The organism is Actinoplanes italicus, assembly GCF_003001815.1.
GTDB classification, from domain to species: Bacteria; Actinomycetota; Actinomycetes; order Mycobacteriales; family Micromonosporaceae; genus Actinoplanes; species Actinoplanes italicus.
The window spans coordinates 56,562-113,510 of sequence record NZ_PVMZ01000028.1 but is presented as its reverse complement, the minus strand read 5'-3'; the positions used below and the strand labels follow the sequence as shown (position 1 = coordinate 113,510).

Annotated in this window: 53 protein-coding genes, 1 pseudogene and 2 riboswitches (2 of these 56 running past the window's edge); of the genes and pseudogenes, 20 read left to right on the top strand and 34 right to left on the bottom strand. The window is 69.5% G+C overall.

Translation table 11 applies throughout. The features are described from left to right. The 6 genes from CLV67_RS44190 to CLV67_RS44165 all read right to left on the bottom strand — a co-directional run. A protein-coding gene (locus CLV67_RS44190; protein WP_106329741.1) for a LamG-like jellyroll fold domain-containing protein crosses the window boundary here: on the bottom strand, positions 1-462 show its 5' portion. Its footprint begins 264 nt before the window's first position; only the first 462 of its 726 coding nucleotides appear in the window; the start codon lies at positions 460-462; its stop codon lies beyond the left edge, outside the window. Between the two features lie 42 nt (positions 463-504). Beyond that, entirely contained in the window at positions 505-1,227 is a 723-nt protein-coding gene (locus tag CLV67_RS44185; protein ID WP_106329739.1) for a tetratricopeptide repeat protein, read from the bottom strand. 245 nt (positions 1,228-1,472) lie between these two features. Then, entirely contained in the window at positions 1,473-2,678 is a 1,206-nt protein-coding gene (locus tag CLV67_RS44180; RefSeq protein WP_106329737.1) for a tetratricopeptide repeat protein, read from the bottom strand. Then, positions 2,675-3,586 carry a cyclase family protein gene (locus CLV67_RS44175; RefSeq protein WP_106329735.1) on the bottom strand — a complete coding sequence of 304 codons (912 nt, stop codon included), beginning with the start codon at positions 3,584-3,586 and terminating at the stop codon, positions 2,675-2,677. The genes CLV67_RS44180 and CLV67_RS44175 overlap by 4 nt, the downstream gene beginning before the upstream one ends. A gap of 12 nt (positions 3,587-3,598) precedes the next feature. Beyond that, positions 3,599-4,186 (bottom strand): TMEM165/GDT1 family protein, encoded by a 588-nt coding sequence (locus CLV67_RS44170; protein WP_106329733.1) that lies wholly within the window; start codon positions 4,184-4,186, stop codon positions 3,599-3,601. A 231-nt stretch (positions 4,187-4,417) separates the two neighbouring features. Further along, the gene (locus tag CLV67_RS44165) at positions 4,418-5,980 is read right to left on the bottom strand and encodes an alpha/beta hydrolase (protein WP_106329731.1); all 1,563 of its coding nucleotides are present in this window, start codon (positions 5,978-5,980) and stop codon (positions 4,418-4,420) included. A gap of 200 nt (positions 5,981-6,180) precedes the next feature. Here CLV67_RS44165 and CLV67_RS44160 point away from each other — a divergent pair, with 200 nt between their 5' ends. Further along, entirely contained in the window at positions 6,181-6,681 is a 501-nt protein-coding gene (locus CLV67_RS44160; RefSeq protein ID WP_170154236.1) for a hypothetical protein, read from the top strand. Here CLV67_RS44160 and CLV67_RS44155 read toward each other — a convergent pair. Further along, on the bottom strand, positions 6,653-8,233 hold the full coding sequence (locus CLV67_RS44155; RefSeq protein WP_106329726.1) for an APC family permease: 1,581 nt from the start codon (positions 8,231-8,233) through the stop codon (positions 6,653-6,655). The genes CLV67_RS44160 and CLV67_RS44155 overlap by 29 nt on opposite strands. A gap of 34 nt (positions 8,234-8,267) precedes the next feature. Between CLV67_RS44155 and CLV67_RS44150 the strand changes: the two genes are divergently transcribed. The 4 genes from CLV67_RS44150 to pseI are packed head-to-tail and all read left to right on the top strand — an operon-like array spanning position 8,268 to position 13,224. Beyond that, positions 8,268-10,643 (top strand): putative bifunctional diguanylate cyclase/phosphodiesterase, encoded by a 2,376-nt coding sequence (locus tag CLV67_RS44150; RefSeq protein WP_239166850.1) that lies wholly within the window; start codon positions 8,268-8,270, stop codon positions 10,641-10,643. A gap of 51 nt (positions 10,644-10,694) precedes the next feature. Then, positions 10,695-11,756, top strand: coding sequence for a glycosyltransferase family 2 protein (locus tag CLV67_RS44145; protein ID WP_106329724.1), 1,062 nt, complete (start codon positions 10,695-10,697; stop codon positions 11,754-11,756). Further along, positions 11,753-12,211, top strand: coding sequence for a GNAT family N-acetyltransferase (locus CLV67_RS44140; protein WP_106329722.1), 459 nt, complete (start codon positions 11,753-11,755; stop codon positions 12,209-12,211). The genes CLV67_RS44145 and CLV67_RS44140 overlap by 4 nt, the downstream gene beginning before the upstream one ends. Then, complete coding sequence (gene pseI / locus CLV67_RS44135) at positions 12,208-13,224, top strand: pseudaminic acid synthase (RefSeq protein WP_106329721.1); 1,017 nt, start codon at positions 12,208-12,210, stop codon at positions 13,222-13,224. Before CLV67_RS44140 ends, pseI begins: the two co-directional genes overlap by 4 nt. A gap of 703 nt (positions 13,225-13,927) precedes the next feature. On the opposite strand, the gene CLV67_RS44130 is transcribed toward pseI, so the two are convergent. Both CLV67_RS44130 and CLV67_RS44125 read right to left on the bottom strand, forming a co-directional pair. Beyond that, positions 13,928-16,072, bottom strand: coding sequence for a hypothetical protein (locus CLV67_RS44130; RefSeq protein ID WP_106329719.1), 2,145 nt, complete (start codon positions 16,070-16,072; stop codon positions 13,928-13,930). Next, the gene (locus CLV67_RS44125; RefSeq protein ID WP_106329718.1) at positions 16,072-16,899 is read right to left on the bottom strand and encodes a hypothetical protein; all 828 of its coding nucleotides are present in this window, start codon (positions 16,897-16,899) and stop codon (positions 16,072-16,074) included. The genes CLV67_RS44130 and CLV67_RS44125 overlap by 1 nt, the downstream gene beginning before the upstream one ends. 241 nt (positions 16,900-17,140) lie before the next feature. Between CLV67_RS44125 and CLV67_RS44120 the strand changes: the two genes are divergently transcribed. Together CLV67_RS44120 and CLV67_RS44115 are read left to right on the top strand one after the other, a co-directional pair. Continuing rightward, positions 17,141-17,485 carry a fluoride efflux transporter FluC gene (locus CLV67_RS44120; protein WP_106329716.1) on the top strand — a complete coding sequence of 115 codons (345 nt, stop codon included), beginning with the start codon at positions 17,141-17,143 and terminating at the stop codon, positions 17,483-17,485. Then, positions 17,482-17,844, top strand: coding sequence for a fluoride efflux transporter FluC (locus CLV67_RS44115; protein WP_106329714.1), 363 nt, complete (start codon positions 17,482-17,484; stop codon positions 17,842-17,844). The genes CLV67_RS44120 and CLV67_RS44115 overlap by 4 nt, the downstream gene beginning before the upstream one ends. On the opposite strand, the gene CLV67_RS44110 is transcribed toward CLV67_RS44115, so the two are convergent. The 6 genes from CLV67_RS44110 to CLV67_RS44085 form a co-directional block, all read right to left on the bottom strand. After that, positions 17,837-20,035, bottom strand: a complete 2,199-nt coding sequence (locus tag CLV67_RS44110; RefSeq protein WP_106329712.1) for an MMPL family transporter — start codon at positions 20,033-20,035, stop codon at positions 17,837-17,839. The two genes, CLV67_RS44115 and CLV67_RS44110, sit on opposite strands and share 8 nt — an antisense overlap. A 71-nt stretch (positions 20,036-20,106) precedes the next feature. Next, positions 20,107-20,751: a LuxR C-terminal-related transcriptional regulator gene (locus CLV67_RS44105; RefSeq protein ID WP_106329710.1), complete on the bottom strand. Its 645-nt coding sequence runs from the start codon at positions 20,749-20,751 to the stop codon at positions 20,107-20,109. A gap of 28 nt (positions 20,752-20,779) precedes the next feature. Then, positions 20,780-22,084, bottom strand: coding sequence for a sensor histidine kinase (locus tag CLV67_RS44100; RefSeq protein ID WP_106329708.1), 1,305 nt, complete (start codon positions 22,082-22,084; stop codon positions 20,780-20,782). A 78-nt stretch (positions 22,085-22,162) separates the two neighbouring features. Beyond that, on the bottom strand, positions 22,163-22,570 hold the full coding sequence (locus CLV67_RS44095; protein WP_106329706.1) for a GtrA family protein: 408 nt from the start codon (positions 22,568-22,570) through the stop codon (positions 22,163-22,165). Then, entirely contained in the window at positions 22,567-23,271 is a 705-nt protein-coding gene (locus CLV67_RS44090; protein ID WP_239166848.1) for a glycosyltransferase family 2 protein, read from the bottom strand. Before CLV67_RS44090 ends, CLV67_RS44095 begins: the two co-directional genes overlap by 4 nt. Continuing rightward, positions 23,268-23,633: a DUF2304 domain-containing protein gene (locus CLV67_RS44085; protein WP_106329704.1), complete on the bottom strand. Its 366-nt coding sequence runs from the start codon at positions 23,631-23,633 to the stop codon at positions 23,268-23,270. The genes CLV67_RS44090 and CLV67_RS44085 overlap by 4 nt, the downstream gene beginning before the upstream one ends. A 206-nt stretch (positions 23,634-23,839) precedes the next feature. Between CLV67_RS44085 and CLV67_RS44080 the strand changes: the two genes are divergently transcribed. Then, a complete protein-coding gene (locus tag CLV67_RS44080) occupies positions 23,840-25,618 on the top strand; it encodes a hypothetical protein (protein WP_146169541.1) in 1,779 nt (592 codons plus the stop codon). A gap of 76 nt (positions 25,619-25,694) precedes the next feature. On the opposite strand, the gene CLV67_RS44075 is transcribed toward CLV67_RS44080, so the two are convergent. From CLV67_RS44075 to CLV67_RS44065, 3 genes are read right to left on the bottom strand one after another with little or no spacing between them, the layout of a single operon-like run. After that, positions 25,695-26,882, bottom strand: a complete 1,188-nt coding sequence (locus CLV67_RS44075) for an acyl-CoA reductase (protein ID WP_106329700.1) — start codon at positions 26,880-26,882, stop codon at positions 25,695-25,697. Then, entirely contained in the window at positions 26,879-27,913 is a 1,035-nt protein-coding gene (locus CLV67_RS44070) for a LuxE/PaaK family acyltransferase (RefSeq protein WP_106329698.1), read from the bottom strand. Before CLV67_RS44070 ends, CLV67_RS44075 begins: the two co-directional genes overlap by 4 nt. Further along, the gene (locus CLV67_RS44065) at positions 27,910-29,133 is read right to left on the bottom strand and encodes an AMP-binding protein (RefSeq protein WP_106329696.1); all 1,224 of its coding nucleotides are present in this window, start codon (positions 29,131-29,133) and stop codon (positions 27,910-27,912) included. The genes CLV67_RS44070 and CLV67_RS44065 overlap by 4 nt, the downstream gene beginning before the upstream one ends. A gap of 137 nt (positions 29,134-29,270) precedes the next feature. Between CLV67_RS44065 and CLV67_RS44060 the strand changes: the two genes are divergently transcribed. Continuing rightward, on the top strand, positions 29,271-30,092 hold the full coding sequence (locus CLV67_RS44060; RefSeq protein ID WP_203737717.1) for an RNA-guided endonuclease InsQ/TnpB family protein: 822 nt from the start codon (positions 29,271-29,273) through the stop codon (positions 30,090-30,092). Between the two features lie 53 nt (positions 30,093-30,145). Here the strand turns inward: CLV67_RS44060 and CLV67_RS44055 are convergent, their stop codons facing one another. After that, on the bottom strand, positions 30,146-30,877 hold the full coding sequence (locus CLV67_RS44055; protein WP_106329694.1) for an SDR family NAD(P)-dependent oxidoreductase: 732 nt from the start codon (positions 30,875-30,877) through the stop codon (positions 30,146-30,148). Continuing rightward, positions 30,874-31,116 (bottom strand): acyl carrier protein, encoded by a 243-nt coding sequence (locus CLV67_RS44050; RefSeq protein ID WP_106329692.1) that lies wholly within the window; start codon positions 31,114-31,116, stop codon positions 30,874-30,876. Before CLV67_RS44050 ends, CLV67_RS44055 begins: the two co-directional genes overlap by 4 nt. Before the next feature lie 188 nt (positions 31,117-31,304). Between CLV67_RS44050 and pseB the strand changes: the two genes are divergently transcribed. From pseB to CLV67_RS44020, 6 genes are read left to right on the top strand one after another with little or no spacing between them, the layout of a single operon-like run. Beyond that, entirely contained in the window at positions 31,305-32,285 is a 981-nt protein-coding gene (pseB, locus tag CLV67_RS44045; RefSeq protein WP_106329690.1) for a UDP-N-acetylglucosamine 4,6-dehydratase (inverting), read from the top strand. Next, positions 32,285-33,409 (top strand): DegT/DnrJ/EryC1/StrS family aminotransferase, encoded by a 1,125-nt coding sequence (locus tag CLV67_RS44040; protein ID WP_106329688.1) that lies wholly within the window; start codon positions 32,285-32,287, stop codon positions 33,407-33,409. Before pseB ends, CLV67_RS44040 begins: the two co-directional genes overlap by 1 nt. A gap of 3 nt (positions 33,410-33,412) precedes the next feature. Next, a complete protein-coding gene (locus CLV67_RS44035) occupies positions 33,413-34,222 on the top strand; it encodes a hypothetical protein (RefSeq protein WP_106329686.1) in 810 nt (269 codons plus the stop codon). Next, positions 34,219-35,787 (top strand): class I SAM-dependent methyltransferase, encoded by a 1,569-nt coding sequence (locus CLV67_RS44030; RefSeq protein ID WP_106329684.1) that lies wholly within the window; start codon positions 34,219-34,221, stop codon positions 35,785-35,787. Before CLV67_RS44035 ends, CLV67_RS44030 begins: the two co-directional genes overlap by 4 nt. Next, positions 35,784-36,509, top strand: a complete 726-nt coding sequence (locus CLV67_RS44025; protein WP_106329682.1) for a cytidylyltransferase domain-containing protein — start codon at positions 35,784-35,786, stop codon at positions 36,507-36,509. The genes CLV67_RS44030 and CLV67_RS44025 overlap by 4 nt, the downstream gene beginning before the upstream one ends. Then, positions 36,506-37,504 carry a PseG/SpsG family protein gene (locus CLV67_RS44020; protein WP_106329680.1) on the top strand — a complete coding sequence of 333 codons (999 nt, stop codon included), beginning with the start codon at positions 36,506-36,508 and terminating at the stop codon, positions 37,502-37,504. Before CLV67_RS44025 ends, CLV67_RS44020 begins: the two co-directional genes overlap by 4 nt. Here the strand turns inward: CLV67_RS44020 and CLV67_RS44015 are convergent. After that, positions 37,491-38,504, bottom strand: coding sequence for an NADPH:quinone reductase (locus CLV67_RS44015; RefSeq protein ID WP_106329678.1), 1,014 nt, complete (start codon positions 38,502-38,504; stop codon positions 37,491-37,493). The two genes, CLV67_RS44020 and CLV67_RS44015, sit on opposite strands and share 14 nt — an antisense overlap. An 85-nt stretch (positions 38,505-38,589) precedes the next feature. On the opposite strand from CLV67_RS44015, the gene CLV67_RS44010 reads away from it, so the two are divergent. Further along, entirely contained in the window at positions 38,590-39,066 is a 477-nt protein-coding gene (locus CLV67_RS44010) for a response regulator transcription factor (RefSeq protein WP_106329676.1), read from the top strand. Here the strand turns inward: CLV67_RS44010 and CLV67_RS44005 are convergent. The 4 genes from CLV67_RS44005 to CLV67_RS43990 all read right to left on the bottom strand — a co-directional run bounded on the left by CLV67_RS44005 (position 39,063) and on the right by CLV67_RS43990 (position 42,647). Then, positions 39,063-40,082, bottom strand: coding sequence for a S66 family peptidase (locus tag CLV67_RS44005; RefSeq protein ID WP_106329674.1), 1,020 nt, complete (start codon positions 40,080-40,082; stop codon positions 39,063-39,065). The genes CLV67_RS44010 and CLV67_RS44005 overlap by 4 nt on opposite strands. A gap of 41 nt (positions 40,083-40,123) precedes the next feature. Further along, entirely contained in the window at positions 40,124-40,843 is a 720-nt protein-coding gene (locus tag CLV67_RS44000) for an anti-sigma factor family protein (protein ID WP_106329672.1), read from the bottom strand. Further along, a complete protein-coding gene (locus tag CLV67_RS43995) occupies positions 40,840-41,361 on the bottom strand; it encodes a sigma-70 family RNA polymerase sigma factor (protein ID WP_106329670.1) in 522 nt (173 codons plus the stop codon). Before CLV67_RS43995 ends, CLV67_RS44000 begins: the two co-directional genes overlap by 4 nt. Positions 41,362-41,510: 149 nt before the next feature. Then, entirely contained in the window at positions 41,511-42,647 is a 1,137-nt protein-coding gene (locus tag CLV67_RS43990; protein ID WP_239166847.1) for a neprosin family prolyl endopeptidase, read from the bottom strand. A gap of 352 nt (positions 42,648-42,999) precedes the next feature. Here CLV67_RS43990 and CLV67_RS43985 point away from each other — a divergent pair, with 352 nt between their 5' ends. Then, complete coding sequence (locus CLV67_RS43985) at positions 43,000-43,548, top strand: cysteine dioxygenase (protein ID WP_373873213.1); 549 nt, start codon at positions 43,000-43,002, stop codon at positions 43,546-43,548. A 4-nt stretch (positions 43,549-43,552) separates the two neighbouring features. Here the strand turns inward: CLV67_RS43985 and CLV67_RS43980 are convergent, their stop codons facing one another. The 3 genes from CLV67_RS43980 to CLV67_RS43970 all read right to left on the bottom strand — a co-directional run bounded on the left by CLV67_RS43980 (position 43,553) and on the right by CLV67_RS43970 (position 45,218). Beyond that, positions 43,553-44,113, bottom strand: coding sequence for a hypothetical protein (locus CLV67_RS43980; RefSeq protein WP_106329668.1), 561 nt, complete (start codon positions 44,111-44,113; stop codon positions 43,553-43,555). A gap of 51 nt (positions 44,114-44,164) precedes the next feature. Next, positions 44,165-44,584, bottom strand: coding sequence for an Atu4866 domain-containing protein (locus tag CLV67_RS43975; protein WP_249037987.1), 420 nt, complete (start codon positions 44,582-44,584; stop codon positions 44,165-44,167). Between the two features lie 70 nt (positions 44,585-44,654). Beyond that, complete coding sequence (locus CLV67_RS43970) at positions 44,655-45,218, bottom strand: TetR/AcrR family transcriptional regulator (RefSeq protein WP_106329666.1); 564 nt, start codon at positions 45,216-45,218, stop codon at positions 44,655-44,657. A 238-nt stretch (positions 45,219-45,456) separates the two neighbouring features. On the opposite strand from CLV67_RS43970, the gene CLV67_RS43965 reads away from it, so the two are divergent. After that, positions 45,457-46,353, top strand: coding sequence for an ABC transporter permease (locus tag CLV67_RS43965; protein WP_106329772.1), 897 nt, complete (start codon positions 45,457-45,459; stop codon positions 46,351-46,353). Further along, positions 46,346-47,116: an ABC transporter ATP-binding protein gene (locus CLV67_RS43960; protein WP_106329664.1), complete on the top strand. Its 771-nt coding sequence runs from the start codon at positions 46,346-46,348 to the stop codon at positions 47,114-47,116. Before CLV67_RS43965 ends, CLV67_RS43960 begins: the two co-directional genes overlap by 8 nt. A 53-nt stretch (positions 47,117-47,169) precedes the next feature. On the opposite strand, the gene CLV67_RS43955 is transcribed toward CLV67_RS43960, so the two are convergent. Next, entirely contained in the window at positions 47,170-48,204 is a 1,035-nt protein-coding gene (locus CLV67_RS43955; RefSeq protein WP_106329662.1) for a coiled-coil domain-containing protein, read from the bottom strand. Further along, positions 48,203-48,421: riboswitch (cyclic di-AMP (ydaO/yuaA leader) on the bottom strand. It overlaps the preceding gene by 2 nt. A 206-nt stretch (positions 48,422-48,627) precedes the next feature. Next, a riboswitch (cyclic di-AMP (ydaO/yuaA leader) is annotated at positions 48,628-48,759 on the top strand. Between the two features lie 6 nt (positions 48,760-48,765). On the opposite strand from CLV67_RS43955, the gene CLV67_RS43950 reads away from it, so the two are divergent. Then, entirely contained in the window at positions 48,766-49,788 is a 1,023-nt protein-coding gene (locus tag CLV67_RS43950) for a coiled-coil domain-containing protein (protein WP_106329660.1), read from the top strand. Positions 49,789-49,852: 64 nt separating this feature from the next. On the opposite strand, the gene CLV67_RS43945 is transcribed toward CLV67_RS43950, so the two are convergent. From CLV67_RS43945 to CLV67_RS43925, 5 genes and pseudogenes are all read right to left on the bottom strand, one after another. After that, a complete protein-coding gene (locus CLV67_RS43945) occupies positions 49,853-52,216 on the bottom strand; it encodes a glycoside hydrolase family 65 protein (RefSeq protein ID WP_106329658.1) in 2,364 nt (787 codons plus the stop codon). 23 nt (positions 52,217-52,239) lie between these two features. Continuing rightward, on the bottom strand, positions 52,240-52,974 hold the full coding sequence (locus CLV67_RS43940; protein WP_106329656.1) for a beta-phosphoglucomutase family hydrolase: 735 nt from the start codon (positions 52,972-52,974) through the stop codon (positions 52,240-52,242). A gap of 78 nt (positions 52,975-53,052) precedes the next feature. Next, positions 53,053-53,526 (bottom strand): ATP-binding protein, encoded by a 474-nt coding sequence (locus CLV67_RS43935; RefSeq protein WP_106329654.1) that lies wholly within the window; start codon positions 53,524-53,526, stop codon positions 53,053-53,055. Between the two features lie 81 nt (positions 53,527-53,607). Then, positions 53,608-54,907: pseudogene (locus CLV67_RS43930) on the bottom strand (ABC transporter ATP-binding protein). A gap of 802 nt (positions 54,908-55,709) precedes the next feature. Continuing rightward, on the bottom strand, positions 55,710-56,949 hold the 3' portion of the coding sequence (locus CLV67_RS43925) for a DUF5941 domain-containing protein (RefSeq protein ID WP_106329652.1). 620 nt of this gene lie beyond the right edge of the window; only the last 1,240 of its 1,860 coding nucleotides appear in the window; its start codon lies off the right edge, out of view; it ends in the stop codon at positions 55,710-55,712.

Sequence of the window (56,949 nt, the reverse complement as noted above, 5' to 3'; positions counted from 1 at the left end):
CAGCACACAGCTGGGATGGCCCGCGGCGCCGTCGATCTGCAGTTTGTACTGGCTGCCCGTGGTGGAGTAGCCCTTCTGCAGCACGTTCTGCCCGGTGCTGGTCTGGCCGGGGTCGAGCAGCACGTCGGCGCCGAACGCGATGTCCCGGGTGCCCGGGTTCAGTCCCGCCGACTCGACGCTCTGCAGCGCCACGTGCGGGCACACCTGCTCGGTGCACTTGTCCGGGAAGGCCAGCGCCGTGCCGGGCCCGTGCGCGACCGACCGGACCTGCCCGCCCTGGGACGAGATCACCCGCAGCGTGTGCCCGTTGCCGGACTCGTCGAGGATGCTGCTGGACCGCCCGTTGAAGCCGTAGTGGGCAGTCATCTCGGTCACCAGCGGTGGGTCGCTCGCCCACGCCGGCGCGGGGGCGACGACAATGGCCACGGATGCCAGAACCGCCGCGGACATACCTGATCGCATGCCCGAATTATTACTTGTGCGGTATTGTGCCCGTGCAGCGGATCAGGGTCGGAACTCCTCTGGGCGAACCGGCTTGGCCGACTCCTTACGCCCGAACAGCCGCCAGCCGCGCTTCTTCTTCTCGGTCACCGGCTGCGCGGCCCCGTTCAGCACGTCCAGCCGGTGCCGGGCCACCGGGTTCTCCGGCTCCAGCCGCAGCGACGTCTCCAGCGCCTGCCGGGCCTGGTCGACGTGCCCGAGCGCGGCCAGTGTCACCCCGTGCGTGAAGTAGTAGTGCGCCTCGTTGGGGTCCAGTCCCACCGCGGTCCGCGCCGCCTGTTCGGCGTCACCCAGCTGCCGGTCCGCGGCCAGCAGCGCCCACGCCACGCGGTCATGCCACAGCGGGTTCTTCGGCTCGACGATCACCGCCCGGTAGGCCATGCTCATCGCCTCCTCGTGCCGCCCCAGCAGGGTCAGCGCCCGGCTGGCGATCGCCGGCGGGCGCGGATCCTCCGGAGCCAGGTCCACCGCCCGGGTCGCCGCCTCCAGAGCCGCCTCCACCTGATCGAGCGCCAGCCGGATCCGCGCCATCAGGATCCACCCCGGCGCGGAGTCCGGCCGCCCGGCCAGCACCGGATGCAGCATCTCGGCCGCCTTCTCCGGCTGCATGTGCTCGAACAGGGCGGCGGCCCGCGCCACGCCCAGGTCGTTCGGATCGGCGAAGGCCCTGGCAGACGCGTCGGCGGAACCTGCGGTCAGGCCCGGGGAGGGGGCGAGTTCGGTCATCGGTCCGCTCCGGGGATACGGCTGGGGATCACGAGGTTCACATCGGCGGAGAACTCCCGTTTCTGAGCCTCCCGCCCACCCGAGGCGATTCCCGCCGATTTCTTGGATGTACGCCCACGCGGAGCACCTGGGCTCCGCTTCCGCGACACAGGCGGTGAGCACGGATTCAGCCCGAAAGGGGCGCTAATGGGCGGGACCACCGCCTGCGTCGCCGGCGGAGCGCCGGTGCCCCGCGTAGCCGTACATCAGGAAGGTTTTCTGCGGCGGGTGAGGACCGCGATGCAGAGGAGGAAGGCCATGGCGGCGGTGAGGGCGGCCGGGAAGCGCCACTCGCGGGCAAGGGCGTCGGTGGCGACGACGCCGACGAAAACGGCGGCACAGGTCCCGGCGATCAGGCGCAGGGATTGGTTGCTCAGGCCCGGTACGCGTTCGCCCGGTTCCTCGACCGGCGCGGTGAGGAGGCGGACCGCGAAACCGGCGAAGGTGGCAGTGCCGAGCAGTACGGGCAGCCAGCCGGCCGGGACGACCAGTGCCATGAACAGCGGGAACACGGCCAGCGCGGCGGCCGCGAGGGCGATGCGCTGACGGCCGTGGGTGAGTAGGTCGCGCAGGTAGGAGCGCAGCGCCGGGTCGAGCCGGGAGAGGAAGTAGCCGGCGTAGGCGGACGGTGCCAGGGCGGCCAGGGCGGCGAAGAGGCGGGCGACGCCGGGGGACGAGTCGGCGGTACGCCAGCCGAGGTAGGCGAACAGGACCAGGATGATCGCGGTGTAGACCAGGAACTGGCGCAGGGCCAGGTCGAGCAGGAAGCGGCTGGCCTCCTGCTTGGGGTCGGCGCGCAGTGCTCCGACCAGGCCGGACGCGCCGCGCGCCATGCGGGCAAGGGCGAACGGGTTGCGGTGGATGACGTCCAGGGCGGCCAGCTCGTGGCGGGCCACCGCGTTGTCCGGTTCCAGCGCCAGGGCGTCGCGCAGGGCCTGACGGGCCCGGTCGTTGAGGTTCAGCTGCTTCATGACCATGGCGTACGTGATCCGGAAATCCGCCTTCTCGGGGTCGAGACGGATCGACTCGCGGGCCGCGTGTTCGGCCTCGACGGCGTTGCGGCCCTCCTCGAGCAGCGCCCAGGCGAGGCGGTGATGCCGGTACGGGTTCAGCGGCTGCCGTGCCGCGGCCGCGCGGGCAGCGGCGATGGCTTCGGCGTGCCGGCCTGCCTCGCTGTGGACCCGGCTGAGCGCGGACAGCGCGTCCGGCGACTCGGGCGCGTGCTCGACCGCGCGCCGCGACAGCTCGTCGGCGAGGTCCAGTCGTTTCAGGGCGATCTGCGCGTGGGTCATCAGGACCAGCGCCGGCACGTCGTCGGGTTCGGCGGCGAGCAGTGGGCCGAGCAGGCGGGCCGCGGCCTCGGGTTCGCCCCGGCTGAGCTGAATCCGGGCCAGCTCGAGGTCGCGGCTCACGCGGGTGGCTCGTCGGCGGGGACGGTCGCGAAGGCACGGACCGGGAAACTGCCGAAACCGGCGACCCTCGGCGGTACGGCGGTGAAGCGCGCGCCGAGCGGCGGCAGTTCGCGCAGGTTGGTGAGGTGTTCGACGATCGGGATGCCGGCGGCCAGGAGCAGGCTGTGGGCGGGCCGTTCGCCCGCGGCCTCCGGAGAGGCGTCGTCGATGTTGACGGCGTCGATGCCGACGAGGGCGGCACCGCGGTCGGCCAGGAGGTGGGCGCCCTCGCGGGTCAGGTAAGGCGCGTCGACGCCGTACGCGGGGGTGCCCCAATGCCGGTCGCCGCCGGTGTGCAGGAGCACGGCCCGGCCGGAGACGGCGACGTGGGCGAGCATCTCGGCGGTGACACCGCGCTCGCTGCCGACCACGCGGACCACCACGGCGGGCAGGCCGGCGAGGCGTTCCAGCGGGATCCCGGCAAGGTCGGTGCCGTCGGCGTAGCGGTGGTACGGGCTGTCCAGGTAGGTGCCGGTGTTGCCGACCATGCTGATCCGGTCGATGACGAACTCGGTGCCCGCGGCGTAGTGACCGCGGGACGCGCTCCTGCTCAGGTGCGGGGTGATCTCGGGGGCGGGCAGGCCGGGGTAGGTGACCATCCCCGCCGTGATGACGTGGCTGAGCTCGACGAACCGGACCCGCTCGGCCTCGGTGTCCCCGGCCGGCGGGTGCGGTTCGGCGATGATCCGGACGTCGCTGACCGCGGCCCGCTCGACCCGCTGCGGGGCGAGCGCGGCGACGAGCAGCGCGGTGATCTCGGAGTCGGTGACGTCGGCGTGCGGGATGTTCAGGCGGAAGCCGCGCGCCCTCAGTTCGCCCCCGCCGTCGAGGGTGACTTCGGCGTCGAACTCGGCCCGGTAGTCCAGCACGGCGGCTCCTTTTTATCGCAGTTCGATCACACCTTCGGCGATCAACCAGATGCCGAAGATAGCGAAGAGTGCGGCAGCTCCGTACTTGATGACCTTTTCCGGTAGATGTCTCCCAAGGTATCGACCCACGAGAATGGCGAGCGCGTCGGCGGCGACCATGCCGACGGTCGAGCCGATCCAGACACCGAACCAGCCGTGCTGGGTGGCCAGGGTGATCGTCGCCAGCATGGTCTTGTCGCCGAGTTCGGCCAGGAAGAACGCACCGCCGACCGCCCAGATCGCCGAGCCGGTGGACCGCTCGGCCTTGCCCTTCTCGTCGTCGGTCAGGCTGTCGCCGCGCAGGGTCCAGGCACCGAACCCGAGGAAGGCGATACCGGCGACCAGCGAGATCCAGCCGGTCGGGAGGGCAGCGCCGAGGCCGTACCCGATACCGACGGACACCAGGTGGACGACGGCGGTGGCGACGGTGATCCCGATCAGCACCGGCATGGTCTTGAAACGGGTGGCGAACGTCATCGCCATGAGCTGCGACTTGTCGCCGAGCTCGGCGACGAAGATGACCGCGAAGCTGATGGCCAGCGCGGCGAGGAAACCTTCCACGAAAACTCCCGGTGAAACATGACCGGGTTCTGGCGCAGGGCGACCTCGACCCGGCCATGACGAATATGGCCTGGTCGAAGGTCTCGCTCGCCTCGTGACGAGGCCGCGCGGCCGGAACCCGGAGAACCGGGGTCAGTATGTCGACCGCGACATTGGGAGCTACTCCCCTTCGCGGGATCGAGCCTAGCTCACGTCCTGGTCACCAGCACGGTGACCAGGACGTGAGCCCGTTCACTTGATGTTGTGCTGCAGCAGCCGCCGGAGGTCCGGCTTCCGGGCGGTGGCGGCGAGCGGGGTCGGCTTGGGGATCGGCTCGCACTGTTTGTCGGCGCGGTCCGCCTTGACCCGGCCGGGCAGCGCGCCGGTGGCCAGGTAGTCGGCGATCGTGTTGTCCACGCACGCGTTGCCGAACAGCGATCCGGCGTGGGTGGTGCCGTCGATGCCCTCGATCAGGACGGACCGCGGGAACCGGCGGCGGGCTTCCAGCGCACCCGTGAACGGGGTGGCGGCGTCGAGGGTCTCACTGAGCATCAACAGCGGCGGCACCTTGCTGCCGTCCACCTCGACCGGCTTGCCGGCGTCACCGGCCCAGTGCCGGCAGGGCGCGTTGTACCACGCGTTGCCCCAGGTCTCGAACGGCGCCCGCTTGTGCACCCGCCAGTTGTCCCGGGCCCACTTCTTCCAGCTGGCCGGCCACGGCGCGTCGGTGCACTGGACGGCCAGGTAGACGGCGTACCCGTTGTCGGCGCCTTCGTCCTGCTTGTGGTCGGCGTCGTAGAGCCGCTTGAGCTGAGACACGTCGGAGTCGTGGACCCAGGCCGAGAACGCGCGGGCGGTCTCCTCCCAGCCGAAGACGTAGTAGCCGGGCTGCAGGAACACGTCGGTCAGTTCGGCCGGCCCGATCTGCCCGGCCGGCTTCTTCCCCAGTTCCTCGAGCTGCCGGTAGTAGAGCTTCTCCACGGCCGCCGCGGTCCGGCCGAGCTTGTAGACCGAGTCGTACTTGGCGATCCACGCGAAGTAGATCTTGATGGCCTTGTCGAAGGCGACGTCCTGGTCGAGGTTCGACTGGTACCAGACCCGGCCCGGGTCGACCACGCCGTCGAGGACCATCCGGTGCACTCGCTCCGGGTTGCGGCTGGCGTAGAGCTGACCGAGGTAGGTGCCGTAGGAGAACCCGTAGAAGCTGATCTTCTCGACGCCCAGCGCCTGGCGGATGCTGTCGATGTCGCGGACCGTGTCCTCGCTGCGCATGTGGTCGAGCAGCGCGCCGCCGCTCTTGGCACAGGCCGCGGCGTAGGCGGTGGTCCGGGCGTGCCAGGCCTTCTCGATCTCCGGCGTGCTCGGCACGTACGCCGGCCGGTTGTACCCGGCGTACTTGCTGTCACAGGTGAGTTTCGGCTTGCTGGCGCCGACACCGCGCGGGTCGAAGCCGATCCAGTCGTAACCGGCTCCACCCTGCTTCGGTACGGCCTGACCGAGCGCGGCCATCGCCCGGCCGGAACCACCTGGGCCGCCCGGGTTGACGAGGATCACGCCCTGCCGCTTGTCCGCCGGTGCGGTGGACTTGATCCGCGACACCGCCAGCTCGATCTTCGTACCGTCCGGTTTCGCGTAGTCCAGAGGCACGGAGAGATATCCACACTCGGCGCCGTGCGACTTCAGCGTGCCCTCGGTGCAGGCGCCCCAGGCGATCGACGCCGGCACGCGGCGCGCCGTCTCGGCCTGCGCGCCGGTGACAGCGGCACCGACCGTACAGAGAGCCACCGCGGTCGCGGCTGCCCAGAACCTTCTCATACCAAGCCCCTTGTGTCCGTTTAACCCCATATGGTCAAGGGCTTGCTGGGCAGTATCACCCTTCCACGCCGGTACACCACCTCATAAGGTGCATTTTATGTATAAAGGGCGCAATCCCTCTGGATGCTCGACCGATCCACCCGAACGCGCCACCCCGGAATCCCTGCCGTTTGCCGTCTGATTTGCGACCATTGCGAACCATGGACGAGTTCTGGCTCCACCCACGGCTGGGGACGGCAACTCGGGACGGCCAGCAGCCGCGCTACTACCTGAGGGCACTCCAGCACGCCGCACATAGCCTGGACGCCGACCCGCGCTGGCAGCAGTGGTGGCACCGGTCCGGCTTCCGCGGTTGTGAGCTCGGCATCGTGACCGAAGGCCGGCTCGACCATCTGCGTCCCAGCGCCGACATCCGCCGCGTCGACGACCAGCTCCGGGCGAACTTCACCTGCGCCCTGCCGCCGGCCGGCACCGACCGCGACGAACTGGTCCAGCGGGCGTCCACCGAGGTGCGCACGATGTTCGAGGTGATCCGGGAGGCGATGGCCCTGCCCGACCTGCCGCCCACCCCGGCGCCCTCGGCCCCGCCGGAGGACGCCGACGAGGTGCCGATCACGGCCAAGAGCCTGCCCTCGATCCCCCGCGAACTGGAGCACCAGGGCTATCTGACGCTCACTCAGGTCCAGGACTTCTTTGGTTAGAGGTGTTCACGCGCTCGGGGCGATGGGCTCCCGGATCGCGCTGGCGGGGGATCTTCGGGGCGGTGGGTTCGGCGTGCGGAGCCGGGCTCACCGGGGTGATCACCACCGGGGTGCCGGCCAGCCCTATGCCGGCGTAGACGATCGGGTGGAAGCGGCGCAGCAGCAGGGCGTGTGTCACGGCCAAGAGGATGCAGGCCAGTAAGGCGCCGGGGATGACCTTGACCAGCGGGTATCCGGAGGGCAGGTCGAGCAGCGCGGGCAGGTCGCGGAAGGCCAGGAAGCCGAGACTGGCCAGCGACACGACGGACACCACGGGCCCGACGAACCGGCCCCACGCGCCTTCGGGGCCCGGAACGCGGTTCAGGTGCAACAGCGCGGCCAGCGCCACGAACAGCAGCAGCACCAGGATGCTGAGGGCGCCTCCGGCGATCAACCATCTGGCGGTACGGGGACCGGGGTCGGCGCCCGCGGCATGGGCACCGGCCAGGGCGGCACCCGCGATCAACGACTGGGTCATCGAGGCGGCGCGCGGCGCGGCCGTCCGGCGACGGATATTGCCCAGTACGGCGGGGAGCACCCGTTCACGGCCCAGTGCGTACAGGTAGCGGGCGATCGCCTGGTGCAGTGCCAGGATCGCCACCACCACGCCGGTGAGCAGCATGAACCGGCCCAGGGTCACGGCCCACGGCGCGAGCCGTTCGGCCGCCAGGTCGAAGAGCATCTCGGGCCCGCGGGCGGCGGCGATCCCGGCGGCGCGGCCGGGTCCGGCGGCGACGATCATCGACCAGGAGAAGCCGCCGAGCAGCAGGGCGATCAGCAGCACCGCGCCGTACCCGCCGAAGCCGGCACTGCGCCGCGGCTGGAAACCCTCCTCCGGATAGGTGGCCGTGGACTCGAAGCCGGCGAAGGTCAGCACCGCCACGGCGAGCAGCAGTCCGAGCGCCGGACGGTCGAGGACGGCCGGGTCGGCGATCAGGATCGTGTCCGGGCCGACCCGGCCCCCGGACGGCTGGAGCACGTTGGCCGCGCCGATGCCGGCGAGCACGGCGACCTGGGCCACCGCGAACAGACCGACCACCCCGGCCGCGATCTCGATGCGCATCGTGCCGCAGATCGCGACGATCGCCCAGCAACCGGCGGCGACCGTCCACCACGGCGCGGTCAGGCCGAGGAAGCTGCTCAACAGTGGAGCCGCGGCGACACCGGCGAGGGCGTAGAGACCGAACTGGATCGCGTGGTAGCCGGCGATCGCGAGCCAGGCCGCGGCCAGCCCGACGGGACGGCCCAGCCCGCGGGAGACCTGGGAGTACGCGGCTCCGGCGCTGGGAAACCGGCGGATCATGGCGGCCTGGCCGGAGCAGAAGACCAGCAGCAGGAGCCCGACCCCGGCGAACGACCAGGGCACGAGCTGACCGGCCCCGTCGGCGAGGACGGCCGGGATCACGGTGACCAGGGTGACGATCGGTGCGGTCGCGGCCAGGCCGAGGAAGGCGATCGAGGCGGCGCCCACCCGGCCGGGCGCGAGCCCGTGCGACGAATCCTCCTCGGACATCTCCACGGATCCATTCAGTCGTACGGCCACACCTTTGACAACCGTACGTATCGGTGCACTGACCGTTCGTGACCAGGTTGGCACGAACACCGAACGGCTTGCGGGTTTCCCTCAGCTGAGGGTTCCGCTCGCCGACTGCAACCACGTGCTAGCCACTCAGCAACTGACGGAGTTCCTCGCCGTCGTAGCGGACCGCCCCGACGAAGCGGCCGCACAGCATGCCGCGGTCGAATGCGCGTCGCGTGCCCTCGGTGCCGACCTCGCGGTCCTGACGGTCGACGGTGGTGTGGCCGCCGCCGTCGGACTGCCCGCCGACGAGATCCCGGTCTACGCGCTCACCGCCGGGTACCACGTGGGCCGGCCGCCGACGCTGCGTGCCGGTGACACCTGCTACTCGCTGGCGGTCGCCCCGCTGGGCGGCGCCTCCTCGGGCATGTTGATCCTCGGCCGCCGCTCCGACGACTCGTCCAACGACTTCACCGACGAGGAGGTGTGCCTGCTCCGCGGCATGGCCCGTGTGCTGGAGCTGAGCCTGCAGGCGCTGCATCTGGTCGAGGCCGAGCGCCGGCAGGCCGTGGAGAACAACCGGCTGATCGACTCGCTGCAACGCCGTCAGCGGGTCTTCGACGAGCTGAGCACCGTGCAGCGGGCGATCGCCCGGCGCGAGCCGCTGCGCAAGGTCCTGGACCTGGTCACGGCCGGGGTCGCCGATCTGCTGCAGGTCGACATCGCCGGTCTGACCGTGCTGGAGAACGACGAGCCGAGCCGGATGAGCCTGGTCTCCGGGGCCGGCATCCCCGAGCACGTGATCGCCCGGATGCAGCGGATCCCGGTCACCTCGCTCGGTGTCGCCGGACTGGCGATCATGGGTGACGAACTGGTCGCGGTGGACGACTACGCCAACTCGCCGATCGCCGTGCCGGAGATGGTGCAGAACCAGATCAAGAGCGTGATGGCCGTACCGGTGCACGAGAACGGCGTGGTGGTCGGCGCCATTTTCGCCGGCTCGTACACCGAGCCGCGGGAGTGGGACAAGGGCTCGCAGGAGATGCTGCAGGCCTTCGCCGAGCACGCCAGCCTGGCCGTCACCGACGCCCGCACACTGCGCGAGATGAACGCCTCGTTCCACGACGCGCTGACCGGGCTGGCCAGCCGTTCGCTGTTCGTCACCCGGATGGAGAACGCCCTCGGCACGGCCCGCACCGGTGGGGTCGCCGCGCTTCTCATCGGCCTGGACCGGTTCAAGGTGATCAACGACGCGCTCGGGCACACGTCCGGCGACCGGCTGCTGACCCTGGCGGCCGACCGGCTGCGGGACTGCCTGCGGCTGGAGGACACCGCGGCGCGGCTGGGCGGCGACGAGTTCGCCGTGCTGCTGCCGGACGCCGCCAGCGTGGAGGCCGCTCTGCCGGTGGCCCGCCGGATCGTCACGGCGATGCGCGAACCGTTCGATCTGGACGGCCGCGAGACGTTCGTGACCGTCAGCATCGGTGTCGCGCACGGTGAGGTCGGCGGACTCGACGCCCAGGAGCTGCTGGTCCGCGCCGACCTGGCGCTGTTCGAGGCGAAGAAGAAGGGCAAGGACCAGTACGCCTTCTTCGAACCGTCGATGCGCGAGTCCTTCCAGAGGCACCTGGAGATGGAGGCCGACCTGCGGCGGGCCGTGCTGCGGCACGAGTTCGAGCTGCGGTTCCAGCCGATCGTACGGCTGGCCACGAATGAGATCTCCGGACTGGAGGCGCTGGTCCGCTGGCAGCACCCGGAACGCGGGATGATCCCGCCGCTGGACTTCATCCCGCTGGCCGAGGAGACCGGGATGATCGTCCCGATCGGCGAGTGGGTGCTGCGCGAGGCGTGTCGTCAGGCGGCCCGCTGGAACCGCCAGCGCGACCCCGACAAGCCGTTGACGGTGAGCGTCAACCTGTCGGCCGTACAGCTGGATCGTCCTGATCTTCCCGATGTGGTGGACCGGGCACTTGCCGACAGTGGACTGCCGGCCCACCGCCTGGTCATCGAGTTGACCGAGTCACTGCTGGTGGATCATCGGCAGGAGACCCTGGAACGCCTCAATACGATCAAGGCTTTGGGCGTACGGCTCGCGATCGACGATTTCGGCACCGGTTACTCGTCGCTGGCCTACCTGCGACGGTTCCCGGTCGACATCATCAAGATCGACAAGTCGTTCGTCGACGATGTCGGTGACGTGCCGGCGGCCGCGGCCCTGACCCTGGGGATCATCCAGCTCGGTCAGGCACTGCAGCTGTCCACTGTCGCCGAGGGCATCGAGGACGCCGGGCAGCTCAGCGAACTCGCCGACGGCAACTGCGAGCTCGGCCAGGGCTACTACTTCGCCGAACCGCTGACCACCGAGGCCATGCAGGACCTGTTGTTCCCCATCGACCCCCACTAGCGACAACTGTGGTTCCCCTCGACTTCACGTACGGGGCTGACGGTGGTCGGCATGGATGTTCTGCTGACCGTCGTAGTGCCGGTCTACGCGGTCGAGGGCTACCTCTACCAGTGTCTCGAGTCGATCCGCGCCGGGCTGAGCCCCGACGAGAACGCCTCGGTGGAGGTCATCGCCGTCGATGACGCGTCCCCGGACGGGTGCGGCACGATGCTGGACTCCTACGCCGCTCGTCACGGGGACCTGCGTGTTCTCCACCTCAGCGACAACGTCGGACTCGGCCTGGCCCGCAACGCCGGCCTGGCCGAGGCCCGCGGCAAGTACGTCTGGTTCGTCGACAGCGACGACTGGCTGCCGTCCGGCTCGGTCCGCGCGGTGCTGGAACGCCTGCGGGAGACCGAGCCCGACGTGCTGCTGATCGACCACCTGCGGGTGCACGAGAGCGGCCGCCTGCAGACCGACCCGAGCTCGGTGCTGCTGACCGGCACCCCCGACCTGGATCGTCTGATCGGCGTCCAGCACACCGCGTGGAACCGGGTCATGCGGCGGGACTTCCTGGCCAAGCACGACCTGCGCTTCCCGGCGGGCTGGTACGAGGACGTCCCGTTCAGCAATCCGGTGCTGATCGCCGCCGAGCGGCTCGACGTGCTCGACCGGGTCTGCTACCACTACCGCGTCGGCCGGTTCGGTGCGATCACCGCGACCCGCAGCGACCGCCATTTCGAGGCCTTCGAGCAGTGGGACCGCTTCTACACCTGGCTGGACGCCGCCGGTGGCGAGCCCGCGCTGCGCGTACGCATCTTCACTCTGATGATCAGCCACCTCCTGGTGGTCGCCGGCAACGAGAGCCGGGTGCACCCGCGTCGGCGCCGCGCGTTCTTCCGTGAGATCGCGGCGCTGTACCGGCGGCACCGCCCGGCCGGTTACCTGCCGCCGGCCGGAACGCCCGGACTCAAGCACCGGCTCGTGGCGGCAAACAGCTACAGCATGTATGCGGCCCTGCGCGCGGGATACCGGGTGGCCGGGATACGACGCCGGTCCACCCAACGGACACCTGCGGTTTCCCGGGACATCCCGTCGCCGCCACAGCGGGTCAAGACCACGTCCATACGTTGACGGGCGTGCTTCGACCCGCCCGTGACTCCGATCGTGACCTGGTCCTCCCCTGGCGCAACCACCCGTCGGTACGTGCCGTCAGCCTGACCACGCACGAGATCCGACCCGACGAACACGCCGCCTGGTGGGCGCGGCGCAGCGGCGACGTCCTGATCTACGAGGCGGACGGCGTCCCTGCCGGGGTGGTGATCTTCAACGGTTCGACCTGGTCGTTCTACCTCGACGTGGACGGACTGGGCCCACGCCTCCTGCCCGCGTGGATGCGGCTGGAGTCCGAGGCGGTCGAGTACGCGTTCGGCACGCTCGGCCTCGACACCCTCGGCGGCGAGACGCTCGCCGACAACACGCAGGTCCTCGCCCTGCACCGGCGATTCGGGTTCCGCGAGACACGCAGATACGAACGGCTGGTCGACGGCGTGCCGAAGACCGTCGTGTGGACGGAGAGAAACAGATGAGCAGCACGAAGCCGTACATCGTGGCCGAGATGTCGGGCAACCACAACGGTTCGCTGGACCGGGCGCTGGCCCTGGTGGACGCCGCGGCCGAAGCCGGCGCCGACGCCATCAAGATCCAGACGTACACCGCGGACACCATGACCGTGGACGTCAAGCACCCCAGGTTCCAGATCTCGGCGGGCCACGACCTGTGGGGCGGCGACTACCTCTACCAGCTGTTCGAGCGGGCGCACACCCCGTGGGACTGGCACGGCCCGATCTTCGAACGCGCCCGGGAGCAGGGCATCACGCCGTTCTCCAGCCCGTTCGACCGGACCGCGATCGAGCTGCTGGAGAAGCTGGACGCGCCGATGTACAAGATCGCGTCCTCGGAGATCACCGACCTTCCGCTCATCCGGCTCGCCGCCTCGACCGGCAAGCCGATCATCATCTCCACCGGCATGGCCACACTCCGCGAGATCACCGCGGCGGTCGAGGCCGCCGAGGGCGCCGGTGCCACGGACATCACCGTACTGAGCTGCACCGCCTCCTATCCAGCCCCGCCCGAGGAGACGAACCTGCGCCGCATCCCGGTGCTGGCCGAGGCGCTGAACCTGCCGATCGGGCTGAGCGACCACACGATGGGCATCGGCGTGCCGATCGCCGCGGTGGCGTACGGCGCCGTCCTGATCGAGAAACACTTCACACTGGACCGCGCCGACGGCGGTGTGGACTCGGCGTTCTCGCTGGACCAGGACGAACTGCGGCTGCTCGTGACCGAGTCCGAGCGGGCGTGGCAGGCGCTCGGTACCACGGCGATCGGGCCGACCCGGGCGGAGAAGGAGAGTCTGCGCTTCCGGAGGTCGCTCTACGTGGTCACCGACGTGCGGGCCGGCGACGTAGTCACTGAACAGAACGTTCGTTCCATCCGGCCGACGGGCGGTCTCGAGCCGGACCAGATCGGCACCGTGCTGGGCCGCACCTTCACCGTCGACGCCGCCAAGGGCACCCCTCTGACCTGGGACCTCATCTGACAACCTCACGCGCCGCTCGCAGGCTGCCGCCAATCTTGTGAACTTACGGCGGCCGTAATGACGCAACCACACAAGAACGACCCGCCCAGGCGCGGCGCCAGGCGCGGCCGGGCACAGCACCGCCGATCTTGTGAAATTGCGGTCGCTGCGCGGGCGCAACCACACACGAACGATCGGCCCCGGCGCGGTCCGGGGCGGTCTGGGAGCGGCTTTGGGTGCAACCCTCACAGATCTTGTGAGCTTGCGGTCGCTGCGAGGGCGCGGGCTAACAAGATCGGCGGGCTTGCGAGCAGCCTCGGAGCTGCGGGGCAGATCTTGTGGGTTTGCGGCGGCTGCGAGGGCGCAACCGCACAAGATCGACCGGCCTGGGCGCGGTCCGGGATCAGCGCCGCAGATCTTGTGAAATTGCGGCGGCCGTGGCGAGCAGCCGTGGCGGTAGCAACCGCACAAGATCGACCGGCCTGGGCGTGGCCCGGGGGGCGGCCTGGGCACAGCGCCGCCGATCTTGTGCGGTTGCGGTCGCTGCGCGGGCGCAAGCTCACAAGATCGGCGGGCTTGGGGTGCGGGGGGCGAGACGCGGATACGGGCGCGAGAGATGCGGGATGCGGGCGCGAGACGCGGATACGGGCGCGAGAGATGCGGGATGCGGGCGCGAGACGCGGATACGGGCGCGAGACGCGGGTGCGGGTGCGGGATGCAGGTGCTAGCCGCGGCGGGACTTCGTGCGTAGGGTCCGGAGTGCTCGCTTGGCCGCCATGAGCGCGCGGCCGGACAGCCGGCTTCGGTAGAACTGCAGCTCCCAGTCCATCCGGCTGAGCTGGTCGTCACGCATCCGGATCACGTCATCGGTCCACTCCATCATCGCGAGCAGGTGGCTCGCCTCGTACCGCTGACGCCACAGTGCCTCGGTGAGTTCGTGGTACCCGGCCACGTCGACCGGCGGGGTGCCCGGCCGTACCGCCGACAGCGTGAGGCGCAGCGCCCGCTGCTCGGACTTCCCCAGCCCGAACTCGGCAGCGTCGATCGTCACCTGCAGTTCGATGGCGGCCTTCAACTCCTCGTCGGTGAGACCGGGGCCGGCCATGGCGACCAGGATCGCGGCCAGATCGGCGGCGCTCACGGTGATCGGCCACGGGTGCGGGCGGCCCCAGGTGATCAACCGGACCGCGAACTGCCACAGCGCCCGAACCAGCGCGATCCGCACGGGAACAGCCTTCTCCCAGCGGGCCACGAGCAACGCCGGACCGTCCGCCGTGACACCGATGCCGGACAGATCGGCCAGCGCGGCAGGTCCGTCGACCACGCCATCGGTGGCCTGGGCGGTCAGCCACGACTCGTAGCGGGCGAGTTCGTGCCGCAGGGCACGCACGTCCGCGGTAGCACACAACTCCAGAAGCAGTTCCTCCAGTTGCCGGCCGTGGGTGGGCCGCAGCACCGCAGCCCGCCGCAACCCGTCAGCACCCGGCATCCCACCATCACCCGGCACAGCATCACTACCCGGCACAGCATCACCACCCGGCACACCGTCGCCGTCCAGCATCCCGTCACCACGCGGTAGGCCGTCACCGCCCGGCACAGCATCACCACCCGGCACACCGTCGCCGTCCAGCATCCCGTCACCACGCGGTAGGCCCTCACCGCCCGGCACAGCATCACCACCCGGCACACCGTCGCCGTCCAGCACCCCGTCACCACCCGGCAGGCCGTCGTCGTCCGGCAGGCCGTCCGCACCCGGCAGACGGTCGGCGTCCGGCAGGTGGTGGGTGACCGGCAGACTGTCCGGGACCGGCTGGCCGTCGGGGTTCGGTGGAGACTTGCGTGGTAGCAGCGCCGCCCGGGGGCCGTCCTCGGCGAGTGTGTAGACGCCCGCGACGTCGTCGACGAGCACGTCGGGCCATTCGCGGGCCGGGCCGGGCTGCCCGGGCGCGTGTGCGACGACCAGCCAGCCGCCGGCGATGGTGTCCTCGGCTCCGGCCAGCAGCGCCCGGTGGATCAACCGGCGCGGGTCGCTGAGGACCGGCCGCCCGCGGTATGCCGTGGTGCAGGCCTGCGCGAGCACGGTCTTGAGCCACGGTCGCAGCGGCGACGAGACGTCTCCAAGGACTTCGCCCCCGATGAGTACGGCCGGGGCAGACGGCTCCGGGAACGCCGCGTACGCCACGTCCACCACCAGACCCGCACGGGTCAACCGGTCGGTCAGCTGGCCGCGGGAGGCCGGGCCCTCACACGAGGACCAGGCGGCGTCGTCGCGGAACCGGTGGCCCGGGTCGAGACGGACGGTGTGGTGGAAACCGAGCTGGTTGTCGTGCATCAGGATCATGGCGCCACCGGACCGCACCGCGCCGGTCAGACGGTCGAGCAGTTCATCGGCCGGGAGCAGGCCACCTTCTGCGGAGTTCAGGCGGCCGAGGCCGTCCATGGCGACCACCAGGTCGTACCCGGAAGCGATATTGATCTCGCCGAAGGCCCCGGACACGACGCCGAAAGCCCCGGACACGACGCCGAGGGCCCCGGACGGGACGCCGAAAGCCCCGGACGCGACGCCGAAAGCCCCGGCAACCCCGCCGAAAGCCACGGAGACCACGTCGAAGGCCCCGGCCACCACGGTGACCGCCGGATGGGCCGCCGCGGCCATTTCTGCGTCGGCAAGTGAGCGCAGCACCCAGGTGACCTCGGCACCGCCGTCGACGAGCCCGGTGATCAGGTCGTCCGGATGCGGACCGGCGACCAGGACGGTACGGCCGGGACCGGCCAGGGGCAGAACCAGGTGCCGCAGCAGCGGACCGCCCGCGCCGGGCCGGTCGTGGAAGTTGAACATCTCGCCACCGGCGCGGATCAGGTTCGGCATCAGACGTGCTCTCTCTTCGGCCAGCCGAGCAGCTCTCGCAGTTCGTCGGGGCCGGCCAGTTCGTCGGCGCCCAGCTGGACGCGGGCCAGCCGGTGACAGGTGGCGTAGTCGGTCGTGTGCCCGTACAGCTCCGGCCACTGGCGGTGCAGGCGCGGCTCGCCGCCGAAGGTCATGTCGGCGTTGTCGAGGATCATCGGGTCGCCGTAGACCGCCGTCTCCCGGCCGGCCAGCAGGCCGTACCAGATGGCGCTGCACAACCGGTTGGAGACGACCCGCCGGTGCCGCCGCAGCTCGGCGAGCTGCCCGACCAGGAAGTCGCGGTTGTGGTCGCGCCACATGAAACCGCGGTAACCGTGGCAGATGACCCGGAAGCCGGCGCGCTCGTAGAGCGCGCGGACCGCTCGCGTCCGGTACTCGTTCCAGTAGAGGCACGCGGTGATCGGGCCGGTCTCGGTCGCTTTCACCTCGTCGATGAGCCGCTGGTGGTCGCCGTGGACCTGCTGCCCCTCCCAGCCGTGGAACGGGTAGAAGATCGTTCCCTCGCCGGGCTCGTCGGCCGGTGGTGTCATCTCGACCAGATAGGCGAACGGCGCGCCGACCACCACGACGTTGCGCCGGCCCTGCGACCAGGAGCGGCGCCGGGTCTCCTCGGACCAGACCAGGAGCCGGCTGCCCGCGACGTACGGCGTGCCGGGTGCGAGGCCGTCGCCGATGTTCCAGCCGTGCTGGAGGTATCCGTGAATGCGGGGCGGGTGCAGCGGCTCCGGCATCTCGCAGTAGCGGGCCAGGATGTGCGAGTGCCCGTAGTGGTGGTTGGCGTGGTGCATCGCGCCGCACGGTACCAATCTTCGGCATGACGATTCGGGTGGTTTCTGCTGCTTCGGGGTATCCGGCACAAGACGTCACCGCGTGGACGGCCAGAATTCAGATCGGCGGCCCCGCACCGGGGTCTTCAAGATCTTGATCTACAGTGGACGGACAGGTCCGCTCTCCAGCAGGAGCGCCTGGAAAACCGGCCGGGGCGGACGCCGCCACGTCTCCCCGGCCGGCACCATAGAGTTCCGGGTGATGGATCTCGACGTGAAACGGGCCGACCTCGCCGCCGTCGCTGCGGGTGGGGTGCTGGGCGCTCTGGCACGCTATGGAATCGGCACTGTCTATCCGTACACCCAAGGGGATTTTCCCTGGTCGACCTGGGTGATCAACGTGTCCGGCTGCTTCCTGATCGGGGTGCTCAACACCCGGGTGCAGCGGCGGCTGCCGCGGCTGCTGCTCGGCACCGGATTCCTCGGCGGGTACACCACGTTCTCGACCGCGATCGTGGAAGTCTCCCAGGCGGGACTGATCTATCTGGCGACCACCCTGATCGGTGCGGTCGTCGCCGTGACGGCGGGAAGCCTGCTGGCCCGATGACCGCGCTGCTCGTGGCCCTCGGCGCGGCGGCCGGCGCCCCGATGCGCTACCTGACCGACCGATATCTGCAGGCCCGGTTCGGCACGGCCTTCCCGTGGGGGACGCTCGCCGTCAACATCGTGGGGTCGTTCGTGCTCGGGCTGGTGCTGGGCCTGCCGCTGTCCGCCGGGACGGTCGCGCTGCTCGGCACGGGGTTCTGCGGGGCGCTCACCACGTACTCGACGTTCAGCTGGGAGATCCTCGCCCTGACCCGGCGCCGGGAGATCCTGACCGCCTGCGGGTACGCCCTGCTCAGCATCACGGCCGGAATGGGCGCCGCCGTGATCGGCGGCGCCCTCGCCCGTACCGTGGTCAGCTGATCGGGATCAGCTCCCGCTCGGGGCGCTCAGGGGTGACCTGCGCCGGCGGCTCATGCGCGATCTCCGGCAGCCAGCCCAGCCACTTCGGCAGCCACCAGTTGGCCCGGCCGAGCATCGTCATCACCGAGGGCAGCAGCACGGCCCGGATGATCGTGGCATCCAGCAGGACCGCCACGGCGAGACCGACGCCCATCTCCTTGGTGGCGGTCAGCGGGAGGGTGGCGAAGAGCGCGAACACCGCGACCATCACCACGGCGGCGCTGGTGATCACGCCGGCGGTCTGTCCGATGCCCTCACGGACCGCGTCCCGCGTCGGCAGGCCGCGGTCGTGGCCCTCACGGATCCGGCTGACCACGAAGACGTGGTAGTCCATCGACAGCCCGAACAGGATCACGAACAGGAACATCGGGATCCAGTTGGTGATGCCGCCGCCGGAGACGAAGCCGAGCTGGTCCTCGAAGTTGCCCCACTGGAAGACGTAGACCAGCATGCCGTAGCAGGCCGCGACCGACAGCAGGTTCAGCAGCAACCCGGTGACCGCGACCACGACCGACCGGAACGACACCAGCAGCAGGATGAACGCCAGTCCGAGGACGAAGGCGAACACCAGCGGCAGGGTCTTGTCGAGTTGCTCGTTGTAGTCGACACCGCCCGCGGTGGAGCCGGTGACCAGCGCGGTGGCACCGTCGATCCGGCCGAAGGTGTCCGGCACGACCTTGTCACGCAGCAGGTTCAGCGCGTCGACGGCGACGCTGTCGCTCTCCTTGCCGGCCAGGCCGACCGACACGATCGCGACGTTCCCGGCCGGATTGACATCGACATCGATGGGCTCGACCAGCTTCCCGCCGCTGCCCTGGACCGCGGCCTCGAGCCCGGCCACGGCCTTGTCGAACTCGGCGGACTTGACCGAGTCGTCCTTGACGACGATCTGCGCCGGCGTGGTCTTGCTGGGGAACGACTCGCTGATGGCCAGGAACGTCTGGACCACCGGGGCGTCCGGCGAGACGTCCTGGATGCCCTGGCCACGGGTCTTCAGATCGAGGGCGGGGTAGGCCAGTGCGGCGAGTGCGGCGACGGCGACGATCGCGGAGATCAACGGCTTGGCGAGTACGACGTTGAGCAGCGCGTTCCAGACGCGGCCATCACTGTTGCGACGGTAGAGGCCGGGGATCTTGATGGCGTCGACCCGGTCACCCAGCGCCGAGAGCAGGGCGGGCAGCACGGTCAGCGAGCCGAGCACGGCCGTGGCCACCACCAGGATGGTGCCGGTGGCGAAGCTGACGAACACGACGTCCTGGGTGAAGTACATGCCGGCCATGGCGATCATGACGGTCAGGCCGGAGACCCAGATCGAACGGCCCGAGGTCTGCGCGGCGATCGTCAGCGCCCGGTGCGGGTCGGCTCCCCGGCGGCGCTCGTCGCGTTCCCGGCGGATGTAGAACAGGCAGTAGTCGACACCGACGGCCAGGCCGATCAGCAGCATGACGTGCGTGGTCTCGTCGACCGCGGGAGCGAAGCGGCTCGCCGCCGCCATCAGGCCGATCGCGGCGACCACCGACATGATCGCCAGCAGGACGGGCAGGAACGAGGCGACCACCGCGCCGAATGCCACGAGCAGGATGCCCAGCGTCACCGGGATGGACAGCATCCCGAGGCGGTTCAGGCCGCCCTCGAGCTCTTCGGTGACAAGCTGGTCGGCGCTCGCCGAGCCGGCCTCGGCGATGTAGAGGCCGGGATGGGCGGCCTGCACCTTCGCCACGGCGTCCATGACCGGCCCGACCCGCTCCTCGGCGGTCTGGGGGTCACCGGCGATGTTGAAGCTGATCAGGGTCGACCGGTTGTCGGCGGACTGGATCGGCTCCTGCACGTCGGTGACGCCGGTGGTCGTACCGAGAACCCTGGTGATCTCCGCGCTGGCCGCCGTCCGGTCCGACTCGGCCCGGTTCTGGATCAGCACCATCTCGCCGGCCGGCTGCTCCGGGAACCCGGCCGCCGCGATGATCCGGTCGGCGTCGCCGGATTCCCCGTGCCCGGCCGTGCCCTCGTCCGCCTGCTTGGTGCCGATCATGCCGCTCAGGACGACCGTGGCGGCGACGAAGACGATCCAGCCGAGTATCGCGAGCACCCGATGGCGGGCACTCCAGATCGCGACACGAGCCGCGATTCCCTTGACGTTTTCCCTGTTCTCCATGGGGAAAACGCTATGGAGTCCGAAGTGGCCAATCGATACGGAAGACACCCCGGTCCGGGGTAGTGCTAGCCCTACGCCTGAAGGTAGGCCAGCACCGCCAACACCCGCCGGTGCTGCTCCTCGTCCTGGTGCAGACCCAGCTTCGTGAAGATGTTGCGGACGTGCTTCTCCACCGCACCGTCGGTTACCACCATCTTGCGCGCGATCGCGGTGTTCGACATGCCCTCGGCCATCAGACCCAGCACCTGCCGCTCCCGCGGGGTCAGGCTGCGCATCGGGTCGTCACGCCGGCGCCGCACCAGCAGCTGGGCGACCACCTCGGGGTCGAGCACCGTGCCGCCCTCGGCCACCCGGCGGAGGTTGTCCAGGAACTCGGCGACTACCGAGACCCGGTCCTTGAGCAGATAGCCGACCGCCCCACGGCGGTCGGCCAGAAGATCGTCGGCGTACGAGACCTCGACGTATTGGGAGAGCACCAGGATCGGGCTGCCCGGCACCGCGGCACGGGCCTCGACCGAGGCGCGGAGACCTTCATCGGTGTGCGAAGGCGGCATCCGGACGTCCACGATGGAGACGTCCGGACGGTGTTCCTTGATTGCTTGAACGAGCGAGGGCCCGTCCCCGACGGCCGAGACGACGGTATGACCGTTCTCCTCGACGAGCCGGATCAGGCCCTCCCGCAACAGCACCGCATCATCGGCAATGACCACCCGCATGCGGTCATGCTGTCAGATCCGCAGGGCTTCAGAGGGGCAGTGCCGCCGTGAGCCGCGTCCCGCCGTCGGCCGGGCTGTCCACCGCGAGCACTCCCCCGGCGGCCTCCACCCGGTCGTTCAGGCCGGCCAGGCCGTGTCCCTTGGCCAGGCTCGCCCCACCGACACCGTCGTCGGCGACCGTCACGATCAGGCCGGTGTCGATCCGCTGCACGCTGACCTGCACCTCGTTGGCGTGGCTGTGCTTGGCGACGTTGGTCAGCGCCTCGGCGACCACGAAGTAGGCGGTCGACTCGACTCCCGGGTCCAGGCGGTCCATCGGCGGCGCGTCCAGGTCCACCGGGATGGTGCACCGGCCGGCCAGCGCGGTCAGCGCCGCCCGCAGGCCCCGGTCCACCAGGATCGGCGGGGCGATGCCGCGGGACAGGGCACGCAGCTCGTCGAGTGTCTCCCGGGTCTGGCTGAGCGCCTCGGCCACGATCGCCCTGGCCCGCTCCGGATCCTCGGTGAACTGCTGCTCGGCCCGGCCGAGGTCCATGGCGAGGCGGACCAGCCGCTGCTGCGGGCCGTCGTGGATGTCACGTTCCAGCTTGCGCAGCGCCACCGCCTCAGCGGAGACCGCCGCCTGCTTCTGCCGCTGAGCCACGTCCCGGGCCTCCTCGGCCTCGGCCACCTGCAGGCGCAGTTCGGAGGCGGCTACCAGCAGGCTCCGGGCGAACCAGGCCTCCATCAGCGCGACACCGCGAACCACCCAGTACAGCGTGCCGGCGAAGAACACCCCGATGCTGAGGTTGAACATCATCCGGGTGCCGACGGTGTCCGAGAAGCCGAGCAGTTCGTGCAGCTCGTAGTTGTCCGGCGGGTGCGGCAGCGCCCAGTCCCACAGCGGGTAGCTGAGTCCGGCCAGCGTGCCGGCCCACCAGGTGACGACGAAGCAGAAGCCGATGGTGCTCGGGATGAACCGGAAGATCGCGTGGGTCCAGTCGAGCCAGGTCTGCTGATCCGACAGCGGGCCGAGGGTACGGCGGACGAAGCCGCGCCCACGGTTGCTCTTGTAGATCGCGTGCGGGCTGGGGCGCCGCAGCACCGGGCTGATCCGGACCCGCTCGGTCATGGCGAAGCCGCGGGACACCATGAGCGTGCCGACCAGGATCGGCAGGCCGACCCAGATGATCGCGGTGCCGATGCCCAGTGCGAATCCGGTGAGGCCGACGACCAGCGTGATCAGGCCGATCGGGAAGCCGAGCAGCACGTACTGCGTGTCGATCCCCAGTTGGCGAAGCAGGCGGCCGAACAGGCTCCGGTGGGGTGCCGCCTCAACGTGTGTCGTCGTCATGCTCCAAGACGCTATTCACCCGCGCCCACCGGGGCGATCCCGTGAGCCGCCCACCCGAGGGTAGGGATAACCCGACCTTCAGCTGAAGATCCACTTCCGCGAGACGAAATAGTTGACCACCGACAGCAGTGCCGTGGTGAACACCTTCGCGATCAGGTACATCACGCCCAGGGTGGTGAGTGCTTTGACGAGCACGACGGTGACCAGCAGGTTCACGGCCACGAGCGCGGCGTACCGGACGGCCTGGGATCGCATCCGCCCGGTCGAGGCGAACGACCACTGCCGGTTGAGCGCGAAGTTCACCACGAGACCGGCGAGGAACGACAGCGCGGTGGCCGGTTCCAGCCACATGCCGACCAGGCCGTGCAGCACCCAGAGCAGGCCCGCGTCCACCACCACGCTCGTGCCGCCGACGACCAGGAAGCGGAAGCCGCTGCTGCGGGTGATCCGGAGCACGGACCGGCCGGAGTCGACCCCGGCGGTCACCGCCGGACCAGCGCAAGGAGCAGTGCCAGCCCGGAGCGCAGCAGGTAGACCATCGACTTGGCCGGCGACGCGCTCGGCGTACCGCCCTGCCTCGGCCGCATCGAGACCGGAATCTGGCTGATCAGGTATCCCGACCGCCGGGTCTGGACGATCGTGTCGACCGTGTCGCCGAGGTACTCGACCGGGAAGTTGCGGGAGTAGAACTCGATCAGCTCACCGCGGCACGCCCGGAACCCGGAGGTGGTGTCGGTCAGCCTCGTCCCGGCGATCGCGGACAGCGCCACCGACAGCAGCTTCATGGCCCACTGCCGCGGGCCACTGACCCGGTACGCGCCCTCGCCGGCGAACCGTGCGCCGATCACCAGGTCGGCGGTCGCCAGGGCGTCCACCATGTCGCGTACGTACCGCGGATCGTGCTGCCCGTCGGCGTCCATCTGCACGGCGATGTCGTAGTGGTGCTCGGCGGCGTACCGATAACCGAGTCGTCGTGCACCCCCGACCCCGAGGTTGTACGGCAGCCGCAGAACCTTCGCTCCGGCGGCCCGGGCGACCGCCGCCGTCGTGTCCCGGGAGCAGTCGTCGACGACCAGGATGTCCACCTCGGGGAGTTCCCGCTGGATCTCCTTGATGACCGCGGTGATCGATTCCGCCTCGTTCCAGGCGGGCAGGATCGTGAGCAGGCGCTCATTGGTCGCGGTCACGGCGCATTCACCCTCTCTCGCGACTCCTTGAATTCGGCGACCTCCGCACGGAGAAGCGCGATCTCCTCGGAGAGACACCGCGTCTCCTCCTCGAGCCGGCTGCTCTCCCAGGAGAGATGCACCGAGACCAGAAGCAGGAAGACGACGCTCAGGAACAGGAACAGGCTCAGTCCGGAGGCGATGCCGAGGACCGAGGTGAACCCGTCGAGCAGAGTCGGAAAGAACGCAAGCGGGAGCACGGCAAGGGCTACCACCAGCCATAACGCGCCGTACTTCTCACGCAGTTGCCGTCTGCGCAGCAGCTCGAAGATCACGACCACCATGACGACCCCGGTCGCGGCCGTCACAAAGACCAACCTCATCAGATTCCCCGCCGTCTGAAACTTCCCCGATGCGCGGAATAGAGAATTGGCGATGAAAATTTCTTTCCGACATGAACCAGGAAGACGTCAAGTGGACGCGACATGTCCGCCTGCTGTCGAGTGCGGACAATGACCCAAGGGATCGAAAAACAGGCACTGTCTGCTGTTAGCGTGTCGCCGTTCATTCACAGGCGAAAGCGATCACGATGACGACAGACGTCACTCCGGCCCCGCGACGGCAAGCGACGCCGGCGAAACCCGCCCCCGACCGGACGGGAACCGTCATCGTGGCGGTCCTCGTGCTCGGGTGGCTGGCCGGAGTGTTGTGGCGGCTCTGGCTCGGCAACCCGATCACGCATCCCATCGCGCACACCGATGAGGACAGCTACATGAACGCGGCGCGGGCGATCGCCGGCGGGCCCGAGGGCTTCAGCTCGGAGACGCCGCTGTTCCGGCGCATCGGGTACCCACTGCTCGTATCACCGGCGTTCCTGTTCGGGCTGGACTTCGCCACCTCGTACAAGATCGTGCATGTCGTCAATGCCATGATCAGCGCATTGACGCTGCCGCTGGCGTATCTGCTGGGCCGCCGGATGTTCGGGCTGAAGCCCTGGATCGCGCTGGCCGCCGCGCTCGCCGCCGCCACGATCCCGGCCGGCGTCTTCTGGTCGCTCGTCGGCATGACCGACTCGATCATGGCGCCGCTGATGCTCGGCTGGTTCCTGGCGATCCATCGGTGGCTCGGCGACACGGCTCGCAAGGGTGCGGCGATCACCGCGGGCGTGATCACCGGCGTGCTCTACACCGTGCACATCCGCGGCACGATCCTGCTGCTCGTCTACTTCGCGTTCCTGGCCTTCCTGGTGTTCCGGCGCCTGGCGAGGGTGCGATCCGCCGCCCTGTCGCTCGTGCCGGTGATGGCGCTGATCGTGCTGAACCAGGTGGTCATCCTGCTGGTCGGCGACCGGGTCCACCTGCGTGGCGACATCGTCGGTGGCGGCACTCTCGAGGTGTTCACCGACGGCCAGCGGCTCCAGGTGTTCATCGCCGCGTTCGGCACCAACATCTGGTACCTGTGCGTGGTCACCGCCGGTCTGGCCGGCCTGGCCTGGGTGGCTGCCGCCCTGGAGATCTTCCGGCCGGCCGGCGTGAACCCGGCGGAACGAACGTTCCGTCCCCCGGGTGGGCGGGACGCGGCGTTCCGGTGGACCGCCGGTGTGGCCCTGCTCAGCACGGTCGGCACCGCCCTCGGTGCGGCTCTGATCCTGGCCGGACTCGTCGGGCTCCCGGCCGACGCGATCTACTCGCGGTACGTGCAGGTGTTCGTACCGTTCTGGCTGCTCTTCGGTTTCGCCGTCCTGGCCGACAGCCGGCTCCGCACGCTGGTGAGATACGCGATCGTGCCGGTGCTGATCCTCGGCGTGGGCGGGGCGGTCATCGCGTTCCGGCTCCGCTATGTCGCCGAACAGGGACACCGGCTCGGGTACGGCCTGTTCGGCGGCCCGGACATCATCACCATCACGGCGGGGTGGAAGCAGTTCCGGCCGCTCGTCGGGACCGCCATCGGTCTCACCGGACTGGCCGTCCTGCTGGCCGTGACCCGGTTGCGCAGGCTGATGATTCCGGTACTGGCGCTGGTCGTGGCGCTGAACGGCGTGACCATGGCGGTCATGCGGGACCGCCTCATCGAGCCGATCGCGGCCCGCTACACCCTGCCGATCGACCTGCCGGAGCTCGGCGTCGGCCCCGGCGACTCGATCGGCTTCACCGGCGACATGACCCACGAGGGGTACTTCGTCCTCTACCACGACGTCTACTGGACCGAGCTGACCCAACTACCGGACGACACGAAGCCGGACGTCGACGTGGTGATCGGTCGCTACTACCCGGGTGTGCCGTTCCACTGGGACGGCACGAAGTACGGCTACGAGCTGCTGGGCGCCAGCCAGGACGACGGTCAGGTGGGAGTCTGGCGCCGCCGCTGAAAGGCGGAAAACAAACCTGGCGGTGTCACACCGCTGTCTCAGGCACGGTGAGACAGCGGTATGACACCGCCGGGGTTCAGGGCTGGAGGGTGGTCAGGCGGGTGAACTCGGCGGGCAGGTCGTAGCCGTCCCAGATGGCGCCGAACGTCAGGGCCGAGCCGAACGGCACGATCCGGTCCACGCCGCGGCCACCCAGCTCCACCGCGAAGGCTCGCAGCTCGGCCGGGGTGAACCCGAAGTGGCTGACCGTCTGATCCTGGCGGTTCATCGCCGGCACCAGGTCGATCAGGGAGTCCACCTCGGCGAACGGGAAGGCGCCCGCACCGATCCACCGCCGCGGCGCCCGGTCGGTCCCGGCCAGGGTCACCGCCGTGATCCGGTTGTCCGGGAAGTCGAGCGCGGTCGCGGCCCCGGTCGCGGCCAGGCCGTACGCATTGACCCGCTTCTCCACGGCCATCGCCGGGTCGACGGTCCAGCCGCGCTGGTCGACCACGCCGAGCAACAGATCCAGGAACTCCGCCCGCACCCCACCGGTGTCTCCGCCACCGCCGACCAGGAACACGGTCCGTGGCGAGGAGCAGGCCGCCTGGTCGAACCAGTACGCGTCGTTCGCGAACCCGACCACGGCGGCCCGGCGCGCGGCCGGATCGGCGGCCCGCCACCCCGGCACCGAGAGAACCGCCCAGGACGTACGGTCGGGGAAGGTCAGATCCCGCGCGGAAGGCCGCAGCGGTTGTCTACGGATGGTGTCGACGGCCGTGTCGCCGCCCCAGATGACGCGCAGGTCGCACCACCGGCTCAGCGCCGCGGTAACGGCATCGTCGTGACCGTAGGTGACCATCCGCTGGGTCCGGGCGATCACCGGGTCGGCCTCGGTCTCGTTCAGGGCCTCGAGGATGACCTCGGCCGCCCCTGCCGACCGTGACGAGATCCGGACCACGTTGTGGTTCCCGGCCAGCGCGGAGATCGCCCAGGAGTAGACGAAGATCGTGTCCACGTTGGCCGGTGGCAGGTGAAAGACGTTGCCCCGGGGGAAGACCAGCGCGTCCTGGCGCGCGGTCATCCGCTCGACCGACCGTTTCAGCTCGGCCGGGCGCAGGAAGTAGCCGAGCGATCCGAGTTCGGGGTGCCGCCGCGCCACCGCGGGCGCGAGCAGCTTCCGGGCCAGTTTCGCGAGGAAGTCGACCATCCGCGGGTCACCGACGGCGAGCCGCTCCTCCGAGGGCGCCGTCAGGTCACCCTCGACGCCGAAACGGTGAATCATGCGGCACTCCGATACGTGTCCGAGCAACCCCGGGCCTCGGCGCGGGGCAGCCGGCCGAGAACCGAGAAGCGCTTTCCGGGCCAGTCGCCGTCGTCGACGCCGTGCACCACACCGAGATCCTCGGTGAGCAGCACGTGGCCGGGATACGAGGTGGGCAGGGTGCTCACCACCTCGATGAGGCCCGGTTCGCCGGGCGGGAGCTCCGCCCACGTCTCCGGGTCGCGGACCACCACGTCCGCGAAGTCGGGGCAGTACAGCGAACCACCGTCCGGGCCTTCCAGGAAGATCGTCCCGATCTGCTCGACCATGCCGTAGAAGTTGTGCACCCTGGTGATCCCGACGCCCGCCAGGCGCGAGCGGAACTCCGCCGGCGAGACGGCCTGGTCGACGAGCTTCTTCCAGCCGCCCGAGTGGATCAGGATGCCGTTGCCCAGGTCGAGCCCGTGTGACAGGGCGACCTCGTAGAGGTGCAGCCACACGAGATAGGTGAACCCGAAGATCAGGAACGGCTCGTCGCCGTGCTTCGCCAGGAAGGCACGGATGCCGTCGAGATCCACCACGCCCTCGGCGTCGAGCGCCCAGCAGTGGTCACGACCGAAAGTGGACATCCCGAGCACGCCGGCTCCACGGGCGCTGAACGAGCGGCGGTCCTTCAGGATCGACTTCGTGTCGACGACGAGCATCGGCAGCCGGCGAGGTCCGAGCACGGTCTGCAGGGTCGCCCCGAGTTGCCGGGTCTGCGTGGCAGCGGCGGCCTTGTCGAGGTAGATCCGGCTGACCTCACCGGTGGTGCCGCTCGAGGTAAGGACCTTGAACACCTCGTCGTCCGGGATGCTCTTGAGTTCCAGCGTCTTGAACAGACGCACCGGCAGCCACGGCAATTCGGATATGTCCGATGCTCCGGCGAATCCCGAGGCGGAGAGGATCCGGTCGTACGGCACACAGTTGCGCCGGTGGTGATCGACGAGATCGACGAGCTCCGGAAGAAGCGTCTTCTCCCGGTCGGTCTGGGAGAGCGTGAAGACACTCACAGCGACGCCTCCAGGGCACGGTAGTCGGTCTTGCCGTTCGGCAGCAGCGGAAGGGTCTCGATCGCACGGACGTCGACGCCGGTGAAGTGGGTCCCGAGCCAATCGGCGATCTTGGTGCGCAGCACGCGCACACCGTCGGCGTCGGCCCCCTCGGCGAAGACGTGCAGCCTGTCGTCGCCGGCCACGGCCGCGACCGGGAACTGCCGCTCCACGTCGTCCAGGTTGATCCGGACGCCGAACACCTTGCCCATCCGCTTGATCCGGCCGGTGAGGAAGAGGAACCCGTCGTCGTCGATCCGGCCCAGGTCACCGGTGTGCAGCACGCCACGCAGATCGTCGCCCCGCGCCAGATCGGCGGCCGTTTCGGCGTACCCCATCATGACGTTGGGTCCCTGATAGACGACCTCACCGTCGTCAATCGTGAAAGCGCCACCGGGCATCGCCCGGCCGGCCGAGCCGAGCTTCTCGGCGAGGTGGGACGGGGGCAGGCAGGCCATCCGTGGTGCCGCCTCGGTCTGGCCGTACATCACGAACATCCGGCCGCCCACGGCGGTCATCCGGCCGGCGAAGTCGGTGACGAGTTCGGCACGCAGCCGGCCGCCGGCCTGGGTGAGGGTACGCAGGGTGGGGTACTTCGCCGGGTCGAAGCGCAGCCGGCGCAGCATCTCGTACTGCGACGGGACGAAGGCCATCGACGTGACCCCGTGCTCGTTCACGGCGGCCCAGAAGTCCCTCTGCATGATCCCGGTCCGCTCCAGCACCACGGTCGCGCCCCGCAGCAGATGCGAATGCAGGACCGACAGGCCGTACGAGTAGAAGAGCGGCAACGTGGTGATCGCGACGTCGTCGGAGGTGATGCCGAGGCTTTCGGCGACCTGTTCCGCGTTGGCGAGCACCGCCGAGCGGGACAGCCGGACGAGTTTCGGGTCGCCGGTCGAGCCGCTCGTGGTGAGCAGAAGTGCCAGGTCCGGGTGCACTTCGTCGGTGGCGAACCGGGCACGCAACGAGGTCTGGTCCAGGTCCGGGTCGAGCAGCAGAACCGGCCTGTCGGCACGCAGCGCGGCCAGGTAGGACGCAATCGACCGCACGGTCGTGGTCATCGGAAGGAAGACAGGCGACTCCGGAGGCAGCGCCTTCGCAGCCTCGTCGATCAGTGCCGGAGTCAGGACCTCGCCGGTGGCCGCGTCGACGACCTTCGCGGACGGGTGAAGCAGGTTCACCGGAACCTCCGAAGGATGCTCCGGCCTTCAGGCCGGGGAGGAATTCGGACTCCGTCAGAAGCGGCCCGGCGTGGCCGGGACGGTCTCAGGACGTATTCCGGAGGCAGGACTGCCGGCACCTTACTCATGATTAGATCTTGTGCAAGGTTTCGAACACGCGTACGGCGTACAAGTGTCGGGCCTACCCGACCCCCGAACAGGCTGCGGTGTTCAACCGCACCTTCGGGTGTGTGCGCCTGGCCTGGAACAAAACCCTCACCGACCGGCACGCCGCGTTCTTCCAGCACGGCCAGAAGACCTCGTGCAAGCAGACCGACGCGGCGCTGACCGCAAGGAAGCAAACCGAGGAGTTGGCGTTCCTGTCCGAGGTGTCCTCGGTTCCGTTGCAGCAGACGCTGCGCCACCAGCACACCGCGTTCGGCAACTTCTTCGCCGAACGGGCCCGGTATCCGCGGTTCAAGTCCCGCACCGGCCGCCAGTCGGCGCACTACACCCGGTCGGCGTTCCGGATCAAGGACGGCCAGTTGAGGGTGGCGAAGACTGACGGCCCGCTGCGGGTCGCCTGGTCGCGGCCTGACGTCGACCTGGCCACCATGGACCCGACCATGGTGATCGTCTCCCGCGAACCCGACGGCCGCTGGTTCGTCAGCTTCGCCATGGAAGTCGACCAGCCCGACCCGCTGCCCGCCACCGGGCACGAGGTCGGCATCGATCTCGGTATCAAGGACTTCGCGGTCACGAGCGACGGCGACCGGATCGCCAACCCCCGCCACCTGGAACGCAAGGCCCGCAACGCCCGCCGCGACTTCCTGCACAAGACCAGCATCACGCTGGTCCGGCAGGCCGACACGATCGTGGTTGAAGACCTCGCCGTCGCGAACATGCTGCGCAACCGAGGGTCCTCCCTTCTGCGGTCGGCCGTGAAACAGGAACCCCACGCCGCGAGGCATCCGCCGTAGGCCGGTTCGGCCGTCAGGCCGAAGGGAATCTCCCTCTTCAGGAGGGGAAGAAGTCAAAGCGTCAGTCCCCCGTCGACCCCGAGCACCTGGCCGGTCACGAAACGGGCCTGCTCGGAGAGAAGGAAGGTGATCACGTCGGCGACCTCGTCGGCGGTGCCCAGACGGCCGAGGGCGGTGTTCGCCATGCGCTCGGCGCGACCGGCCTCGTCCAGGGAGTCGAGCATGTCGGTGGCGATGAACCCGGGCGCGACCGCGTTGACCCGGATGCCGCGCGGGCCGAGTTCCTTCGCCGCCGACCTGGTCAGCCCGGCGACGGCGGCCTTGGACGCCGCGTAGACGGCCTGGCCTGCGACGCCGTACGTGCCGGTCACGGAGGCCGTCAGCACGACCGCCGGGTTCTGCCCGCGTGCCAGCAGCCGGACCGCGTTCTGCAGCGTGTACGCGGCGCCGGCCGCGTTCACCGCGAAGAGCCGCTCGATAGTGGCGTCCGGTGTCATGCCGAGCATCCCGGCCTCGTGCGTGCCGGCGTTCACCACCAGCGCGTCGAGCCGCTTGAACGTCTCGAAGGCGAGCCGGCCCAGCGCCTTGCTCGTCGCCGGATCCGCGATGTCCCCGGCCGCGTGCACGGCGGTGATCCCGAACTTGCCGGACAGGGCGGCCGCGGCCTCCTCGACGCCGGCCGCGCCGTGTCCGTGCAGCACCAGGTCGTAGCCCTGCTCGGCGAGACGATGCGCGGTCGCCCGGCCGATCCCGCGCGACGCCCCGGTGACCAGGGCGACGCTCACTTGACGTCCACCCCGTATTTACCGAGGATTCGCACGGCCTCGGCGAAGCTGGACATATTGATGACGTCGTCGGTGTCAATCATTACCGAGAATTCATCTTCAATGGTCGCGACAAGTGACATGTGCGCGAGCGAATCCCACTTCTCGTTGTCCTGGTAGCGCAGGTCGTCCACGGGCTCGTCCGCCGGAAGATCGAGGGCGGTACGGAACGCCTCGCGTAGTCTCTGCAGCTCAGTCACGGTGCAACTCCAAGTCGGGGTGATCAGAGGAGACCTACGATCCGCAGGTTCCCAGTCGTGGCGACCAATCCCGGATTAACTGGAAATGAACTGCGCGAAGCATTTCTCCGCGCTTCTGGAAATGCCCTCCGAGCTGGTTATGCTTCCGGCTCGTAACCGGCCTGCCGCTAAACCCCCGGAGAAAACTCGTGTCTGAACTCGCCGGCTCCTCGATCCTTGTCACCGGCTCCACCGGGTCGTTCGGCAAGGCCTTCCTGAAGTACGCCCTGACGCACCTCGACCCGGCGCGCATCGTGGTCTTCTCCCGTGACGAGCTCAAGCAGTACGAGGTCCGCCAGATGTTCGGCGACGACCCGCGGCTGCGCTTCTTCATCGGTGACATCCGCGACGAGAAGCGCCTCGACCGGGCCATGCACGGCATCGACTACGTGGTCCACGCCGCGGCACTCAAGCAGGTCGACACTGCCGAGTACAACCCGTCGGAGTTCGTGGCCACGAACATCAACGGCACCCAGAACGTGATCGACGCGGCCATCAACCACGGCGTCAAGAAGGTCGTCGCGCTCTCCACGGACAAGGCGTCGAGCCCGATCAACCTGTACGGCGCGACCAAGCTGGCCGCCGACAAGATCGTGATCGCGGGCAACCACTACGCCGCCACCCACCCGACCCGGCTGGCAGTGGTCCGCTACGGCAACGTGATGGGCTCGCGCGGCTCGGTCGTCCCGTTCTTCCGCAAGCTCGCGGCCGACGGCAAGAGCCTGCCGATCACCGACAAGCGGATGACCCGGTTCTGGATCACGCTGGACCAGGCCGTGAAGTTCGTCGTCGACTCGTTCGACGTCATGCAGGGCGGCGAGCTCTACGTCCCGCGGATCCCCAGCATGCGGATCATGGACCTGGTCGAGGCGGTCGCGCCGGGCGCCGGCACCCACGAGATGGGCATGCGCCCCGGCGAGAAGCTGCACGAGGAGATGATCGCCGCCGACGACAGCCGCCGGACGCTGCGCTTCAAGGACCGGTACGTGGTTCAGCCGGTCGTTGCGAGCTGGGGTTACACGACGCCCGAGGGTGGCGAGGAGGTCGCCGACGGCTTCAACTACCGCTCGGACAACAACGACCTCTGGCTCTCGGTCGACGAGATGCGCGACCTGCTCGCGGAGGACTGATGCTGCCCTACGGACGACAGTCGATCGACGACTCCGATGTGGACGCCGTCGTCGCGGCGCTGGGCAGCGACTGGCTCACCACCGGCCCCCGGGTCGCGCGGTTCGAGGCGGATCTGGAGGAGGTGGCCGGCGCGCCCTGCGTGACGGTCACCAACGGGACCACGGCCCTGCACGCGGCCTACGCGGCGGCCGGTGTGACCAGCGGCGACGAGGTCGTCACCACGCCGATGACGTTCGTCGCGACGGCCTCGGGTGCGGCCCTGCTGGGCGCCACGGTGGTCTTCGCCGATGTGGAGGAGGACACCGCCAACATCGACCCGGCCGCCGTCGAGGCCACGGTGACCTCCCGGACCAGGGTGATCGCGGCGGTCGACTACGCCGGTGTCCCGGCCGACTACGACCGGCTGCGGAAGGTCACCGACGAGGCGGGCGCGATCCTGCTGGGTGACGCGGCGCACTCGATCGGATCCACCTATCGCGGACGGCCGGTCGGCTCGCTCGCGGACCTCACCACGTTCTCGTTCTTCCCGACCAAGAACCTCACCACCGGCGAGGGCGGGGCGGTCGCCTCCATCCGGCCCGACCTGCTGCAGCGTGTCCGCACGTTCCGGACCGTGGGCCTGGTCCGCGACCCGGACCGGCTCCGGCACCCCGACGAGGGCGGGTGGCATCAGGAGGTCCACGAGTTCGGTCTCAACTACCGGCTGCCGGACGTGCTCTGCGCGCTCGGTTCGGCCCAGCTGCGGCGTCTCGCCGAGTTCAAGACGCGGCGCGCGCGCCTGACGGCACGCTACGACGAACTTCTGGCCGACGTTCCCGGCCTTCGTCTTCCGGTGCGGCGATCCGATGTGGATCCGGTCCGGCACCTCTATCCGGTACGGATTCTCGACGGCCGCCGGCGCGAGGTGTACGACCGGCTGCGGGCCGCCGGCATCGGGGTGCAGGTCAACTACATCCCCGTCTACTGGCACCCGGTGTTCGAGGATCTCGGTTACCGGCGCGGCATGTGCCCGGTGGCCGAGCGGTTCTACGCCGAGGAGCTGTCCCTGCCACTCTTCGCCGACCTGAGCGACAGCGACCAGGACCGCGTCGTCGAGGCACTGCGCGGGATCCTCGGGAGCTAGCGGGTGCACCACGGTAACCACTTCTACGGTCACGCCCACGTGCTCGCCGGGTACTGCGGGCTGGACCCGGCCGACCCGCCCCGGATCGACGGCTACCTGCAGCACGGGTGGAACGTGGTGGACGGGCTGGGCGCGGGTACGCCGTACGCGCCGGGCCTGCCGATCTTCGTGTGGTCCGAGCGCACCCGCCGCCGGGCCTGGTCGATGGGCCGTCCGCTGGCCACCGTGACCGGCGCTCCGTTCCTGTACCTGCTGCGGTCGGGCGGAGAGCCGTCGGCAGCGGAGCGGGAGGGGACCATCTGGTACCCGTTCCACGGCTGGGAGGGGCAGAAGGTCAGCGGCGACCACCACCGGCTGATCGACGAGATCAGCGCGACCGAGAGCGGGCCGATCACGTTCTGCCTGTACTGGAACGAGTACCAGGACAGGCGAATCCGGGCGCTCTACGAGCGTGCCGGCCGGGTGATCTGCCACGGCTACCGCGGGTACATGCGGATGCGGACCGACCCCGGCTTCCTCGAGAACCAGCTCGCCGAACTGCGTCGGCACCGCCGGGTCGCGTCGAACCGGCTGAGCACCGCGGTCCTCTACGGCACCGCGGCCGGTTGCGAACCGGCGGTCTACGGCGACCCGATGTACCTGGACAAAGAGGACACTCCCACGGCCGACCGGATCCGCCGCGAGTGGCCGGAACTGCACGGTCCCGCCCCCGACCCGGCGACCGCCAGGGAGATCGTGCTCGCCGAACTGGGTGACGGCCACCTCGCCTCCCCGGCCGAGCTGCGTGCGATGCTCGGCTGGGCCGCCGCATGATCACGATGCTCGGCGGCGAGATGCCGGAGTACGCCGAGGAACATGCACCGGCCGGCGGCCCGCTCTACCGCCACCTGCTCGAACGCCTGCCCACCGGGATCCGGGTGCTGATCGCGGGCCCGCACGACACCGACCTGATCGGCGCCCTTGCCGACCGCCGCGACGTGACCTGCCTGGTCCGATCACAACCGGACGCCGAGGCGCTGCCCGGTAACGTCCTGTGCGGCACCCTCTCCAAGCTCACCGATGCGGACCGGTACGACGTCGTGGTCGCCTTGGACGGCACCGGCCGCCTCTGCTCGCCCGAGGGCCCGCAACTGGACTGGGCCGAATCGGTCCGCGTCCTCAGGCGTGCCCTGCGCCCCGGCGGCACGCTGCTGCTCACGGTCGAGAACGAACTCGGCGTGCACCGCCTGGTCGATCCGCACGCACCGACCGCCTCCCGGACCGGCGACGCGTGGCGTCCGCTCGGCGAGTTCGGCACCGCGCCCGGACGGCCGGACCGGCTCGCGGCAGCGCTCGGCGCCGAGGGTCTGCCGGTCGCCGCGATGGCCGCCGCCTGGCCACTGCCGGGGCGCCCGACACTTCTGATCAACCCCGAGACGCTGCGGTACGGGCCACTCGACGCGCTCGCGGCTTTCGCGTCGGCAGCGGTCGCTCCGGCGTACGACCAAGTCTTGAGTGATCCCCGGCGGCTCGCCGCCGCAGCCGTGCGCCGCGGCCTGGGCGCAGAGATGGCCCCCGCCTGGCTCGCCGTCGCCCAGCGCGCCCACCGCCCCGGCCCGACCATCACCCTGCCGCCCGCGGTGTTCGCCGGCCCGTCCGGCACCGTGACCGAGATCGTCGGTATGCCGGACGGCACCTGGCTGCGTCGCGTCGTTTCCAGCTGTGTCGTACCGCTGTCGCCCGGGCCGGGAGACAGCGGTACGACACAGCCGGGTCTTGCGCACGGGCCGGTTGCGGCCGGTGTGACACAGCCGGGTTCCTCGCACGGTCCGCTTCCGGCGGGGCGATTGCTGGAGGAGCGGCTGCTCGGCGCGGCACTCGCCCACGACCTGCCGTACCTGCGACGGCTGCTGACCGGCTGGATGACCGCGCTGCCGATGGTCCCTGCCGACAACGTGCTGGTCGACGGCGACCGGTTCACCGTGCTCGATCCGACCGTTCCGGATCAGCCGGACGCGCTGGCCCGGCTCGCGCACACGCTGCTCACCGGCGGCTATCACCACCCGTGGCCGGGGGTCACCGACGTGCCGCGGCTCATCGCGGTCCTGGCCGGTGCCGCCGGGCTCACCGAGGTACCGGCCGCGCCCGACGACCCGCTCCCGGCGCCGGACGGCCGGCGCGAACACGAGGAACAGCTCGACGCCCTGCGCCGCCGGCTCGCCGACGCCGAGGCCCGCAGCCGGTTCTTCGAGGTGGAGCTCGAGAAACGCGAGGCCGAACTGGGCCGCGCCAAGACACAGATCGCCGCGTTCAGCGGCAACCTCGGCTTCCGCGCCGCCAAGGCCGGGCTCGTCCTGGCCCGCGCCGCCCGCAACCGCCTCCGCAAAGGACGATCATGACCACCCTCGGCATCATTCAGGCCCGGATGGGCTCCACCCGGCTGCCCGGCAAGGTGCTGCGCCGCCTCGGCGGACGGACCGTCCTCGACCGGGTGGCCCACGCCGCCCGGGAGAGCGGCGTCCTCGACGACCTCGTCGTCGCCACCACGATCCTGCCCGACGACGACGCGATCGAGGCCGAGTGCGCGGCGATCGGCGTCGACTGCCACCGCGGGCCGGTCGACGACGTGCTCACCCGGTTCCTCGGGGTGCTGGAGACCCGGTCGGCCGACGACGTGCTGCGGTTCACCGCCGACTGCCCGCTGCTCGACCCGCGGCTGGTCGCGCGGGCGTACCGGGTGTTCGCGGCGGCCGGCGTCGACTACCTGACCACGTCGATCACCCGGACGCTGCCGCGCGGCCTGGACGTCGAGGTGGTCCGGGCCGCGGTGCTCAAGGAGATCGACAAGCTGGCGTACGACCATCACCGCACCCACGTGACGTCGTACGTCTACACCCATCCGGCCGACTTCGACCTGATCGGCCTGACCGCGCAGCCGGACATGTCGGGCCTGCGGCTCACCCTCGACACCGAGGACGACTGGCGGCTCATCGAGGCGATCGTCGACCACTTCGGCGACGCGCCGGTGGCGGTCCGCGAGATCGCCGACTGGCTGGGTCTGCGTCCGGAGCTGGCGGAGCTGAACGCGCACATCATGCAGAAGGACCTGGAGCAGGCTTGAACACCATCGGGATCCGGTGTGACGCGGGTTCACGGACCGGGGTCGGGCATCTGGTGCGGTGCGTGGCGCTGGCCGAGGAACTGACCGCACGCGGCGTCGACGTTCACTTCCTCAGCGATCTGGGCGGGGTGGCCTGGGCCGAGGCGCAGCTGGAACAGCGCGGGCTGTCGTGGCATCCGGCGCCCTACGACGAGGTGGGCCTGGTCGCGGCGTGCCGCCGGCTGGCACTGGACGCGCTGGTCATCGACTCGTACACGCTGCCGCCGTCGCACAGCAAAGCGGTCCGGGCGGACGGAACGATCGTTCTGGCCATCGTGGACGGTGATCCGCGCGGGCAGGACGCCGACATCTACGTCGACCAGAATCTGGACGCCGTGCTCGACATAGGTGACGTCCGGCTGGCCGGTCTCGATCATGCACTGCTGCGGGCCTCGGTACGGCGGTTGCGGCCCTCAGCGGCACCGGTGAGCTCGTTCGCCCGTACGCCCAAGGTCGTCGCCTTCTTCGGCGGGACCGACGCCTATCGTGCCGCGCCGCAGGTTGCCCGGCTGCTCGCGGACGCCGCGGTGCCCTTCGACGCAACCGTCGTGGCCGCCGACGCGTCCCTGCGCGCCGAACTGCTCGCGATCCCGGCCGGTGAGGGCCAGCACTTCGAGATCATCGACCCGACCGACCGGCTGCCGGAGCTGCTCGCCGACGCCGATCTCGTGGTCAGCGCGAGCGGCACGTCGACCTGGGAGCTGCTCTGCCTGGGCCGGGCGGCCGCGCTGGTCTGGGTCGTCGACAACCAGATCATCGGGTACGAACGGACCGTCGCGCACGGCTACGCCGCCGGGCTGGGCCGTCTCGGAGAACTCGGCGACGATGCGGTGACCACCCTGCGGAGGCTGCTCCTGAACCCGGCCGAACGCACCGCGCTCGCCGTTCGCGGATGGGCGGCGGTCGACGGCCGTGGCGTCGAACGGGTCGCGGACGCCCTGCTCAGGGGGCAGTGACCTCGACGACGACCTTGCCGATCGCGTGGTTCTCGACGGCCTCGTGCGCCTCCGCGATCCGGCCCAGTGGGAACCGCAGGATCGGCAGTCCGGCATCCTCGCCGACACGGAACGCGCCCGCGTGGACCGCCTCGGCGACCGCCGCGACCGCGTCGGCCTTCTCCTTGGGCGTGGTCGTGTAGGTCAGCACGAAGTCGAGGCTCGCGTTCTTCAGCATCGCCTTGAAACTCGGCAGGCTGAGCCTCCCGGCGACGTAGATCGCGATGTTGCCGCCGGGAGCGATCACGTCCAGGTCCACGTCGAGGTTGTCGGTGTCGACCTCGACGATCAACTCCGGCCCGTCCGGGCTGATCTCGCGCACCCGGGCCGCGACGTCCTCCTGGAGGTAGTCGATCACCGCGTCGGCGCCGGCGGCGAGCGCGAGCTCCGCCTTCTCCTTCGAGCTGACCGTGGTCAGCACGGTCGCCCCGGCCCACTTGGCCAGCTGGATCGCCGCGTTGCCGACCGCGCCCGCACCGCCGGCGACCAGCACCGTGCGGCCGGCCAGCGCGCCGGGCGCCAGCCGTGCCGGGCCGTCGGCGGCCACCGTGAGACAGCGGTGCGCGGTCAGTGCCGGGATGCCCAGATCGGCGCCGACCTCGAACGGGACGTCGTCGTTCATCCGCACCACCTGGTGACGGGGCAGCACCACGTACTCCTGGGCGGTGCCGTTCGCCCGGCCGTAACCGGCGTCCCACACCCAGACCCGGTCACCGGGTTCCAGACCGGTCACCCCGATGCCGAGCGCGTCCACCACACCGGCGCCGTCCTGGTTCGGCACCCGCGGCGGAGCGACCCCATCGGGTACGCCACGGCCCGCTCTTGTACCGGTGTCGGTCGGGTTCACAGCCGACAGGACGATGCGGACGCGCACCTGCCCGGCGCCGGCCACAGGCAGCCCACGGTCGGCGATACGCAGTACGGAAGCGGGGCCCGGCTCGTCGAAAACGGCTGCACGCATGCCCCCACCCTATTTCGCGCTCAGCCGATCTTCCCGGTTGCCGAACAGGAGTAGCGGCAGTCCGCCTCATTTCCGGGAGGTTCCCGTGCCCACCGTGTTGATCGCCGACGACGAGGTCGACCATCGCGAATTGCTGACCCTCGCGCTGCACCGGCTCGGCTACGACGTGGTGAGCGCCGCCGACTCCTCCAGCGCACTCGCCCTGCTCAACGCGGGCGGTATCGACGCCGCCCTGATCGACGTCAGGATGCCGGGCGTCTCGGGCATCGAACTGTGCCGCCAGATCCGCAGCTCGCCGGAGACCCAACTCCTGCCGATCATGGTGGTCAGCGCTGACGTGCACCGACACCAGATCATGACCGCGCTGCACGCCGGAGCCGACGACTTCCTGGCCAAGCCGTTCAGCCGGGCCGAGCTGACGGCACACCTGGAGACCCTGCTGCGGACCAAGCCCAGTTCCGCGGCGCGCTCGGCGGCGGCGGCCCGCGCCGCCCTGCTCGCGGCCCGGCACGCCGTGGTCGAGGAGACAGCGGCACCGGCCCCGTACCGGCACACGGCCTAATAACGGGCCGTGATCCGGCGGTTCAGTCCGTCGACCGTGATCGGGCCGCCGTAGGGCAGCACCCACTGCGGCGAGGTGTGCCCGAAATCGACCCCGAAGACCACCATGGCCTCCGGGTGGTACGTCTCGAACGCCCTGAGCACGGCGGCCCTCTGTTCCTCCCGATAGGTGTCCCGCTGCTCCACCGGGCGGGGGTTGAAGAAGACGCTGGCCTTCGCGGTCGCCACGAGCACGGCCGGGAACTGCCGCAACAGCCCGCGCTCGCCGAAGTCACGAAGCATCCGGAACACCTGCTCGCCGGAGGGCATCTCCTCGGAGGTCTCCAGCAGCAGCACCGAACCGGCATAGCGCTCGGCCGGGTGGATCCAGCGCCCGGCTGCCAGGTTCGAGTGCAGGATCTCCAGGCAGCCACCCCAGGTGCTGCCGGTCACCACCCGGTCCGGGCGGTGCCAGAACCGTCCCGGGCTGGGCACCGACGGCGGCGACTCGACCAGCGCCCGCGGATCCTCCCAGTTCATCTCCTCCTCGCAGAAATCCGCGACCGGTTCGATCTCCAGCTCGCCTCCGCCGAAAAGGGCCGCCCGCACAGACACGAGGTGTTCCGGGGAGATCCCCGCGCCGCGCCCCAGATGCACCATGGTCGAACCGCCGTGGAATGCCGGGATGCCGTGGAACCAGAGCCAGTTCAGCAGGTTCGTGTTGTCGGAGAACCCGAGGAACGGCTTGGGGTCGGCCCGGAACACCGCGGGATCGAGGTACGGCAGCACGGTGATCTGGTCGTCGCCGCCGATGGTCGCCAGCACCGCACGGATGGACGGGTCGGCATAGGCCGCCATCAGGTCGGCGGCCCGGTCGGCCGGGGACGAGGCCTGACGGGTGGTGGGAAACTCCACCGGCTCCAGGCCGAGCTCGTCACGGATCCGCCGCAGGCCCAGTTCGTGCACGGCCGGGAAGATCGCCGGCGCGGCGAAGGAGGGCGAGACGACGGCGACACGGTCACCGAGGCTGAGTTTCATGGTCATCATTCAACCCGCCCCGGCAACCGGATTCGCGATGGTCAGGTCACCGTCGCCGTGCCGAGCACCTTGCCGTCCCGGTCGGTGACCAGGACCGCGTCGACGTCAGCCGACATGTTCGAACTCGCGCCGGTCAGTTTCGCCTCACCGTCCGTGGTACCGCCCCAGACCGCGGCCTGCTCGGTCTGGCCTGCCTTGTTGCGGACCAGGCAGAGGAACGGGCCGTTGCCGCTGATGCCGGTCACGTCGAGGGACACCTCGACGCCCCACTTCTTCGGCGTGAGCTTCGCCTCTCCGGCCAGCCGGCTGCCCTGTGCAGGCTGGAACCGCGCGTTGATCAACTGCACACTGGAGATCGCCGTCGGCTCCTTGGACGGTGTCCCGGTATTCGTGAAGATCCCGTAGGTGACACCGGCGGCGGCGATCAGCGTGACGGCCGCGGCGGCGAGCCACCGCACCCGGTTGGTCCGGGTCTCCTTGAACTTCTCCGCCCGCATCCTGCTGAGCAGCGTCTCGATGTTCTGCGAGCTCGGCCTCGCGGTCGGACTGACCGCGAGCGCCGCCCCACCTCCGAGGTGCCGCGCGTCCGGCATTCTCTGAAGCATTTCGGGTACGGGTGACAGCCGGTCCAGTTCGGCCCGGCACTCCGCGCATTCGGCGAGGTGGGCGTCGAGCTTTTCGGTGTCCGCCTCGTCCAGCCCACCGAGGAGATAGCCACCCAGCAACCGGTGCAGGGTCTGGTGGTCGTCGAGGTCGCTCATCGCAGCATCCCCATCTCCTCGAAGACGGTCCGCAGCGCGCGAACGGCATAGTAGGCGCGCGATTTCACCGTGCCCTCCGGCACCGAAAGTCTTCGCGCCGCGTCCGCCACGCTCTGCCCCTCGTAGTACATCTGCTGGATCACCGCCCGGTGCTCCGGCGAGAGGCGTTCCAGCGCCTCCGCCACCAGCCAGCCTTCCACCATCTGATCAACATTGTCTGCCGACGGCACCGAGTTGACCGCGTTCTCATCGGCGACCAGCTTCGGCCGGCGCTGTTCGGCGCGCCAGGCGTTGGTCACCACGTTGCGAGCGATGGTGAGCAGGTACGACCTGGTCCGCCCCGGTTCCGGGTCGAGGTGGTCGATGTGCTTCCAGGCTCGTAACAGGGTCTCCTGAACCAGGTCCTCCGCCTTGTGCCGGTCGTTGACGTACCGGGAGACGAAGTTGATCAGGACGGAATAGTGTTCGGTGTAGAGCGCGGTCATCAGTTGCTCGTCGGGGTTTCCCCGTCGCTTCATCGGCGCCAGCTCTCCCCTCGGGTTCGGCCCGGCCACCCGGATGTACATCGTGGCACGTGGACAGGTTCAAAGGTGGCCCGGAAAACCGGAAAACGTCGATGCCCGGCCCTCGTTCGAGGACCGGGCATCGACGTCGGAAAGATCGATTCTCAGCAGGCTCCCGGCCCGCTGAAGCTGAACGTTCGAGCGCTCAGCTTGTTGGGAGGGTAGATCCTGTCCTCGAGCTTCTCGTGCACGCCCTCGGGACGCACGTACAGGTCGACCTTCGGACCGTTCAGGTAGGACACACTACCGATCTTGGCGGCCTTGGGATCCGGCACGGGTTCCTTGTCGACCTCCTTGATCAGGGGCTCGACGCCGTTGCCCATGTCGCTACAGGGCTTCGCACTGGGGGAGGCCACCTCACCGAAGAACTGAACCAGTTCGCTCTTGGAGAAGTCGACGGTCCACAGGCTGGCCGGGAAGTAGCCGACCCACTCCGAGTCGTAGGCGATCCACCAGGCGTTGTCGAAGTACTGGATGCCGAACCGCTTCGTCACGTCCTGCGGCAGGGTGTCGCCGGGGCGGATGTTCTTGCTGTACTGCACGAAGCCGCAGCCGTTGTAGCACTTGCCCTTGCCGTTGACCCAGTGGAAGACGAACAGGTGCGGGTCGTCGTCGCCGTTGACGACCCGGTCCACGTTCCAGCCGACCTCGACGATCTGGGCGTTCTCGCGGTCGCCCTTCTGCACGGCCAGCTCGGCCAGCGTGTGGTAGTCCTCCTTGGCCAGCGCCGGCTTGCTGATCGAGAAGTTGGCGTAGGCACCCTCGGTGACGGCGGCCTGTGAGCCGACGCCGTAGTGGAAGTAGACCTTCGGGTCGTCGGCGGCCGCGTTGACCGCCGGTGGGGTCGGCGGGATGACCTTGGTCCGCTCCGACTTGAGGAAGGACTTGCGGGAGGAGCGGCCCTTCGGCGCGTACTCCTCGTCGGCCTCCTCGCCGGTCGCGTCAGGCGCGGCCGCGTCCAGGCCGGCCGCCTTCAGCGACTTGCTGCTGGCGCCGCCGCGTCCGGTGCGGATCTTGCCGGGCCGCTCGCCCCACGGAAGCTTTGCGGGTGGGGTCAGCTTGGGGGCCGCCTCGGCGGCTTCCGTCGCGGTCGCCGGAGCCGGATCGGCCGGGGCGACCGCCGGGGTAGGGGCTTCCGGAATCTGCTCCGCGCCCGCGTTGAGAGTCGAGACGACTCCGATGGAGCCGACCACGGCGGCGGTTATGCCGGCCGCGAGCAGTCCGCGGCGTGACTTCAACACGTGTCCGTCCTCGCTGTCAGGACATCAGAGGGGGGCCTCCGGCGACCCGGTTCCGGGCGCGCTGGTCACCATATAGCCTTCCCTATTAGGCAGGGACCGTCTGAGCAGCGTATTTCGGCGGAACGGCCGATCGGGGTAGGCCGATTCGGTGACACATCGACCGATTTAATCAACGCAGCGTGTCGGATCGATTGCTGTGTGAAGTTTTTCGCACCACCTCCAGAAAGAGGCAAAGTTCAACAAGCCTCTTTCGAGACCATGACATCCGGCGGAAAGCCGCACACCGCCGTCGATCATGTGGTAAAACCTATCTTGTCTATAGGTTATATAGAGCCTCCCGGAGGGCAGTGCAGTGAACCTTTTTCAACTTGGCGAGGGCCCAGCAACTCCGCGCCGGCAGGCGAACCTGGAGGCTCCGGCGCCATGCCAGGTTGAAAGAGGTTCATCGCGGCACGATCATCTCGCCATCGCTCAGCGGTTCTCGGCCGCGGCCGCCGACTGGGCCGTCGCGCCCCGGTTCGATCCGGTCGAGCGCTGGTATCACCGCCTCGCCCGCACCGACGACTACGAGGTCTGGCTGCTCACCTGGATGCCCGGCCAGGGCACCGAGATCCACGACCACGGCGGCTCGGCCGGGGCGTTCCACCTGCACAGCGGCACGTTGATCGAGGACACCGTCTCGGTGGGCGGCGGTTCGACCCGAATCGTCTCCCGGGAGCTCGGCGAGGGCGCCGGCCGTCGCTTCGGCACCCACCACATCCACCGGATCGAGAACCGCTCGACCCGGCCCGCGGTGAGCGTGCACGTCTACGGCCCCGCGCTGACCAGCATGACCAAGTACCGGCTGCACCCGTCCGGCCTGGAGGTCCTGACCGTGGAGCGCGCCGGCGCGCAGTGGTGACCGCCTACTGCGGGTACACCACACCCGAGCGGCCGCTGTACAGACGGCGGGTGCCGTCCACCTCACGGCCGGTGTTCGGCGCGTCCAGCCAGACGATGTAGGCCTCGCCCGGGATCAACCCGCTGATCGTGGTGCTCACCGAGCATCCCTTGCCGGGCGGCACCGGGATCCACACCGGCTCCGGCTGCGCACCGACGACCAGGTCCTGGAGCACTGCCGTGATCTTGTAGTCGGAGAGGCCCTGGGTCGGCCACTCGACGGCGAGCGAGCCTGCTCCCGGCGTCACCTCGACCGGGATCATCACCGGCTCGGTGCGCGGCCAGAGCTTCGTACAGCTCGGGTCCGGAGCAGGCAGGGACAGCGACACCTCGGGAGTCGCGATCGCCTTGCCGGTCGTCTCGCCCGGTGACGGTGTCGCCTTGCCCGCGTCCACGACGAGCCACTGCTTACCCTCGGCCGCCGTCGCGGAGTCACCGGCCGTCGACTCGTCGAGCCCGAGCGCCGCGCAGCCGCCGAGCGCCAGCGAAGCCGTCGCCAGCGCGATCGCGATCCTGGTGTGCCGCATACGTCCCCCCGGTTCGGTGTCCCCTACCGATCGGACCGAGGAGGCGGTTCCTTAGTTCACCGCGGCGGTCGGCCGCAGCCGGTGCCCGGCCATCTCCAGTTCGCCGTCGTGCACCTGCACGGCGGTCTGCAGCCCGGAGTCGTCGCGCAGCATGACGGACTCCCCCTCGATCAGGTAGGTGCCGCGGGCCGCCCGGCGCCGCCCGGCCACCTCACCGGCGTACGTCCCGTCCCTTCGCAGTTGCAGTTTCACCACGCCGTCCTGGCTGCGCCAGGCGCCGATCACGGCCGCGCCGGTCACCGCCCTCGGGTGGAGATCCTCTGGCCCGGCGTACGAGCTCGTGATGCCACCCATGGCGATCGCGAGGATGGAGGCGGCGTCGAGCACGGTGAAGTCGACGCGGTGTTCACAGGAGGTGGCCATGGTCTCCGGCTCCGGCGGGGTCGGGGGGTCGGCCTCTCCGGTCGGCACCACCGGCCCGCCGCCTCTGGATTTCTGAGTTGCAAAGGGGAGCGAACCGGTGCGTGTACGGGTGCGGAGGTCAGACGGTGGCCCGCAGCGCCGCGGTGACGGCCGTGGTGAACTTCTCCAGGTAGTCGTCCTCGATCGGCTGCCGGGCCACCGCGAGGCGCCAGTAGAGCGGGCCGAGGATCAGGTCGACCGCCACGTCGGGGTCGGTGCCCTCGGGCAGCTCGCCCCGTGCCACGGCCTGACCGATCAGCTTCTCCCCGACCGCCTGCTGGTGGGTCCGGAGGGCTCGCTGCAACGTCTCCGCGATCTGCGGGTTGCGGGCGGCCTCAGCCATCAGGTCCGGGATGATCTGCGAGGCCATCCGGTGTTTGAGTGCCGTGCTTACGATCAGCAGTAGCAGCGCGAGGTCGCCGGAGAAACTCCCGGTGTCCGGAAGTGGAACCTTCCGTTCAGCGACATCCGAGATTATCTCCATTACCATTTCGAGCTTGTTGCTCCACCGACGGTAGATCGCGGTCTTGCCGACGCCGGCACGACGGGCCACCGCCTCGATGGACAACCTGCCGTAACCCACCTCCGCCAGCTCGCTCATGACCGCGTTGCGGATCGCCACGGTGATGTCGCCTCGGAGCACCGCCGCTCCGGCAGGTGCGCGCTTGATAGTCGCCACATAGTCACTATAGCGCTACGACGTAACGGTTGCGTTCCGCCGTTTGGTCAGCTACCGTCACGGCAACGTCGATACGAACCCGTTCCATCGGCACGGCCGGGAGCCTGTCATGCTGCTTCCTGTGTCCTTCTACCAGGAGCCGGAGCACCAGGCATCGGATCCCGCCGCGCCCGAAGGGCCGACCAGATCGGAGCACCACCCCATGACAGAGACGGCGGTCGCCTCGGCCGACGCCGGGCTCTCCCTCAAGGAGCTGGCCCGGCGTAACGGCTTGAGCGCCTCCGGACGGCTCCCCAGCCTGCCGGAGTACACCCGGCAGCTGTGGGCGTACCGGCACTTCATCGGAGCCCACGCCAGCGCCAAGATGACCTCCGCGCTCGGCAACACCAAGCTCGGCGCCGTGTGGCAGGTGCTGACGCCGATCATCAACGCCGCGGTCTACTACGTGATCTTCGGTGTGGTGCTCAAGGCCCACGGCAACATGCCGAACTTCATCGCCTACCTGTGCGTCGGAGTCTTCGTCTTCCAGTTCACCCAGTCGGTGGTCCAGACCGGTCAGAACACGATCGTCGGCAACCTGGGCCTGATCCGGGCGCTGCACTTCCCGCGGGCCAGCCTGCCGCTGTCAGCCGCACTGGTCGAGATCCGCAACTTCGTGGTCGCCCTGGTCGTGCTGATGGGCATCGTGCTGGTCACCGGCGAGCCGCTCACCCTCGAGTGGCTGCTCGTACTGCCGGCCCTGCTCCTGCAGTCGGTCTTCAACACCGGGCTGGGGCTGTTCATGGCACGCTACGGCGCCAAGAACCGCGACATCCGGCAGCTCATCCCGTTCATCATGCGGTTCTGGCTGTACGGCTCGGCCGTCCTCTACCCGGTGACCAAGTTCGCCGACGTCCTGTCCGGCTGGCAGCTGCAGGTCGTCGAGGCCAACCCGATGCTGGTCTTCATCGAGCTGATGCGGCACGCGCTGATCGAGGGCGCGCCTCTGGCCAACAGCCCCACCGTGCTGTGGATCCAGGCGGCCATCTGGGCTCTCACCGTCGGCGTCGGCGGCTACGTCTACTTCTGGCGCGGAGAGAAGGGTTACGGCCGTGGCTGACAGCGAGCGCATCCCCACCGTCGTCGCGGACGACGCCCACATCATCTACAAGATCCACCAGGCCGGCTCGGCCAGTTCGAGCCCGCTCGCCAGCTTCAAGCGGCTCACCACCCGCAGCAAGAACGCGAACATCCGCGAGGTGCACGCGGTCAAGGGTGTCAGCTTCGTGGCCTACAAGGGCGAGGCGATCGGTCTGATCGGCACCAACGGCTCCGGCAAGTCCACCCTGCTGCGCGCGGTGGCCGGACTCCTGCCGGTGTCCCGTGGCGCGATCTACGCCGCCGGGCAGCCGTCGCTGCTGGGTGTCAACGCCGCCCTGATGAACGAGCTTCCCGGCGACCGCAACGTCGAGCTGGGCTGCCTCGCCATGGGCATGACGCCGGCCGAGGTGAAGGCCCGCAAGGACGACATCATCGAGTTCTCCGGCATCAACGACAAGGGCGACTTCTCGAGTCTGCCCATGCGTACGTACTCGTCCGGTATGTCGGCCCGGCTGCGGTTCTCCATCGCCGCCGCGAAGAAGCACGACGTGCTGCTGATCGACGAGGCCCTGGCCACCGGTGACGCCAAGTTCCGCAAGCGCAGCGAGCAGCGCGTCCGTGAGCTGCGCGCCGAGGCCGGCACGGTCTTCCTGGTCAGCCACAGCGAGCAGTCGATCCGGGACACCTGTGAGCGGTGCATCTGGCTGGAGGCCGGCGAGATCCGCGCCGACGGCCCGACCGGCGACGTCATGAAGGAGTACGAGGCCTTCTCCCGCAGGTAGGCCTTCTTCCAGAAGGGCTGTCACACACCATGGTGCGTGACAGCCCTTCTGCGTCAGTTGACCGAGAGATGCACGTGGTTGGTGTGGTCGCTGGACGGGTCTCCGCCCGCCCCGCTGTACGACTTCCAGCCACTGCTCGGTAGCCAGATCCGGCGGTACCAGATCACGTAGAGCACGTTGAGATCGTCGGCGTTGTTGATGAAGTAGTTCGCCAGGTTGTCGCCGTAGGTCTTGTCGGCTCCCGTGGCGTCACCGCCGAAGGTCCCCTTCTCGCTGGAGAAGTCACAGGCGCGACCCTTGGGGTGCTCACCGCTGTTCTGCTCACGCCAGCACTTGGTGAACCGGGTGAACCCGTCGGCCCGGGCCTCCTTGTAGGCGTGCAGGAGGGTCGGTGTGACGCAGCCGCCCGTGCCGGTCGGGTCGGTCTGGCTGCAACTGCCGCCGGTGGGACCCGGCGCCGCGTCGTCGCTGCTGCCGCCGTCGGACGACGAGCTGGCGTCGTTGCCCTGGTTCGCCGCCTTCAGCGCGGCCTCGGCCTGCTGCTTCTGCTTCGCCATCACGGTGACCTGCTTCTGCTGGTCCTTGATGGCGATGTCGATGGCGGTCTTGGCCTTCTGCTGGGTCTCGCGGGTGGTCTTGAGGTCCTGGATCGCCCGGTTCTGGTCGGCCGCGACGACCGCCAGCGTCTCCGCCTTGCCCAGGAAGCCCTCGGGGCTGCTCGAAGTGATCAGAGCGGCCATCGGGCCGGCCCGGCCGGTGGCGTACGCCTGGGCCGCCATCTCGTCGAGCACCTTCTGCTGCGGCCCCAGGGTGGAGTCCAGCCGCTTGAGCTCGGCGTCCAGCTTGGCCTGCTGCTCCTTGGACGTCTTCAGCTTGGCCTTGGCCTCGACGAAACCCTTGGAGGCCTTCTCGAGTTTGTCGATCAGTGACGCGGATCCGCCCTCACCGTCGTCACCGGAGTCGCCGGGAGCGGCGAGCAGCCGGGGGGCCGCGGTGGCCGGCGTCGGGGCGACGGCCAGTCCGCACGCGGCGACGAGCAGCGCCAGCAACGCCGCTAATCGCCGCGCAGTGTTCTGCTGCACAGGCATTTCCTTCCGTCGGCCGCCGGCCGGGTTAGCTGACGGGTTCGGGACGAAGGAAATCCCTACCGCTGAAGCGCGGATTCACCCCGAGGATTGCAGCTTGTTCACGGCCCACCTCGAGGCTCGCTCTCGGTGAGATAACTACGGCGGCCTTCGCCGTCGTGAACAAGTCGCATAAGTGGATCCCCGGCTCGCCATTAAGGCGATTAGGCGGCGGCTCCCGTACGGGAACCGCACCGACCATACCCATTCGATCGACAGATCGACAGTTCTCGCACGCCTCGCGATTGCCTCGACACGAACGGTGACGGAATTACGGATAGTCGTTGATCGGTAACACTATTCGCCGTTCCTCGGGTCTGATCCATGGCGATATCTCAGGTAAGCTGACCGCCGGTCCTGCCAGGACGGCACCGCCCCCGAGTTGCCGGCAGGCCGCCGCCCAATCGTCGAAAGACGAGCCGGGGAACCAGGTCACTGGGGTGTATCCGCAGTTTGCGGTAGGGATTGCTTCCGTCCCGAACCCGTCAGCTAACTCGGTCGGCGGTGACACGGAAGGAACTGTTGATGACAGCAAGTCCCCGCCGGTGGCTGATACTCGCCCTGGCACCGCTGGCGGCCGCCATGTTGGTCATGGCGCCCTCGTCTCCGGCCTCGGCCGAGCCCGGCGGTTCCTCGTCCACTGCTCAAGAGCAGGAGCAGGACGAGGACGCTCTTCTCTCCGATGTGATCGAATCCACAAACCGGCGCTATGTGGCCGCCAAGGCTGCCGTGGACAAGTCCACCAAGGTGCAGGCTCAGCTGGCCAACCAGATCAAGCAGGCCGAGGCCCGTCGCACCGCGCTGCTTCCCGAGGTCGACAGGATCGCCAAAGAGCAGTACATGACGGGCAACCTCAGCACCGTCAGCTACCTGCTGAAGTCCTCCTCCTCGGGCAACTTCATGGAGAAGGCCGTCTCGCTGGAGGAGATCAACCGGCTGCACGACGCCAAGCTCCACGAGCTGAACGAGGCCGTCCGGACGATCACCGAGAGCAAGAAGCGTCTCGACGCCGAGGTCAAGCAGCAGCAGCAGGACGCCGCTCTGATGAAGAAGCAGAAGGACCAGGCCGCGGACGCATTCGCGCTGGTCGGCGGCAAGGGTGTCACCAAGGGCTTCGTGGTCGCCGACTCGCCGGACGCCGCTCCTGCGCCGCGCAATTCCAGTGGCGGCTTCTCGTCCGAGGGTTGCACCGAGAAAGACCCGACCACGAACGGCTGTGTGACCAAGCGCACTCTGCACATGTACAAGGAGACCAAGAAGGCCGGCTTCAACATGTTCGTGGGCTGCCACCGCACCGGTGGGCCGTATGAACATCCCAAGGGACGGGCCTGCGACTGGTCCCTGCAGAAGAGCGGATTCTCCTCCTACGACACGGACAAGGAATTCAAGTACGGCAACGACTTGATGGCGTTCCTGGTCCGTAACGGCGACAAACTCGGCATCTACTACGTCATCTGGAACAGGAAGATCTGGTTCCCGGCAAACGGGTGGAGCGACTACCACGGGGCCAGTGCGCACACTGACCACGTACACGTCTCGATGCTTTAGCGCCACACACGACGAGAACGGCCCCCGCCCTGCTGGGCGGGGGCCGTTCTCGTTGCCGTGTCGGTCAGTGCACCGCGCGACGGACCGGGGCCCGTCCGTGCGGCTGGGACGGCGCCGGGCCGGCCGGCACCGCCGCCGGGATCGCCATGGTCACCGGACGGACCTGGGTCACCTCCAGCTCCTTGCCGTGGTGCAGCAGGGTGAGCCGGGCCTGACCGCCACCGTTACGCAGGGAGTAGGTGACCTCGTCGGAGGTCACGTTCACCCGCAGCCGCAGGCCACGCCAGAGCAGCGAGAACTCCAGGTTGTTGATCCGGCTGGGCAGGCGCGGGGCGAAGCTCAGCTGCCCGTTGAAGTCGCGCATGCCGCCGAGCCCGGCGACCAGCGAGATCCAGGTGCCGGCCAGGGACGCGACGTGCACGCCGTCCCGGGCGTTCTGGTGCAGATCGTGCAGGTCCATCAGGGCGGCCTCGCCCAGATAGTCGTGGGCCAGCTCGAGATGCCCCGTCTCGGCCGCGAGAACGGCCTGGATACAGGCGGAGAGCGACGAGTCCCGTACGGTCCGGGCGTCGTAGTAGGCGAAGTTGCGCGCCTTCTCCTCCGGCGTGAACGCGTCACCCCGGATGTACATCGCCATGACCAGGTCGGCCTGCTTGATGACCTGCTTGCGGTACAGGTCGAAGTACGGGAAGTTCAGCAGCAGCGGGTACCCCTCGGGCGGGGTGTTCTCGAAGTCCCACTCCTGAAGCCGGGTGAAGCCCTCACATTGCTGGTGGACGCCGAGCTCCTTGTCGTACGGGATGTGCACGGCCGCGGCCGCGTCCCGCCACGAGGCCGTCTCCTCGTCGTCCACACCCAGCTTGCGGGCCAGGTCGGGGTGCCGTTTGCAGGCGTCGACCGCGGTCATCAGGTTCTGCTGGGCCATCAGGTTGGTGTAGATGTTGTCGTTCACCACGGCCGTGTACTCGTCCGGCCCCGTGACACCGTCGATGTGGAAGCGCCCGTGCCGGTCGTGGTGCCCCAGCGAGCGCCACAGCCGCGCGGTCTCCACCAGCAGCTCCAGGCCGACCTCACGCTCGAAGTCGTAGTCGCCGGTGGCCTGCACGTACCGGCGGACCGCGTCGGCGATGTCGGCGGCGATGTGGAAGCCCGCCGTGCCGGCCGGCCAGTAGCCGGAACACTCCTGCCCACGGATGGTCCGCCACGGGAACGCGGCGCCCTGCAGGCCGAGCGTCTGTGCCCGCTCCCGGGCCAGGTCCAGGGTCGAGTGCCGCCAGCGCAGCACGTCGGCCGCCGCGGAGGGCTGCGTGTACGTCAGAGCGGGCAGCACGAAAGTCTCGGCGTCCCAGAACGTGTGTCCGTCGTACCCGGGCCCGGTGAGGCCTTTGGAGCCGATCGGGCGCTGCTCGGCCCGCGCACCGGCCTGCAGCGTGTGGAAGAGCCCGAAACGGACCGCCTGCTGCACCTCGGGGTCGCCCTCGACCTTGACGTCGGAGTGGTCCCAGAACGCGTCCAGGTAGTCCCGCTGCTGCTGGACCAGACCCTCCCAGCCGTCCAGGCGGGCACTGGCCAGCGCAGCGCCGACCTGGTCGCGCAGGGCGGGCAGCGAGCGCATGCTGGACCAGCCGTACGCCGCCAGCTTCACGACCCGCAGCTTCTGACCCGGCTCCAGGCGGCAGGCGACCGTCGTACGCAGCCAGTCGGGGTGGCCCTCGGTGGTGATGGCGTGCCGGCCCGGCGTCTCCGCCGAGTGCTCCATGGCCGCGGCCATCCGCAGGTCGCTGGCCTTGGTGCGGTGGACCAGGATGCCGCCGGTGCGCTGCTCCAGCATCTCCTCGCCCTGCAGCGGACGGTCCAGCACCGCGGCCACCCGCGGGTCCTTGCTCATCGGCGGCAGCTGCTCGTTGGCCACCAGCTCGGACTGCAGGATCAGCCGGGCGGAGGTGTCCAGTGGCTCCACCTCGTAGAGGAACGCCACGATCGCACGCTGGGTGAACGAGACCAGCCGCACGGTGCGTACCCGGACGCCCTGACCCGACGGTGACACCCACTCGACGACCCGCTCCAGCGTGCCGGCCCGCAGGTCGAGGCAGCGCTCGTGGGATCGCAATTCGCCGTACCGCACGTCGAAGGGCTCGTCGTTGACGAGCAGACGCATCAGCTTGGCGTTGGTGACGTTGACCATGGTCTGGCCGGACTCGGGGAAGCCGTATCCCGCCTCGGCGTGCGGCAACGGCCGCAGCTCGTAGAACGAGTTCAGGTAGCTGCCCGGCAGGCCGTGCGGCTCGCCCTCGTCCAGGTTCCCGCGTATCCCGATGTGGCCGTTGGAGAGCGCGAACACCGACTCGGACTGGGCCAGCAGGTCCAGGTCCAGGCGGGTCTCCCGGATGTGCCAGGGGTCGACGGGGTAAGCCCGTTCACGGATCACGGTCGTGCCTCTCGTAACCGATTTCAGAGGAGGTCGTTGAGATCTTTCACCACGACGTCGGCGCCGTGTTGCCGCAGCGCCTCGGCTTGGCCCACCCGGTCCACGCCGATCACGATGCCGAACCCGCCGGCCCGGCCGGCGGCGACACCCGCCTGCGCGTCCTCGAAGACGGCACAATTCGCCGGGTCGACGCCGAGCAGCTCGGCACCCTTCAGGAAGGTGTCGGGCGCGGGCTTGCCGGGCAGACCCAGCTCACGCGCGACGACCCCGTCCACGCGGGCCTCCAGGAGGTCGGCGATCCCGGCCGCCTCCAGGACGTCCTTGCAGTTGGCGCTCGCCGACACCACCGCCCGGCGTAGACCGGCGGCGTGTGCGGCCTTCAGGTACTCCACCGATCCGGGGTAGACCTGGACGGCGCCTTCCTTGATCTTCTGTAGCACGAGCAGGTTCTTGCGATTGCCGATGCCGTTGACGGTCTCCCGATCGGGGGTGTCGTCGGGGTCGCCCTCTGGCAGGAGGATGCCACGCGAGGCCAGGAAGGTCCGGACCCCGTCGGCACGCTGCCGGCCGTCGACATATTGGTGATAGTCGGCTGCGGAATCGAACGGCACGAATGGCTGCCCGTGCTGTTCGGCCCACGATTGCAGGAACGCGTCGAACGTCTGTTTCCACGCAGCGTTGTGCACCAACGCGGTCTGCGTCAACACACCATCAAGATCGAATAAGCAAGCGGTCACCTGTGAGGGAAGTCCGAGCACGCGCCCAATGTAGCCGGACCCGATCCCGGGCGAGAGCCGAAGGGCACCTTCACATTTCCACGATGGTTTACAAGCCGTTCAAGCTGCGGAATCCAAGATGATCCTCAGCCCGATGGAGGTGCCGATGGGCCCGGTCGCGGTCGTGACCTCGTCGCACAACTGGTGCGCCAGCCAGAGTCCGCGTCCCCCGACCTCGAACGCCTCCGGGGTGCGCAGGCCGTCCAGATAGGCACCCGGGATCCCGGGGCCGGCGTCGGTCACCACGCACCACAACGAACCGTCCTCGATCTTCAGGACGACCCGGCCGTTGCCCCCGGCGTGCAGCACCACATTCGTGATCACCTCGTTGACGGCCAGCACGAACCCGTCCTGGCGGTCAGCGGCCAGACCCGCCGCGGCGAGCAGCCGGGTGATCTCGTGCCGCAGGAGGGTGATGTCGTCCGGGCCGAAGGAGCGATCCAGCAGCACCGGCCACTCCCGGGGCGGGGCGGCATCGGCCGTCGGCTCCCCGTCGAGAGCCGAACGCACGCTCTGGCCGATCCTGTCCTCCACCGTCGTGCAGCCTACGCGCTGTGGCCGACCGCTGGCGGGAGGCATCGTCGAACGCGCCCGGAAGTGACGCCGGGCAGGCGGTCAGCGCCAGCCCACATCGATGCGATCACCCCGCTGGTCGAAGAAGTGCACGGCGTCCATCCGGACCGACACGGCGAGCGGATGACCCGGCGCGACCTGCGGGTACGGCGCGAGCCGCACACCGAGCTCGGCGGGCTTGCGGTGATGCCGTCCCGGATCGGTGGCAACACCACTCTGACCCTCCGGGGCCACATTGTCCGAGGCGCCCGGCCTGGCGAGTCGCTGCAGTGCACCGCCCAGCCGCTTGAACGCGCCACCGGCGCCGCTACGGCCGTCATCGGTGACCGCGGCACCGATCTCGTCCACCACGATGGCCGTGGCACCGACGTCGAGGTAGGCCAGGGATTCGTGCCCGTGGTGCTCCAGGTACCGGATCCGGCCCTGGAAGACGTGTCCCTGCGTGTCCGGGGTGACCGGGGTGAGCGCCTCGGCCCGGATGCCGACCACGATCCGCTCGCCGTGGTACCGGGCCACCGCCCGTGCCCGCGGGTCCGACCATGGCAGGTAGAGGGTCTGCTCGCCGAAGCCCAGCGCGATGTAGCGATCCAGGTGCACGTAGACCGCGGCCTCCAGCAGGTTCATCTTCGGCGAGCCGAGGAAGGCGGCGGTGTAGAGCGTGGCGGGGCGGCGGTAGACCTCGGTCGGTGTGCCGAGGTCCTGCAGCACTCCCTTGCGCATGATCGCGACACGGTCGGCCATGGTCAGCGCCTCGGCCTGGTCGTGTGTCACGTACATCGTCGTCACGCCGAGCTCACGGGTCATGCTGCTGATCTCGGCGCGCAGCTCGGCGCGCAGCCCGCTGTCGAGGTTGGACAGGGGCTCGTCCATCAGGAAGATGCCGGGACGGCGCACCATGGCGCGGCCCATCGCCACGCGCTGCCGCTGGCCGCCGGAGAGCTGGCTCGGACGGCGGCCAAGCACCTCGCCGATGCCGAGGGCGCCGGCGATCGCGTCGACCCGGTCCTGCCGCGGCAACGTCTCGATCCCGGAGAGCTTCAGCGGGAAGCCGATGTTCTCCGACACCGTCATGTGCGGATAGAGCGCAAAGTCCTGAAACACCATGGCGATGCTGCGGTCCCTGGGCGGCAGCTCCAGCACGGGCTCACCGTTGAGCAGGATCTCCCCCCCGCGTGGGATCCTCCAGCCCGGCGATCATCCGCAGCACGGTGGACTTGCCGCAGCCCGATGGCCCGAGCAGGACCATGAACTCGCCGTCCTGCACATCCAGGCTGACGTTGTCGACGGCGTAGGTGCCGTCTGGCCAGATCTTGGTGACGTCTTTGAGTGCGACGGTGGACACCGTCTACCTCCCGCGATCGAGTTGCGATCCCGGACCCACGACGGTCGGCGATCGGGCACTAACTCTGCGAGTGCCTTCGATGGTTCACCATCGGACGAAAGTGCCATTTGCGCATAGTGATCAATCAATTACAGAACGGCGAACATTGCACGTCTCGGCTGTGCACGTTCACACTCGCCGATTCCCTCGCGATCTTGCGAGTTTCCGCCGCCTCAGCAGCCCGAACCTCACAAGATCGGCCAAGTGGGCGGCGCTGACCGCGACCCCGCACCCGGCCGCCCCGCGCCCCGCGCCCCGCGCCCCGCGCCCCGCGCCCCGCGCCCCGCGCCCCGCGCCCCGCGCCCCGCGCCCCGCGCCGATATTGTGAGGTTCCGCCACCCCAGCAGCCGCAACTCCACAAGATCGGCCAAGTGGGCGGCACTGACCGCGACTCACACCCCACACCCCACACCCGGCGCCCACGCGGATCTTGGGGGGTTCCGCCGTCCCAGCAGCCGCAACCTCCCAAGATCGGCCAGGTAGACGGCACCGACCGCGACTCACACCCCACACCCGGCGCCCACGCGGATCTTGGGGGGTTCCGCCGTCCCGGCACCCGCAACTCCACAAGATCGGCCAGGTAAGCGGCGGCGAGAAGCTGCCAGCGGCGGGCGACCGACGACGGGCGGCCAGCGGCGGGCGACCGACGACGGGGGTCAGCCACGGGCGACCGATGGCGGGGTCAGCCACGGGCGACCGACGACGGGCCGCCAGCGGCGGGCGACCGACGACGGGGGTCAGCCGCGGGCGACCGATGGCGGGGTCAGCGGGAGGCGCGCCAGTCCCGGGCGGCCGTCGTGAGGAACGCGCCGGTCACCAGCACGGCGAGCAAGACCGTCCCGACCGTAGCGAATCCGGCGATAGCGGCCAGCACCAGCAGCAGCACCCGGCCGTCCCAGCCGAGCACGGCAAGGCCCGCCCCGGTAGCCGGCGCGCCCTTCTCCATCCGCGCCGTAAGGTCGTAATGCCGCAGTGTGAGCGTGAACAGAAGCAGGAAGACCAGCGGCCACGGCACCGCCCCGTAGAGGCCCACCGCGACCACGACCAGGTATTCGGCGGCCCGCAGAGCGGCCGGCACCAGCCAGTCCAGGGCCCCGTCGTGCCGGACCCGCCCCGGGAATCCGGCGATCAGCACCGCGACGGCCGCGAGAGCGAGCAGCCAGGGGTGACCCGCCGGTTCGCCCGTCGCCAGCACGGTAACCGCGGCCAGCGCGTACACCGTGAAAATCGCAGCGAACGGCAGCGGCCTCCCGGCACCCACCCGGCTCAGCACCGACCGCACCAGCGGCCCGTCGTCGCGATGCCGGGCCGTGTCGACCGTGTGCAGCACCCCCACCCGCATCGACAGCGCGCGCAGTGAGCGCAGCGCCAGCGTGTAACCGGCCGCGAGCAGCCCGAACCCGACCACGGCGGCCAGCGTCGCCCGGCCGTTCGTGACCGCGGCCAGCACCGAGATCAGGGCCCAGCGCTCGCCGATCGGGAAGACCACGATCCGCTTGGCCCAGTAGATCAACGACCCACGCTGGCTCTGTGCCTTGACCGAGGCTGCGGTGAGCCGGGCGCCGACGCCTGCGGACGCGGCCGGCGCCGGACGGGCGGCCGCCTCGTCGTGGAGGGCGCCGTACCAGGTGTCGGTCATGTGCCGGGCGGTCTGCAGCAGGATCGCGGTGATCGCAAGCGGCCACGCGTACGGCAGCCCCATCCGGTCCGCGCCGGCTGCGAGCCCCGCATAGACGGTGTACTCCTTGGCGCGGTCGGCCATGGTGTCGAGCCAGCCGCCGAAGGCGTCGAAGTTGCGGGTGTACCTGGCCAGCTGGCCGTCCACGCAGTCCAGCACGAACCCGAGGTAGAGCAGCACCCCGCCGAGCACCATGGCGACCCGCGAGGCCTGCCAGAACAGCAGCGCGGCACCGATCGCGAACAGCACCGACAGCCCGGTCACCGCGGTGGGGCTGAGTCGCAGTCGCGCCGCCGCCTTGGTGACGTACGGCGACCAGCTGCTC

Excerpts from the sequence above, each read along its gene's own strand:
- CLV67_RS43950 (WP_106329660.1), top strand. The coding sequence starts at position 48,766 with ATGACAGCAAGTCCCCGCCGGTGGCTGATACTCGCCCTGGCACCGCTG.
- CLV67_RS44130 (WP_106329719.1), bottom strand. The coding sequence starts at position 16,072 with ATGCCGAACCTGATCCGCGCCGGTGGCGAGATGTTCAACTTCCACGAC.
- CLV67_RS44025 (WP_106329682.1), top strand. The coding sequence starts at position 35,784 with ATGACCACCCTCGGCATCATTCAGGCCCGGATGGGCTCCACCCGGCTG.
- CLV67_RS44165 (WP_106329731.1), bottom strand. The coding sequence starts at position 5,980 with ATGAGAAGGTTCTGGGCAGCCGCGACCGCGGTGGCTCTCTGTACGGTC.
- CLV67_RS43955 (WP_106329662.1), bottom strand. The coding sequence starts at position 48,204 with ATGCCTGTGCAGCAGAACACTGCGCGGCGATTAGCGGCGTTGCTGGCG.
- CLV67_RS44015 (WP_106329678.1), bottom strand. The coding sequence starts at position 38,504 with ATGCGTGCAGCCGTTTTCGACGAGCCGGGCCCCGCTTCCGTACTGCGT.
- CLV67_RS43995 (WP_106329670.1), bottom strand. The coding sequence starts at position 41,361 with ATGAAGCGACGGGGAAACCCCGACGAGCAACTGATGACCGCGCTCTAC.
- pseI (WP_106329721.1), top strand. The coding sequence starts at position 12,208 with ATGAGCAGCACGAAGCCGTACATCGTGGCCGAGATGTCGGGCAACCAC.
- CLV67_RS44030 (WP_106329684.1), top strand. The coding sequence starts at position 34,219 with ATGATCACGATGCTCGGCGGCGAGATGCCGGAGTACGCCGAGGAACAT.
- CLV67_RS44100 (WP_106329708.1), bottom strand. The coding sequence starts at position 22,084 with ATGACGACGACACACGTTGAGGCGGCACCCCACCGGAGCCTGTTCGGC.
- CLV67_RS44080 (WP_146169541.1), top strand. The coding sequence starts at position 23,840 with ATGACGACAGACGTCACTCCGGCCCCGCGACGGCAAGCGACGCCGGCG.
- CLV67_RS44105 (WP_106329710.1), bottom strand. The coding sequence starts at position 20,751 with ATGCGGGTGGTCATTGCCGATGATGCGGTGCTGTTGCGGGAGGGCCTG.
- CLV67_RS44075 (WP_106329700.1), bottom strand. The coding sequence starts at position 26,882 with ATGATTCACCGTTTCGGCGTCGAGGGTGACCTGACGGCGCCCTCGGAG.
- CLV67_RS43965 (WP_106329772.1), top strand. The coding sequence starts at position 45,457 with ATGACAGAGACGGCGGTCGCCTCGGCCGACGCCGGGCTCTCCCTCAAG.
- CLV67_RS44145 (WP_106329724.1), top strand. The coding sequence starts at position 10,695 with ATGGATGTTCTGCTGACCGTCGTAGTGCCGGTCTACGCGGTCGAGGGC.
- CLV67_RS44115 (WP_106329714.1), top strand. The coding sequence starts at position 17,482 with ATGACCGCGCTGCTCGTGGCCCTCGGCGCGGCGGCCGGCGCCCCGATG.
- CLV67_RS44155 (WP_106329726.1), bottom strand. The coding sequence starts at position 8,233 with ATGTCCGAGGAGGATTCGTCGCACGGGCTCGCGCCCGGCCGGGTGGGC.
- CLV67_RS43980 (WP_106329668.1), bottom strand. The coding sequence starts at position 44,113 with ATGCGGCACACCAGGATCGCGATCGCGCTGGCGACGGCTTCGCTGGCG.
- CLV67_RS44005 (WP_106329674.1), bottom strand. The coding sequence starts at position 40,082 with ATGAAACTCAGCCTCGGTGACCGTGTCGCCGTCGTCTCGCCCTCCTTC.
- CLV67_RS44110 (WP_106329712.1), bottom strand. The coding sequence starts at position 20,035 with ATGGAGAACAGGGAAAACGTCAAGGGAATCGCGGCTCGTGTCGCGATC.
- CLV67_RS44185 (WP_106329739.1), bottom strand. The coding sequence starts at position 1,227 with ATGACCGAACTCGCCCCCTCCCCGGGCCTGACCGCAGGTTCCGCCGAC.
- CLV67_RS44040 (WP_106329688.1), top strand. The coding sequence starts at position 32,285 with ATGCTGCCCTACGGACGACAGTCGATCGACGACTCCGATGTGGACGCC.
- CLV67_RS44160 (WP_170154236.1), top strand. The coding sequence starts at position 6,181 with ATGGACGAGTTCTGGCTCCACCCACGGCTGGGGACGGCAACTCGGGAC.
- CLV67_RS44125 (WP_106329718.1), bottom strand. The coding sequence starts at position 16,899 with ATGCACCACGCCAACCACCACTACGGGCACTCGCACATCCTGGCCCGC.
- CLV67_RS44085 (WP_106329704.1), bottom strand. The coding sequence starts at position 23,633 with ATGAGGTTGGTCTTTGTGACGGCCGCGACCGGGGTCGTCATGGTGGTC.
- CLV67_RS44000 (WP_106329672.1), bottom strand. The coding sequence starts at position 40,843 with ATGAGCGACCTCGACGACCACCAGACCCTGCACCGGTTGCTGGGTGGC.
- CLV67_RS44120 (WP_106329716.1), top strand. The coding sequence starts at position 17,141 with ATGGATCTCGACGTGAAACGGGCCGACCTCGCCGCCGTCGCTGCGGGT.